57 protein-coding genes and 1 tRNA gene (2 of these 58 cut by a window edge) are annotated in these 57,671 nt (G+C 37.2%); 42 read left to right on the top strand and 16 right to left on the bottom strand.

What is annotated here, in order from left to right; genetic code table 11:
- On the bottom strand, positions 1 to 65 hold the 5' end (the start) of the coding sequence (locus BXY82_RS02665; RefSeq protein WP_133756632.1) for a uroporphyrinogen-III synthase. 685 nt of this gene lie to the left of the window's left edge; 65 of the gene's 750 nt are visible here — the first part of the coding sequence; its start codon is at positions 63 to 65; the stop codon falls past the left edge of the window.
- 15 nt (positions 66 to 80) lie between these two features.
- Positions 81 to 734: a DUF4271 domain-containing protein gene (locus BXY82_RS02660; RefSeq protein ID WP_133756631.1), complete on the bottom strand. Its 654-nt coding sequence runs from the start codon at positions 732 to 734 to the stop codon at positions 81 to 83.
- Between the two features lie 88 nt (positions 735 to 822).
- Here BXY82_RS02660 and BXY82_RS02655 point away from each other — a divergent pair, with 88 nt between their 5' ends.
- From BXY82_RS02655 to BXY82_RS02645, 3 genes are all read left to right on the top strand, one after another.
- A complete protein-coding gene (locus tag BXY82_RS02655) occupies positions 823 to 1,545 on the top strand; it encodes a polyprenol monophosphomannose synthase (RefSeq protein ID WP_133756630.1) in 723 nt (240 codons plus the stop codon).
- A gap of 91 nt (positions 1,546 to 1,636) precedes the next feature.
- Entirely contained in the window at positions 1,637 to 2,983 is a 1,347-nt protein-coding gene (locus tag BXY82_RS02650; protein ID WP_133756629.1) for a dihydroorotase, read from the top strand.
- Positions 2,980 to 3,411 carry a DUF4296 domain-containing protein gene (locus BXY82_RS02645; RefSeq protein WP_133756628.1) on the top strand — a complete coding sequence of 144 codons (432 nt, stop codon included), beginning with the start codon at positions 2,980 to 2,982 and terminating at the stop codon, positions 3,409 to 3,411. The genes BXY82_RS02650 and BXY82_RS02645 overlap by 4 nt, the downstream gene beginning before the upstream one ends.
- Here BXY82_RS02645 and BXY82_RS02640 read toward each other — a convergent pair.
- Positions 3,405 to 4,433, bottom strand: a complete 1,029-nt coding sequence (locus BXY82_RS02640; RefSeq protein ID WP_133756627.1) for an NAD-dependent epimerase/dehydratase family protein — start codon at positions 4,431 to 4,433, stop codon at positions 3,405 to 3,407. The genes BXY82_RS02645 and BXY82_RS02640 overlap by 7 nt on opposite strands.
- Positions 4,434 to 4,526: 93 nt before the next feature.
- Here BXY82_RS02640 and tyrS point away from each other — a divergent pair, with 93 nt between their 5' ends.
- Positions 4,527 to 5,837, top strand: coding sequence for a tyrosine--tRNA ligase (gene tyrS / locus BXY82_RS02635; protein ID WP_133756626.1), 1,311 nt, complete (start codon positions 4,527 to 4,529; stop codon positions 5,835 to 5,837).
- Positions 5,838 to 6,039: 202 nt separating this feature from the next.
- Here tyrS and BXY82_RS02630 read toward each other — a convergent pair whose 3' ends face one another.
- Positions 6,040 to 7,020 carry a LuxE/PaaK family acyltransferase gene (locus BXY82_RS02630; RefSeq protein WP_133756625.1) on the bottom strand — a complete coding sequence of 327 codons (981 nt, stop codon included), beginning with the start codon at positions 7,018 to 7,020 and terminating at the stop codon, positions 6,040 to 6,042.
- A gap of 135 nt (positions 7,021 to 7,155) precedes the next feature.
- On the bottom strand, positions 7,156 to 7,488 hold the full coding sequence (locus BXY82_RS02625) for a T9SS type A sorting domain-containing protein (RefSeq protein ID WP_133756624.1): 333 nt from the start codon (positions 7,486 to 7,488) through the stop codon (positions 7,156 to 7,158).
- A 190-nt stretch (positions 7,489 to 7,678) separates the two neighbouring features.
- Here BXY82_RS02625 and BXY82_RS02620 point away from each other — a divergent pair, with 190 nt between their 5' ends.
- A complete protein-coding gene (locus tag BXY82_RS02620) occupies positions 7,679 to 8,362 on the top strand; it encodes a response regulator transcription factor (protein WP_133756623.1) in 684 nt (227 codons plus the stop codon).
- A complete protein-coding gene (locus BXY82_RS02615) occupies positions 8,362 to 9,405 on the top strand; it encodes a sensor histidine kinase (RefSeq protein ID WP_133756622.1) in 1,044 nt (347 codons plus the stop codon). The genes BXY82_RS02620 and BXY82_RS02615 overlap by 1 nt, the downstream gene beginning before the upstream one ends.
- Here BXY82_RS02615 and BXY82_RS02610 read toward each other — a convergent pair.
- Complete coding sequence (locus BXY82_RS02610; protein WP_133756621.1) at positions 9,379 to 10,434, bottom strand: glycosyltransferase; 1,056 nt, start codon at positions 10,432 to 10,434, stop codon at positions 9,379 to 9,381. The genes BXY82_RS02615 and BXY82_RS02610 overlap by 27 nt on opposite strands.
- Before the next feature lie 293 nt (positions 10,435 to 10,727).
- Between BXY82_RS02610 and trmB the strand changes: the two genes are divergently transcribed.
- The 7 genes from trmB (at position 10,728) to BXY82_RS02575 (ending at position 15,554) form a co-directional block, all read left to right on the top strand.
- On the top strand, positions 10,728 to 11,402 hold the full coding sequence (gene trmB, locus BXY82_RS02605; protein ID WP_133756620.1) for a tRNA (guanosine(46)-N7)-methyltransferase TrmB: 675 nt from the start codon (positions 10,728 to 10,730) through the stop codon (positions 11,400 to 11,402).
- A 2-nt stretch (positions 11,403 to 11,404) separates the two neighbouring features.
- Complete coding sequence (locus BXY82_RS02600) at positions 11,405 to 12,034, top strand: LysE family transporter (RefSeq protein ID WP_133756619.1); 630 nt, start codon at positions 11,405 to 11,407, stop codon at positions 12,032 to 12,034.
- Positions 12,031 to 12,360, top strand: coding sequence for an MGMT family protein (locus BXY82_RS02595; RefSeq protein ID WP_133756618.1), 330 nt, complete (start codon positions 12,031 to 12,033; stop codon positions 12,358 to 12,360). The genes BXY82_RS02600 and BXY82_RS02595 overlap by 4 nt, the downstream gene beginning before the upstream one ends.
- 224 nt (positions 12,361 to 12,584) lie before the next feature.
- Positions 12,585 to 13,721: an Mrp/NBP35 family ATP-binding protein gene (locus BXY82_RS02590; RefSeq protein WP_133756617.1), complete on the top strand. Its 1,137-nt coding sequence runs from the start codon at positions 12,585 to 12,587 to the stop codon at positions 13,719 to 13,721.
- Between the two features lie 36 nt (positions 13,722 to 13,757).
- Positions 13,758 to 14,000, top strand: a complete 243-nt coding sequence (locus tag BXY82_RS02585) for a NifU family protein (RefSeq protein ID WP_133756616.1) — start codon at positions 13,758 to 13,760, stop codon at positions 13,998 to 14,000.
- 157 nt (positions 14,001 to 14,157) lie between these two features.
- A complete protein-coding gene (locus BXY82_RS02580; protein ID WP_133756615.1) occupies positions 14,158 to 15,219 on the top strand; it encodes an NAD(P)/FAD-dependent oxidoreductase in 1,062 nt (353 codons plus the stop codon).
- Positions 15,220 to 15,221: 2 nt separating this feature from the next.
- Positions 15,222 to 15,554 (top strand): 2Fe-2S iron-sulfur cluster-binding family protein, encoded by a 333-nt coding sequence (locus tag BXY82_RS02575; RefSeq protein WP_133756614.1) that lies wholly within the window; start codon positions 15,222 to 15,224, stop codon positions 15,552 to 15,554.
- 125 nt (positions 15,555 to 15,679) lie between these two features.
- Here the strand turns inward: BXY82_RS02575 and BXY82_RS02570 are convergent, their stop codons facing one another.
- From BXY82_RS02570 to BXY82_RS02555, 4 genes are all read right to left on the bottom strand, one after another.
- Complete coding sequence (locus BXY82_RS02570) at positions 15,680 to 16,858, bottom strand: acyl-CoA dehydrogenase family protein (RefSeq protein ID WP_133756613.1); 1,179 nt, start codon at positions 16,856 to 16,858, stop codon at positions 15,680 to 15,682.
- Between the two features lie 65 nt (positions 16,859 to 16,923).
- A complete protein-coding gene (locus BXY82_RS02565; RefSeq protein WP_133756612.1) occupies positions 16,924 to 17,655 on the bottom strand; it encodes a tRNA1(Val) (adenine(37)-N6)-methyltransferase in 732 nt (243 codons plus the stop codon).
- A 13-nt stretch (positions 17,656 to 17,668) separates the two neighbouring features.
- Entirely contained in the window at positions 17,669 to 18,196 is a 528-nt protein-coding gene (gene rimM, locus BXY82_RS02560; RefSeq protein ID WP_133756611.1) for a ribosome maturation factor RimM, read from the bottom strand.
- A 207-nt stretch (positions 18,197 to 18,403) separates the two neighbouring features.
- Positions 18,404 to 18,976 carry a 30S ribosomal protein S16 gene (locus BXY82_RS02555; RefSeq protein ID WP_133756610.1) on the bottom strand — a complete coding sequence of 191 codons (573 nt, stop codon included), beginning with the start codon at positions 18,974 to 18,976 and terminating at the stop codon, positions 18,404 to 18,406.
- 615 nt (positions 18,977 to 19,591) lie between these two features.
- Here BXY82_RS02555 and dnaE point away from each other — a divergent pair.
- From dnaE to BXY82_RS02500, 12 genes are all read left to right on the top strand, one after another.
- On the top strand, positions 19,592 to 23,980 hold the full coding sequence (gene dnaE, locus BXY82_RS02550; protein WP_133756609.1) for a DNA polymerase III subunit alpha: 4,389 nt from the start codon (positions 19,592 to 19,594) through the stop codon (positions 23,978 to 23,980).
- 249 nt (positions 23,981 to 24,229) lie between these two features.
- The gene (gene trxA, locus BXY82_RS02545) at positions 24,230 to 24,547 is read left to right on the top strand and encodes a thioredoxin (RefSeq protein ID WP_133756608.1); all 318 of its coding nucleotides are present in this window, start codon (positions 24,230 to 24,232) and stop codon (positions 24,545 to 24,547) included.
- Between the two features lie 164 nt (positions 24,548 to 24,711).
- Positions 24,712 to 25,257 (top strand): ClpP family protease, encoded by a 546-nt coding sequence (locus BXY82_RS02540; RefSeq protein ID WP_133756607.1) that lies wholly within the window; start codon positions 24,712 to 24,714, stop codon positions 25,255 to 25,257.
- Positions 25,258 to 25,530: 273 nt separating this feature from the next.
- Positions 25,531 to 26,460 carry a DUF58 domain-containing protein gene (locus BXY82_RS02535; protein ID WP_133756606.1) on the top strand — a complete coding sequence of 310 codons (930 nt, stop codon included), beginning with the start codon at positions 25,531 to 25,533 and terminating at the stop codon, positions 26,458 to 26,460.
- Between the two features lie 80 nt (positions 26,461 to 26,540).
- A tRNA-Asp gene (locus BXY82_RS02530) sits at positions 26,541 to 26,614 on the top strand.
- A gap of 570 nt (positions 26,615 to 27,184) precedes the next feature.
- Positions 27,185 to 27,352 (top strand): hypothetical protein, encoded by a 168-nt coding sequence (locus tag BXY82_RS15415; protein WP_166643243.1) that lies wholly within the window; start codon positions 27,185 to 27,187, stop codon positions 27,350 to 27,352.
- A 195-nt stretch (positions 27,353 to 27,547) separates the two neighbouring features.
- Entirely contained in the window at positions 27,548 to 29,512 is a 1,965-nt protein-coding gene (locus BXY82_RS02525; protein WP_133756605.1) for a tetratricopeptide repeat-containing sensor histidine kinase, read from the top strand.
- A gap of 6 nt (positions 29,513 to 29,518) precedes the next feature.
- The gene (locus BXY82_RS02520; RefSeq protein ID WP_133756604.1) at positions 29,519 to 30,187 is read left to right on the top strand and encodes a response regulator; all 669 of its coding nucleotides are present in this window, start codon (positions 29,519 to 29,521) and stop codon (positions 30,185 to 30,187) included.
- Positions 30,188 to 30,628: 441 nt separating this feature from the next.
- On the top strand, positions 30,629 to 30,991 hold the full coding sequence (locus BXY82_RS02515) for a BlaI/MecI/CopY family transcriptional regulator (RefSeq protein WP_133756603.1): 363 nt from the start codon (positions 30,629 to 30,631) through the stop codon (positions 30,989 to 30,991).
- 2 nt (positions 30,992 to 30,993) lie between these two features.
- Entirely contained in the window at positions 30,994 to 33,300 is a 2,307-nt protein-coding gene (locus BXY82_RS02510) for a M56 family metallopeptidase (protein ID WP_133756602.1), read from the top strand.
- Between the two features lie 11 nt (positions 33,301 to 33,311).
- Positions 33,312 to 34,448 carry a tetratricopeptide repeat protein gene (locus tag BXY82_RS02505; protein WP_133756601.1) on the top strand — a complete coding sequence of 379 codons (1,137 nt, stop codon included), beginning with the start codon at positions 33,312 to 33,314 and terminating at the stop codon, positions 34,446 to 34,448.
- 98 nt (positions 34,449 to 34,546) lie between these two features.
- Entirely contained in the window at positions 34,547 to 35,020 is a 474-nt protein-coding gene (locus tag BXY82_RS02500) for a hypothetical protein (protein ID WP_133756600.1), read from the top strand.
- Positions 35,021 to 35,033: 13 nt separating this feature from the next.
- Here BXY82_RS02500 and BXY82_RS02495 read toward each other — a convergent pair whose 3' ends face one another.
- Both BXY82_RS02495 and BXY82_RS02490 read right to left on the bottom strand, forming a co-directional pair.
- Positions 35,034 to 36,155, bottom strand: coding sequence for a glycosyltransferase family 2 protein (locus BXY82_RS02495; RefSeq protein ID WP_133756599.1), 1,122 nt, complete (start codon positions 36,153 to 36,155; stop codon positions 35,034 to 35,036).
- On the bottom strand, positions 36,152 to 37,120 hold the full coding sequence (locus tag BXY82_RS02490) for a lysylphosphatidylglycerol synthase domain-containing protein (RefSeq protein ID WP_243835658.1): 969 nt from the start codon (positions 37,118 to 37,120) through the stop codon (positions 36,152 to 36,154). The genes BXY82_RS02495 and BXY82_RS02490 overlap by 4 nt, the downstream gene beginning before the upstream one ends.
- A 27-nt stretch (positions 37,121 to 37,147) precedes the next feature.
- Between BXY82_RS02490 and BXY82_RS02485 the strand changes: the two genes are divergently transcribed.
- From BXY82_RS02485 to BXY82_RS02440, 10 genes are all read left to right on the top strand, one after another.
- Positions 37,148 to 37,789, top strand: a complete 642-nt coding sequence (locus BXY82_RS02485; RefSeq protein WP_133756598.1) for an outer membrane beta-barrel protein — start codon at positions 37,148 to 37,150, stop codon at positions 37,787 to 37,789.
- Complete coding sequence (ruvC, locus tag BXY82_RS02480) at positions 37,790 to 38,344, top strand: crossover junction endodeoxyribonuclease RuvC (protein WP_133756597.1); 555 nt, start codon at positions 37,790 to 37,792, stop codon at positions 38,342 to 38,344.
- Between the two features lie 166 nt (positions 38,345 to 38,510).
- Positions 38,511 to 39,656, top strand: a complete 1,146-nt coding sequence (hemW, locus tag BXY82_RS02475; protein WP_133756596.1) for a radical SAM family heme chaperone HemW — start codon at positions 38,511 to 38,513, stop codon at positions 39,654 to 39,656.
- Complete coding sequence (locus BXY82_RS02470) at positions 39,653 to 40,402, top strand: cyclase family protein (protein ID WP_133756595.1); 750 nt, start codon at positions 39,653 to 39,655, stop codon at positions 40,400 to 40,402. Before hemW ends, BXY82_RS02470 begins: the two co-directional genes overlap by 4 nt.
- Positions 40,403 to 40,894: 492 nt before the next feature.
- Positions 40,895 to 41,617 carry a hypothetical protein gene (locus BXY82_RS02465; protein WP_133756594.1) on the top strand — a complete coding sequence of 241 codons (723 nt, stop codon included), beginning with the start codon at positions 40,895 to 40,897 and terminating at the stop codon, positions 41,615 to 41,617.
- A gap of 95 nt (positions 41,618 to 41,712) precedes the next feature.
- Positions 41,713 to 42,057: a hypothetical protein gene (locus tag BXY82_RS02460; RefSeq protein ID WP_133756593.1), complete on the top strand. Its 345-nt coding sequence runs from the start codon at positions 41,713 to 41,715 to the stop codon at positions 42,055 to 42,057.
- Between the two features lie 208 nt (positions 42,058 to 42,265).
- Positions 42,266 to 42,547, top strand: coding sequence for a hypothetical protein (locus BXY82_RS02455; RefSeq protein ID WP_133756592.1), 282 nt, complete (start codon positions 42,266 to 42,268; stop codon positions 42,545 to 42,547).
- An 86-nt stretch (positions 42,548 to 42,633) separates the two neighbouring features.
- Entirely contained in the window at positions 42,634 to 42,996 is a 363-nt protein-coding gene (locus tag BXY82_RS02450) for an MmcQ/YjbR family DNA-binding protein (protein ID WP_133756591.1), read from the top strand.
- Between the two features lie 108 nt (positions 42,997 to 43,104).
- Positions 43,105 to 43,683, top strand: a complete 579-nt coding sequence (locus BXY82_RS02445; protein WP_133756590.1) for a PhnA domain-containing protein — start codon at positions 43,105 to 43,107, stop codon at positions 43,681 to 43,683.
- A gap of 219 nt (positions 43,684 to 43,902) precedes the next feature.
- On the top strand, positions 43,903 to 44,721 hold the full coding sequence (locus BXY82_RS02440; RefSeq protein WP_133756589.1) for a hypothetical protein: 819 nt from the start codon (positions 43,903 to 43,905) through the stop codon (positions 44,719 to 44,721).
- Between the two features lie 31 nt (positions 44,722 to 44,752).
- Here the strand turns inward: BXY82_RS02440 and BXY82_RS02435 are convergent, their stop codons facing one another.
- The gene (locus tag BXY82_RS02435) at positions 44,753 to 45,607 is read right to left on the bottom strand and encodes an AraC family transcriptional regulator (protein ID WP_133756588.1); all 855 of its coding nucleotides are present in this window, start codon (positions 45,605 to 45,607) and stop codon (positions 44,753 to 44,755) included.
- 140 nt (positions 45,608 to 45,747) lie between these two features.
- Here BXY82_RS02435 and BXY82_RS02430 point away from each other — a divergent pair, with 140 nt between their 5' ends.
- The 7 genes from BXY82_RS02430 (at position 45,748) to BXY82_RS02400 (ending at position 55,149) form a co-directional block, all read left to right on the top strand.
- On the top strand, positions 45,748 to 46,662 hold the full coding sequence (locus BXY82_RS02430; RefSeq protein ID WP_133756587.1) for a dihydrodipicolinate synthase family protein: 915 nt from the start codon (positions 45,748 to 45,750) through the stop codon (positions 46,660 to 46,662).
- 201 nt (positions 46,663 to 46,863) lie between these two features.
- Positions 46,864 to 48,447, top strand: a complete 1,584-nt coding sequence (locus BXY82_RS02425; RefSeq protein WP_133756586.1) for an aldehyde dehydrogenase (NADP(+)) — start codon at positions 46,864 to 46,866, stop codon at positions 48,445 to 48,447.
- Entirely contained in the window at positions 48,444 to 50,171 is a 1,728-nt protein-coding gene (locus BXY82_RS02420) for a DUF885 domain-containing protein (RefSeq protein WP_133756585.1), read from the top strand. The genes BXY82_RS02425 and BXY82_RS02420 overlap by 4 nt, the downstream gene beginning before the upstream one ends.
- On the top strand, positions 50,164 to 51,174 hold the full coding sequence (locus BXY82_RS02415) for a 4-hydroxyproline epimerase (protein WP_133756584.1): 1,011 nt from the start codon (positions 50,164 to 50,166) through the stop codon (positions 51,172 to 51,174). The genes BXY82_RS02420 and BXY82_RS02415 overlap by 8 nt, the downstream gene beginning before the upstream one ends.
- Before the next feature lie 10 nt (positions 51,175 to 51,184).
- Positions 51,185 to 53,440, top strand: coding sequence for a S9 family peptidase (locus tag BXY82_RS02410; RefSeq protein ID WP_133756583.1), 2,256 nt, complete (start codon positions 51,185 to 51,187; stop codon positions 53,438 to 53,440).
- Positions 53,441 to 54,688, top strand: a complete 1,248-nt coding sequence (locus BXY82_RS02405; protein ID WP_133756582.1) for an NAD(P)/FAD-dependent oxidoreductase — start codon at positions 53,441 to 53,443, stop codon at positions 54,686 to 54,688.
- 179 nt (positions 54,689 to 54,867) lie between these two features.
- On the top strand, positions 54,868 to 55,149 hold the full coding sequence (locus BXY82_RS02400) for an STAS domain-containing protein (RefSeq protein WP_133756581.1): 282 nt from the start codon (positions 54,868 to 54,870) through the stop codon (positions 55,147 to 55,149).
- On the opposite strand, the gene BXY82_RS02395 is transcribed toward BXY82_RS02400, so the two are convergent.
- The 3 genes from BXY82_RS02395 to BXY82_RS02385 form a co-directional block, all read right to left on the bottom strand.
- Positions 55,150 to 55,596, bottom strand: a complete 447-nt coding sequence (locus BXY82_RS02395) for a YybH family protein (protein ID WP_133756580.1) — start codon at positions 55,594 to 55,596, stop codon at positions 55,150 to 55,152.
- A gap of 40 nt (positions 55,597 to 55,636) precedes the next feature.
- Positions 55,637 to 56,737: a DUF4407 domain-containing protein gene (locus BXY82_RS02390; RefSeq protein WP_133756579.1), complete on the bottom strand. Its 1,101-nt coding sequence runs from the start codon at positions 56,735 to 56,737 to the stop codon at positions 55,637 to 55,639.
- 129 nt (positions 56,738 to 56,866) lie between these two features.
- Positions 56,867 to 57,671, bottom strand: the 3' portion of a protein-coding gene (locus BXY82_RS02385) for a M56 family metallopeptidase (protein ID WP_133756578.1). 764 nt of this gene lie beyond the right edge of the window; the window shows 805 of its 1,569 coding nt (coding positions 765-1,569); its start codon lies off the right edge, out of view; its stop codon occupies positions 56,867 to 56,869.

Below are 57,671 nucleotides of genomic sequence, written 5' to 3'. Positions count from 1 at the left end.
TCAAAGTAAGGCGAATTTTCGATTTTAGGTTCAGGTTGAGACACTAAAATTGTTTTCACTTTCATAGGCTTGGGTTAGTTTTAAGCTTTATATTCTACAATTATTTTATACAAAATCAGATAAGGCCCAATTTCAAGTGTGCAAAGATACAAAATAAAATAGAATATGTTGTTAATCACTGTCTTTTGATGTTTTTTAAGTGAGCTTATAAAACCTATCACATTGATAATGATTACTAATACAATTACAGATATGATAATTAATTTGTTGGGTTGTAAAGTGTACAATAACAGGGCGTTAATAGGTAAAAGTATAAAGCCTATAAAATTTTTGTAGCTGATTTTTTGAAAGAGATAAGCATCAATTAAATTATCAATTTCAAACACACTACCAATAAGTCGCTCTACTAATATTTTGATAACAGATAGGGTGCCAATTCCGAAAATAAGCTTCAAAAACACTATTAACTCAAAGGTTTTCGTAGTTTCTAGGCTGAGGTAGGAAAGATAACCAAAAATGGAAATTGATATGGTAAGATTTAAAAATAACAGTGCGTCAAAAACATCAACGAATTTTTGATCTTTAGTGTAAATTTTCAGATATTTTGATTTTCCCAGTACCCCAAGAAAATCTATAAACCTATTGGTATAAGTTACCTTGGCAATTGTAATGAAAATCAGGCCCAAAACCATAAAAATGGTAAACCATTCGTAAGATATGACGTCTCTTAGCATAGCGCTAAATTATAAAGAATATTTTATCTGTTCATTTCAATAAAATTAATCTTTTAAAAAAACTTACTTTTGCTAAAATTTTTTCCTGATGAAAGACGCTATTGTCATCATTCCAACATATAATGAAATTGAAAACATTGAAGCCATTATCATTGCAGTTTTTGCGCAAGAGAAAGCATTTAATGTTCTTGTTGTAGATGACAATTCACCTGATTTGACTGCTAATAAAGTAGAGGCCTTGCAAGCGGAGTTTCCGGATCGTTTGTTTTTGCTCAAGCGAAAGCATAAAACGGGTCTAGGTACTGCATACATAGATGGTTTTAAATGGTGCCTTGCCAGAGAGTATGATTATATTTTTGAAATGGATGCCGATTTTTCGCATAACCCAGATGACTTGGTAAAACTCTATAATGCCTGTGCGGTAGAAGGTGCTGACGTAGCCATAGGCTCTCGATACATCACTGGAGTTAATGTGGTCAATTGGCCAATGAATCGAATTTTACTTTCTTATTTTGCCTCTAAATATGTTCGATTTATCACACAAATGGACATTCAGGATACAACGGCAGGCTTTGTTTGTTATAGAAGGAAGGTATTGCAGACGATTAATTTAGATGCCATCAAATTTGTGGGTTATGCCTTTCAAATTGAAATGAAATTTAAGGCACATTTAAAAGGGTTTAACATTGTAGAGGTCCCTGTGATTTTTACGGATCGTGCAAAAGGAAAGTCAAAAATGAGTGGCGGAATTATTTCCGAGGCGATTTTTGGAGTTATAAATATGAAATTTAAAAGCCTTTTTGGCAAGTAATATGAAACGAGCATGCTAAAAAATTCACCACCCAAGGTAAAGATTAATTGCGAACAGCATGTGTCCGTTAAAAAACAATAGAAATATACACATGAAAGCAAAAACAGTACTTATAAAAAATGCTAAAATTGTTAATGAGGGGCACATTTTTGAAGGTGATATTCTAATTGAAGGCGAATTTATAAAGGATATCGACACTTCCATTAGTGCAAAATCAGCTGATGTTGTAGTCATAGATGTTGAAGGCAACTACGTATTTCCTGGTGTAATAGATGATCAGGTGCATTTTAGGGAACCAGGGCTAACCCATAAGGCAACTATTGAAACTGAATCTAGAGCAGCGGTGGCGGGCGGAATCACATCTTTTATTGAAATGCCTAATACGGTGCCACAAACTACCACAATTGAAAAATTAGACGAAAAGTTTGAAATTGCAGCCAATTCATCCTACGCCAATTATTCTTTTATGTTTGGCGGTACCAATACCAACTTAGATGAAGTTTTAAAGGTTGATTCTAAAAACGTTGCTGGTCTAAAATTGTTCTTAGGATCATCTACCGGAGACATGTTAGTAGACAATACTGAAGTTTTAGAGAACATATTTAAAAGTACAGATTTGCTAATTTCTGTACATTGTGAAGATGAGGCCACTATTCAAAGGAATCTTGAAGCACATCTAGAAAAATATGGTGAGGATATTCCAATGGAATGTCATCCTGATATTAGAAGTGCTGAGGCTTGTTATATATCATCATCTAAAGCGATTGAATTAGCTAAGAAAACTGGAGCTCGTCTACATATATTTCATCTATCAACCGCAAAAGAAACGCATCTCTTTACCAATAAAATTCCCTTAAAGGATAAAAAAATCACTGCAGAAGTGTGTATACACCATCTGTGGTTCAGTGATGAAGACTACAAGAAAAAAGGAAGTCTAATAAAATGGAATCCGGCAGTTAAAACGGTTAATGATCGTGAGGAGTTGTGGAGAGCTTTGTTGGATGGTCGCATTGATGTTGTTGCAACAGACCATGCACCACATACTTTGGAAGAGAAGAAAAATGTATATACGAAAGCACCATCAGGTGGACCACTGGTTCAACACGCATTGGTAGCGATGATTGAAGCCTATCACAATGGTAAGATAAGCTTAGAGAAAATTGCGGAGAAGATGTGTCATAATCCCGCTATTTTATTTCAGGTTGAAAAACGTGGTTATGTAAAGCCAGGATATTATGCTGACTTGGCCATTGTAGATATCAATAGTCCTTGGACCGTTAATAAAGATAACATTCTATATAAATGTGGGTGGTCTCCGTTTGAAAATACGCTGTTTAAATCGAGAATTACCCATACGTTTGTTAACGGCGCTTTAGTTTATAAAAACTTTAAGTTTATGGGCGTTAAGGCTGGGAAACGTTTAACCTTTGACAGATGAAACGCATTTTGTACATATTAATTGTGCTTATGGTTGTGGGCTGTAATGGGATTGATAAACCCAAAAAACCTAAAAATTTAATTGACAAGGAAAAAATGTCAGAAATCATGTATGATTTGTACATTTTAAACGCCGCTAAAGGAGTCAATAGAAAAATTTTAGAGACTAATGGGGTTGTGCCTTTAGAATATTTGTACGATAAGTATGCTATAGACAGCTTGCAATTTGCACAAAGCAATACTTACTATGCATATGATCCTGAGACATACACCGCAATTTTAGCTCGTGTGAAAAAAAGACTTGAGAAAAATAAAGATCACTATGAAGAGCTCAACTATAAAGAGTTGAATAAGCAAGACTCTATAAATGCCGCCAACAGAAGAAAAAAGGATACCCTCAACGAGCAGGAGCGATCTTTTCCTCAGTAACTTGACCTATTCAAATCTTCTAAATACTGTTTTGCGGTTTCTTGTATGGAGGTTGTCATTGGTTTAAACTGAAAATTTAAAGCGCTTTTTAATTTGGAAGCATCATAATTGGAAATGCTTCGAGCGCTTTTGGTCATATGCTTAGAGAGCCGTCTGCGTTTGCCTGTAATGACATGGCGCAACCAATCCAATCGCCAACCCAAAGCTAATATAAAATTAGAGGCTTTTTTTGATGCTGGTTTTACGTTTAAAGCCGTGGCAGTTTGATGTAAAAAGTCTTTGAATGATAAATTTTCTGAAATGACAATAAAACGCTCATTTTTGATGTCACTTTGCATAAGCTGAAGCATTGCTTCAACAACATCAATTACATCAACATAAGCCGTTACTCCAGTGGTATAATAAGGCATGCCCTGATATACTTTTTTTATAAGGCTACTGCTGCCACCGCTATTCCAAAATCCAGGTCCAATAATTATTCCCGGATTTACAATTACCGCATCAACACCCTCTTGAGTGCCCCGCCATACCTCAGTTTCGGCACCGTATTTTGTGATGGCATAAATACTGTTATCATCATCCTGATTCCAAAATGTATCTTCTGTTATGGCGTGTTGCGCATCTCGATGATGCCCAATGGTAGCTATAGAGCTTACATAGCATAATTTTTTAATTTGGTTGGATATGCAAAGATTTACCACATTTGCAGTGCCCTCAATATTAATCTTACGAAGTTGTTTGTATTTGTCAGGTTCAAAACTCACAAAAGCGGCACAGTGGTAAACATAGTCGACATCTTTAAAGGCCTCTGTTAAAGCTGGCACATCTGTTATGTCCGCTTCTAGCCATTCAATTCTATTATACATTGAAGCAACGTCTTTTGTATAGTATGAAAAGACTTTTTTTACCAATTCTAACTTTTGTTCCCTTCTGTAGATTGCTTTTACTTTATCGTTGGTTTGCAATACTTTAAAAAGTAAATGTGAACCGACTAATCCTGTACCTCCTGTAACTAATATCATGTGACTAAATTAAAGAATTATTAGATATTAATTCCTAATTCTCCACTGATGTTTATCTTTGCGGCACAGTTGAAAAATTAATAAAAAGAATACATGACAAACGCATTTGTAGAAGATTTACGCTGGAGAGGAATGGTTCACGATATCATGCCCGGAACCGAAGACCAACTTAATAAAGGAATGACGAGTGCCTATATTGGCTTTGACCCTACTTCTGACTCCTTGCATATTGGAAGCTTAGTGCCAATAATTTTGTTAGTTCATTTGGAGAAGGCAGGACACAAGCCTTATGCGTTGGTTGGTGGTGCCACAGGAATGATTGGTGACCCTTCAGGTAAGAGTGATGAGCGCAATTTGCTTGATGAAGAAGCACTGGCAAAAAATGTGGCAGGTATAAAATCTGTATTGTCTCGATTCTTAAATTTTGATTCCAAAGAGAAAAATGCGCCAGTATTGGTAAATAACTATGATTGGATGAAGGACTTCTCCTTTATAGATTTTGCCAGAGATGTTGGTAAGCGTATAACGGTTAACTATATGATGTCTAAAGATTCAGTTAAAAAGCGCTTTTCTGGTGAAGAAGGTAGTGTAGGAATGTCTTTTACTGAATTTACTTACCAATTGATTCAAGGCTATGACTTTTACCATTTGCACAAGCACGCAAATGTGGTCTTGCAAATGGGTGGTAGTGACCAATGGGGTAATATCACCACCGGAACGGAATTGGTAAGGCGTATGAATGTTGGCGAAGAGGTAAAAGCCTATGCCATGACCTGTCCGTTAATTACAAAGGCTGATGGCTCTAAATTTGGAAAAAGTGAAGGTGGAAATATTTGGTTAGATGCTGATAAGACCTCTGTCTATAAATTTTATCAATTTTGGTTGAATACTAGTGATGAGGATGCCGAAAAATACATTAAGATTTTTACCTTTTTGGATAAAGAAACTATCGAAAACTTAATTGCTAAACATAAAGAAGCACCACATTTGCGTGTACTGCAAAAACGATTAGCCGAAGAAGTGACTACATTTGTACACTCTAAAGACGACTATGAAAATGCAGAAAGAGCCTCCAATATTTTGTTTAGCAGCAGTTTTAAGCAAGATATTAAAACTTTAAATGAAGCCATGTTTTTGGAAGTTTTTGAAGGTGTGCCCCTAGCGGAGATTTCAAAAGCAGAATTTGATGAGGGTGTCGATATGATTGCCGCGTTGGCGGCCAAAACCAATTTCCTGAACTCCAACGGGGAGGCTCGTAGAGCACTTAAAGAAAATTCAGTTGCAGTGAATAAAGAAAAGGTTAAAGAAGATTATATATTGTCTGCTGAAGATCTTATAAATGGAAAATACATCATTTTAAATAAGGGCAAAAAAAACACTTATATTATTAAAGTGAACGCTTAGGCTAGGTCTACAAAAATTTTCAATTCATAAAAAACGCCTGACGAAGTAAACTTCAATCAGGCGTTTAAAAAACCAACCAATCAACTTAAAAACTTTTCTTCTTCAATTATAGAATACTTTTTCTGGTTTCCCAGAAAGTCAGTTTTTTAGGTATTGGGTTAGTCGTCTGTACGTGTTTAGCATTACACACTTTAACATAGTTTTATAATACCATAAGATTGCAGCCTCTGATATCTGAGTTGTCAAAGCGACCTATTATTTCAAATTGACCTTTTGGCAATACTTTTCCTAAGTCTTGAGTGGCTATAAATGCGCACGAATTGACATTTGCCAGGTCAATGACATTAACACCTCCAGTTTTTCCATATGGCAGTATAGTTAGGGCATCTTCAGGGTCTCTAATAATAATTTGCATCCATTTTGGACATTCAAAAATACCTTGACCTTTAGAGTAGGCTTGACTTAATAATTCCGTCATGCCATATTCACTATGAATGGCATTTACCCCAAAACCTTTTTTTAAGATGGTGTGAAGCTCCTTTCGGACCAGTTCTTTTCGTCTACCTTTCATGCCACCAGTTTCCATAATTATGGTATGCTGTAACTGAAATTGATAGGATTCTATGAGGTCTAAAAGCGCAAATGAAACCCCTATGAGCAATACCTTTTTGCCATCTGCATCCAAAGTGATCAGGAGGTCTTTTAGTTCTGACAGATTATCAAGATAAAACCCACTTTCAGGGTGTTGCGAATGCGCAATGAAATCATCCACCATATAAATCAGTGACGACCCCTCGCGTTCCAAATAAGAAGGCAACAAAGCGAGTACCACATAATCTTCTATAGGGCCATAGAAATGGGAAAATGCCCGCCTGAAACTTTTTTCGTATATCTGAATATCTGTAACATGGTGTTGACTGGGCAACGTTCCAGTTGTGCCTGAACTTGTAAAGGTGCGCTGCACTGGTTGCGTGCAACTTAATATTTTATGAGACTTGAAGAATTGTATGGGTAAGAATGGTATCTCTTCTAATTTGGTTACTGCACTTGGGTGAATGTATAATAAATCGCAAAATGAACGGTACACAGGATTGTTTTCAAATTGGTATTTAAAAACTTCCAAACTTGCCAACTCAAAATCGGCCTGGGTCTGAATATCAAAAACGGTTTCCATTCTAATCATACCGCAAAAATATAGAAAATAAAAAAAGCGTTACCCAAATTGCGTAACGCTTTTATAATATTTTGAAACTGTAGCTCACTCATTAATCTTTGAGTGGCTCAACTTTATTGAATAGTTAATTGACGAAATATTTTATTATCGCACCACTAATTTTCTAGTAGTTGAAATGCTGCCTTCTTTTATCTTTATAATATAAATACCGGGATTTAATCTAGAGATATTTAATTCTTTACCATAAAGTGTATGGAAAAGTATTTTTTTACCCAAAACATCAAAGATTTCCACCTCTTTGGTCAAGTTTTGTTTTGTAGTAATATAAATTTTTCCATTACTTACAGGGTTTGGGTAAATGACCAGGTCTGTATGGTCAGTTGTTATAGTGCTCGCCGTTGCAGTTGTTTGCGCAACACCAGTTGCGCCAAAAGAGAGGCCTATCATCAAAAAAAGCATTAAAAGGTAATTTTTCATCAAATAGAATCTTTTTATTAAAAGTACTAAATTAATACAAAACTTGTACCAAATACTCGTTAAACAATTATTTTTAAACGACATGCTATTATAATGTTTCCTCTGCGTTATGATAATGTTATGAATATTGAGAGTTTTTAATCTATCTGTTAATAGTTCTATCTTTACCTTATATTATCGAAAAGCACATATGAAGAAAAAGGATATAAAAATACTATTGGTTGATGATGAACCAGATATTTTAGAAATAATTGGTTACAACCTCTCCACGGAGGGGTATCAAATTATAACTGCAGATAATGGTGTCCAAGCAGTTAAGAAAGCCAAAAAGGAACGTCCACATCTCATCATATTGGATGTAATGATGCCAGAAATGGATGGGATTGAAGCTTGTGAACAAATTCGGAAAATTCCTGAACTCAGCAATACAATCATCACCTTTCTGACAGCAAGAGGCGAAGACTATTCTCAAATGGCTGGTTTTGATGTTGGTGCTGATGATTATATTACAAAGCCTATCAAGCCAAAAGTCCTGACCAGTAAAGTGAAAGCCCTTTTAAGACGAATAAAAAATGAGGAGCCATCTGAGGATATATTAAAGATTGGTGGATTGATAATCAACCGGGAAGAATATAAAATTTCAAATAAAGGCGAAGAGATTATATTGCCACGAAAGGAGTTCGAATTACTATCTTTGTTAGCAACCAAGCCTAATAAGGTATTCAAACGAGAAGAAATTCTCGAGAAAGTCTGGGGTAATGAAGTTGTTGTAGGCGGGAGAACTATTGATGTCCATATTCGGAAACTCCGTGAAAAAATTGGCGACGACTGTTTCAAAACTGTTAAGGGTGTAGGCTATAAGTTTGTGGATTAATGAAAACAACTATTAAAAAGTCATATAAGTTTGCGGTTAAGACAGCTTTCTACATCACGCTGATCAACACTGTGCTTATTGCTGCCGTGCTTTTTGTCTCGAAAGCATTTAACGTGGGCATTTTATTGGGCTTTTTTACGTTTTGTTACATTATATCCTTTTTAATCATTCAATACCGCGTAGAACGGTTTATATACAGACGGGTCAAAAAAATATATGACGATTTGACCTTACTAGAATCAGCGTCTTTGCGTAAACAGCCTATTACTACTGATATGGCAACACTTACTCAGGAAATTGATAAGTTTGCAAAAGATAAGAAACTTGAAATAGAAACCCTTAAGGTACGAGAGGAGTACCGAAAAGAATTTTTAGGTAATGTTTCCCACGAGTTGAAAACGCCATTATTTACCGTACAAGGCTATGTGTTAACCTTGCTAGACGGCGCTATGAATAATGAAAAGTTGAGAGAAAAATATCTTGAGAGAGCCAATAAGGGGGTAGAGCGATTGATCTATATCGTTCAGGATTTGGACATGATAACTAAATTGGAAGTAGGCGATTTAAGTTTAAATATTGAAACCTTTGATATTGTAGAGTTGGTAGCCAGTGTTTTCGATTTACTGGAAATGAAATCTGCCAAGAAGAAAATCACACTTACTTTTGATATGGTATATCCCAATCCAATTTTGGTAAAAGCTGATAAAGAACGCATCCGTCAAGTCTTGACCAATCTTGTTGTCAATTCCATTAAATATGGCCGATTTAAAGGAACGACTGAAATTAGTATCGAAAATTTAATTAAGAACAAGGTAATTGTCAGAGTAACTGATAATGGTGAGGGCATTGCTAAAGCCAATATTCCGCGTCTTTTTGAACGGTTTTATAGAATTGATAAAAGTGGGTCTCGAAAAGAAGGTGGATCCGGTTTGGGCTTGGCTATTGTAAAGCATATCATTGAGGCACACGATGAAAAAATTTATATTGAAAGTGAACTGAGTGTGGGTAGTGAATTCTCATTTACCCTCGAAAAAGCGCAATAATTCTTTGAAGGTAGTTTTCTGATCTTTAGGTTTAAATCCATCATAATCTTCAAGATCCCCTAATTTTTCTAAACTAAAATCTTCCTGTTTACAGCTTGGAGCCCATTTATTCTCCAGCATCAATGTTGCTAAATATTCCTGTTCAGGCTGTCCAGGCGTAGGAATGAAAAAGGCTTTTTTCTCCAATTTCTCTAAATCCATAATGGTCGTGTAGCCTGAGCGTGCTACAACCAATTTACTAGCATTAAGTGCTTTTTCGAGCTGTGATGAGGTCATGTAATTGTAGAGCGTCATATGTTTAGAAATGGCACATGTTTGTTGTTTTTCTATGACACCCCTCACAAAAAGAACTTCACCCTGATATGCTTTGAACGTAGAGAGTAATTGGCGCTCTAATATTCCGCGCTGTGGCTCAGGCCCTGATAATAGGACCATCACCTCATACTCATATGGCATGGTTAATTTCTGAAATCGGCTTAAAGGACCAATATGCTTTACATTCAAACCCAATTGGTCTACATGTCCCATCCGTCCGCTTAAATTAGGTTTATCAGAATAATCAGGAACCCAACAAATATCAAATTTTTTAATAATCCTTTGATGCAGGGCAGTACTCAACCAAGTAGTACTGCCACTTAATACCCGTAGTTGATGCGTAATAAATACGGAGGGTAAACCCTTATGGTGCAACCCAAATCTATTATCTGAAATAATTCCATCAATTTTGTGAGTAATTAGAATGCGTTTTAAAGCTTGATGTTCTAAATAAATTGCCCTAACAATCTTGGGCGCACTAAACAAAAGCTTCCATTTGAGACGTTTTCCCTGTTTTGCATAAGTAATGTTATACGATGGCAATATAACGTATTCTAAATCAGGATATTCTTTTCTGAGGAGTGCTAGTGCCGCGCCGTCACTCGCAATAACTGGTGTGTAATAATGTTCCAGCAGAGCTTCAATAATTGGGATGCAACGTGCCGCATGACCCAAGCCCCAGTTGAGTGGTGCAATTAATAGTTTTTTATTCATCTTTTATATATGAACAACCACATTATGCGTAAGCGCTTTGTTGGTGGTCCGGTTTTTCCGATGCATCTTTTTTTTGTCTATACAAATTAAGAATATTAAGGTCGTATAAAAAAGAGGATGCCGCTGCAACCCTCGTGAAATTTTGACTAACATTTAAAACTTCTTGTAACATATAAAGATAAGAATATAATGGCTTCCATATATTTCCTTAATTTTGCCAACGCTTAGGAGACTGCAAAATAGGATAGCATCCAATTTGAGATATTGAATAAGAAAATAGAAATAACAAAAGAGTGGGAAGTAAGAATAAACTTAAAAGATTTAGAGAAAATGAAACGTTTTCCAATGTTTATCAGCCAACGCGGGACGAATTGGTTAATGCGGCGTTTCAATTAAAAGGCAACTGGAATTCCAAAGTATTTAAAAATAATTATCCGCTTGTGTTGGAACTTGGTTGTGGAAAAGGAGAATATACCATTGAACTTGCAAAACGCTATCCTAATAAAAATTTTATCGGAATCGATATAAAAGGCGCTCGTTTTTGGAGAGGTGCAAAAACAGCGATTGAAGAGGGCATTCCTAATGCTGCATTTTTAAGGACACAAATTGAGCTTATTGATCATGCGTTCGGGCAAAATGAAGTTGATGAAATTTGGATAACCTTTCCTGATCCTCAGATAAAATATAAGCGTACCAAGCATCGGATGACCAATGCTACATTTTTAGAACGCTATAAATCAATACTAAAACCAGAAGGTGTGGTGCACCTAAAAACAGATAGTGAGTTTATGCATGGTTATACTTTAGGCTTATTGCATGGCGCTGGCCACGAGGTGCAATATGCCAACCATAATGTTTATAAACAAGAAGGGAGTCCCGCTGAGGTTACTGAGATTCAAACCTATTATGAAGGTCAGTATTTAGAAAAGAATAAAGCAATTACCTATATTAGATTTAAAATTAAATAACCTTGAATATTACTGTCATATTTCTTCTCGGGATGATTATCGCCCTTGTAGGTGTTATCCCACCCGGATTGCTGAATATGACAGCTGCAAAAATAAGTCTCAAGGAAGGTCACGTCAGGGGCATTATGTTCTCTATTGGTGTATGTGTTATTGTATTTTTGCAAACTTACATAGCCGCCATGTTTGCTCGGTATTTGACCAATCATCCTGATGTGGTAAAAGTATTGCAACGGGTGGCGCTAGTTATTTTTATACTAATTACGGTGTATTATCTTCTCATTGCTAAGGCAACATCCAAAACGGAAATAGATAGAGAATCGAAAAGTAAGCATAGCCGATTTTTCCACGGGATATTTTTATCAGCTATTAATGTGTTTCCAATTCCATATCAGGCCTATATGACCATAACCTTGGCTTCTTTTGGCTGGTTGGAATTTAATAGGAGCATGATTATCTCTTATGTTTCCGGTGCCGTATGTGGCACTTTCGTAATGTTATATATGTATATTTTTTTCTTCGATAAATTCAAGAACAATAAAATGACATCCCAGAAAAACATGAATTACATCATTGGTTCTATAACAGGAATTATCGCGATTGTAACACTGATCAATATCATAAGGGAATTATGAAGCCGGAAACCCTCAATTTTTTTGATAAGGTGTATGAAGTGGTAAAACAAATACCATTTGGGCGGGTAACGAGCTATGGAGCAATTGCCAATTATTTAGGCGCAGCAAGAAGTGCAAGAATGGTAGGTTACGCCTTGATAGGCTCAGTGGCTAAAGATGTTCCAGCGCATCGTGTTGTAAATAGGAAAGGACTGCTGACAGGCAAACATCATTTTGAAGGAACAAATTTAATGCAGCAATTGCTGGAAAGTGAAGGCGTCATTATTGAGGACAATCAAGTGCAACAATTTGATACCGTCTTTTGGGATCCACGAGAGGAACTTTAAGGTTTTAGACCTCAAATCCTGAATAAAGATTGCCTTAGTCTATATATTTGAAATCCATAGAATTCCTCAATCTAGCTATTGAAATCTTCGTGTTGCTAGCTTCATTCTTCCATCAATATTAATTATATTTGCACTTTAGAATGATTCTTAATTAATAGAATGAAAGAAATCGTAATGACTTGCTAAATCATTGCTGTGCTTTCATTTTTTAGCATCTTAAAACCATGAAATTACATAAACAAGATATTTATAAAGCCCTCGAAAGCATTTCGGCCCCAGGTGAAGGTCAGAATATGGTGGAGAGTGGTGCCGTTAAAAATGTGGTAACCTTTGCAGACGAAGTCATTGTAGATATTACCATTACAAACCCAAGTCTGCAGGCCAAGAAAAAGACAGAAGTTGAAATCATGAAAGTTATTCATGATAAAGTTTACGAAAAGGCCAAAATAACGGTCAATGTAAAAGTTGAAGCGCCTGCAAAATCTTTAACTAACAGTATTAAAGGGAAAGCGATTCCTGGAATTCAAAATATCGTTGCGGTTGCATCGGGCAAAGGTGGCGTTGGTAAATCTACAGTAACTGCAAACTTGGCAGTGACTTTGGCACAAATGGGCTTTAAAGTAGGTATCCTTGATGCCGATATTTATGGGCCTTCGACACCTATTATGTTTGATGTGGAACAAGAGCGTCCTATGGCAGTAAACATAGATGGAAAATCTAAAATGAAACCGGTAGAAAATTATGGTGTTAAGATTTTGTCCATAGGATTCTTTACGCAGCCAGGTCAGGCAGTAGTATGGCGCGGCCCTATGGCGGCCAAAGCTTTAAATCAAATGATTTTTGATGCGCATTGGGGAGAATTGGATTTTATGCTGATTGATTTGCCGCCAGGAACTGGAGATATCCATTTGAGCATCATGCAATCATTACCTATTACTGGAGCAGTAATTGTGAGTACGCCACAAAATGTCGCCCTAGCTGATGCCAAGAAAGGTGTTGCAATGTTTCAGCAAGAAAGCATTAATGTGCCGGTACTGGGTATTATTGAAAATATGGCCTATTTTACGCCTGAAGAATTGCCGGAAAATAAATATTATATCTTCGGAAAAGAGGGTGCTAAACATTTGGCTGAAGATTTAAAAGTGCCATTTTTAGGAGAGATTCCTTTGGTGCAAAGCATTCGTGAGGCGGGTGATGTGGGCCGTCCTGCAGCAATGCAAACGGCAACACCCTTGCAAATGGCTTTTGAAAAAATAACTCAAAATGTTGTAGAAGAAGTGGTGAGACGAAATGACAATTTGCCACCAACTGAAGCTATTAAAATTACTACTATGGCTGGTTGTTCAGCTGTTAAAAAATAAACTACCTAGTCTTTTAACTACCCTAAAATAATACACATGACAACTGAAGAATTGAGATTGAATGTTGAAAAAGCGCTTGATGAAATACGTCCTTTTCTTCAAAGTGATGGGGGCGATATTGCATTGCTATCCATTGAAGATGATAGGTTGGTCAGAGTGCAGTTAGAAGGTGCCTGTGTGGGTTGTTCTGTTAACCAAATGACCTTAAAATCAGGAGTAGAGATGACCATAAAAAAATACGCGCCACAAATTGAACAGGTTATCAATGTTGAAGTTTAATAGCTATTGTTATCAACAAAATATTACAGTGTTTTACAACAATCCCATCAATTAGTCATTATGATTGATATCATAATATGTAAGCTGTATTAATTGGATTATTGTATTCTAAAATGAAGTTGAATTAAATGAGTCACCCCTTTTTTCGGGTTTATATATGATTAAAACAGATATACTTATTATAGGTGCTGGACCAACAGGATTATTTGCTGTGTTCGAGGCCGGATTACTAAAGTTAAAATGCCATCTTATTGACGCCTTACCACAAATTGGGGGTCAATGTTCTGAAATTTATCCTAAAAAACCGATTTATGATATTCCTGGCTTTCCTGAAATATTAGCAGGAGATTTGACAGATAATCTTATGGAGCAATGTAAACAGTTTGAACCTGGATTTACGTTAGGTGAACGTGCCGAGACAATAGAAAAACAAGAGGACGGCAGTTTTATCGTTACGACAAATAAGGGCACAAAACATCAGGCGCCGGTAGTTGCAATTGCTGGTGGGCTGGGAAGTTTTGAACCGCGCAAACCTTTAATTGATAATATTGGCTATTTTGAAGATAAAGGGGTTGAGTATTTTATTAAAGATCCAGAAATGTACCGCGACAAACGTGTGGTAATTTCTGGTGGTGGCGATTCGGCGTTAGATTGGAGCATTTTCCTTTCTAATATTGCTTCTGAGGTTACGTTGATCCATCGTCGTAATGAATTTAGAGGTGCTTTAGATTCTGTTGATAAGGTTCAGGAATTAAAAAATCAGGGTAAAATAAATCTGATTACGCCAGCTGAAGTGATTAATGTAATGGGAGATCATAAAGTGGAAGCCGTAGTGGTAGCACAATCTAAAAATATCGAAAAGGAATTTGAGGTAAAATGCGATCATTTTATCCCATTATTCGGATTGTCTCCTAAATTAGGACCAATTGCCAATTGGGGGCTTGAAATTGAAAAAAACGCAATTGTCGTCAATAACGCCTTGGATTATCAAACCAACGTTCCCGGCATTTTTGCCATTGGCGATGTCAATACCTATCCAGGTAAGTTGAAACTGATTTTATGTGGTTTTCACGAAGCAACTTTGATGTGTCAAGCGGCTTATCAAATTATCAATCCGGGTAAAAAATACGTTTTAAAATACACAACAGTTAGTGGGGTTAATGGCTTTGATGGAACCCGTAAAGAGGCGCCAAAGCAAGTTGTAAAAGCAATTGATTAATAATGGAACAAGATATTACCATAAAAATTACCGATAGGGAAGGTGTTGTACACACTATAGAAGCACCAACTGATATGGCCATGAATTTGATGGAGGTTGTGAGGAGTTATGAGCTTGCACCCGAAGGTACTATTGGCGTTTGCGGTGGTATGGCCATGTGCGCTTCTTGCCAATGTTATGTGGTGAGTGATACGGAGCTACCGGAAATGCAAGATGATGAAGAAGCAATGCTGTCAGAGGCATTTTATGTTAAGGATAATTCGAGATTGGGGTGTCAAATTCAAATAACTACTGAAATGGAAGGTTTAGAAGTAATATTAGCTCCAGAATCTTAAGCATGCTATAAGAGACTAACACTATGTTGTATTCATATTAAAATAAAAAAAATGCTTCTCATCAGAGAAGCATTTTAGTATTAAAGTAAGTGTGTTTTATCAAGTTACAAAATTTGAACAGTTTGCTATTTGAAAGCATTTAGACCGGTAACATCTAATCCCGTTATCAACAAATGGATATCATGAGTGCCTTCATAAGTAATAACGCTTTCAAGATTCATGGAATGGCGCATAATACTATATTCACCAGTTATCCCCATGCCGCCTAACATTTGACGTGCATCTCGAGCAATAGTTATAGCCATATCCACATTATTGCGTTTAGCCATTGAGATTTGTGCTGAAGTGGCGGTTCCGTTTTCTCTCATCACCCCTAATCGCCATGCTAACAATTGTGCTTTGGTGATTTCAGTTATCATCTCAGCCAATTTCTTTTGTTGCAATTGAAACTGGCCAATTGGTTTGCCAAACTGCATACGTTCTTTGCTGTATCTTAACGCTGTGTCATAACAATCCATTGCTGCACCAATCGCTCCCCAAGCAATACCATAACGCGCAGAATCTAAGCAACCAAGTGGTGCGCCCAATCCTGATTTGTTTGGCAATAAATTTTCTTTAGGAACCTTAACGTTATCAAAAATAAGTTCCCCAGTTGCAGAAGCTCTTAGCGACCATTTGTTATGTGTTTCAGGCGTCGTAAACCCTTCCATGCCACGCTCCACAATCAAGCCGTGAATACGACCTTCTTCATTTTTGGCCCATACCACTGCCACTTGACAAAAAGGCGCATTAGAAATCCACATTTTTGCTCCATTTAAAAGGTAATGGTCGCCCATATCCTTAAAATTAGTGGTCATTCCTGCAGGGTTGCTACCGTGGTCAGGCTCTGTTAACCCAAAGCTGCCCATCCATTCGCCACTTGCAAGTTTTGGGAGGTATTTCTGACGCTGTGCTTCGTTGCCATATTTCCATATAGGATACATGACTAATGATGATTGGACGGAGGCCGTACTTCTTACACCAGAATCACCACGCTCAATTTCTTGCATAATCAATCCGTAAGAAATTTGGTCTAGTCCGGCACCACCATATTCTGCAGGAATATAAGGTCCGAAAGCGCCAATTTCAGCAAGTCCGTTTATGATTTGTTTTGGAAATTCTGCTTTTTGGGCATACTCCTCAATTATTGGAGATACTTCTCGTTTTACCCATTCTCTTGCGGCATCACGTACTAAACGGTGTTCGTCATTTAGCAACTCATCTATATTGTAATAGTCTGGGGCTTGGAACAAATCTGGCTTCATGCTTTTGAATTTAATTTTTGTCAAACACAAAAGTAACGAAATCGTTATCAGTTCACAATTTAAAATTACATTTTGAGATAGAAGTCTTTTGTAAGTGCAATATAGTGGGCAGTGTATTGATGCCTAGAGGTTTCGATAATCAATTCTTGGGGCTGGACTACAGTTTCATCAAATGAAAATTCAATTAAACTGCGTTTTATTTCAGAGTCGGGGGTGCCTTTCACCCTTAATATGCGTTGGGGGTATAAGTGTTCCTTAGAAGCCAAAACAATAAAATCCTTCTCCTCTGAAAAAGGAATTATTACTGAAAACAGGCCTTTTTCAGAAAGTAATTTGGACACACTTTCAATAAGCTGTCTAAAGGGCATGGCATCAGCAAACCGAGCCATGTCACGTTGCTCGTTATCGCTTTTGTAGGTATCGGTGTAAAAAGGGGGGTTGGAAATAATCAAGTCATAAGAATCATCCATCCCAGACTCTTCATCCAATAGGTCTTCTACAAACTCATCTAAAGCCGCGTGATAGCAAAACAGTCGATCAGCCCAAGGCGATTGCTCAAAATTGTCTACACATTGTTCATACGCAGCATCATCAATTTCTATGGCATCAATAAGTTCGGCTGTGCTGCGCTGGGCCATCATCAATGCGAGAATTCCAGTGCCAGCGCCAATATCTAAGATAGAAAATGGTTTCGCTTCCAAAGAAGTCCATGCGCCAAGCAACACCGCATCGGTACCAATTTTCATGGCACAACGGTTTTGGTTGACCGCGAATTGTTTAAATTGAAATGGCTGCATAGAAAACGATTGGTTATTGTAAGTAAAGATCTATTAAGCCTTCAGGCGTGTCTACCACAATTAGTTTATTTTGTTTATCCACGTTTTTGATAAAAGCATCGTTAAGCGGAATCAAAATTTCAATTCCATCGCGGTCTATTTCAAAAAGTGCCTGTGCTGTAGTATCGTTGACCGATTTAACAATACCCACCGTTCCAAAATTGACATCCTCAACGGTAAACCCGATAATCTCATGAAAATAGAACTTGTTGCCTTCAAGTTTAGGCAGAAATTCTAGAGGTAGATAAATATCAGATTTTAAAAGGGCATCTGCATCCTGCTCAGTATCGACATCTTCAAATTTGATGCGCAACAATTCTGATTTGTGCAATTGGGATGATTCAATGAAAAACGGCACCAGATTATTGCGAAGCTCAACAAAAACCGATTCCATATCTTCATAGATCTCTGGTTCATCGGTATCTAATTTTATCAATAATTCTCCTTTAAAACTGTATTTTTTTACAATTTTGCCAACGTAGAAGCAGTCTTTTTTTAACATCGGTTCTTTTTTTTTGTTAAGTCTTTAACTTGATGTATACAACAAGGTCCTTCTAAAAAGAGGGAATGTGCAAAACTAATCATAAGATCTCGCCAAAAGGCAGGATTTGTTTAATTACGCATTTTTTTTTCTTCAAAAAAGAATGCTATTTCACAAAAAAACTCCGATAGGTCATATCGGAGTTTAAAAGTATAAAAAATAAATTCTTTATTCTTCTGTTTTTGTTTCAGCGTCATCAGCTGCAGCTTCTTCAGTAGTAGTAGCTTCAACATCAGTTGCTTCCTCAGCAGGAGCATTTGCGGCCGCTTCAGCAGCTTCGGCATCAGCAACAAGCTTTGCAGCTTCAGCTTCACGTTTTGCATTTACTTCTTTTTCAGCTTCAAGAGCCTTAGCTTTAGCATCTGCTTGCGCTTTAGCCAAACCGTCTTTCTTAGCGTCTACTTTGTTTGCTTTTTCATCTAACCAAGCTGCGAATTTCTCCTCTGCTTGTTCTTCAGTTAAAGCACCTTTTCTGACACCACCTGCAAGATGATTTTTCAACATGGCACCCTTGTAAGACAAAATTGCTCTTGCCGTATCAGTAGGTTGTGCACCATTTTGAAGCCATTTTACAGCATCATCAACATTTAATTCAATTGTTGCTGGATTTGTGGTAGGATTGTAAGCACCGATTTTCTCTAAGTATTTACCATCTCTTTTTGATCGTGCATCAGCTGCAACAATCCAGAAATAAGGTTTCCCTTTTTTTCCGCGTCTTTGTAATCTAATTTTTACTGCCATAAATAATTAATTAGTGAGGTTCGCGACCTCTATTATTAATAAATGCCTGCCCGACATAAACAATTTATGTCATTAAGGCGGGCGCAAAGATACTACAAAATTTGTATTCATGAATAGTTTGTTGCAAATAATGACGCTTTTTTTGTGATTTTCAACGTAATGAGTAAGAGCCTTTTGATATTTATTGCGCTTTATATTAGTGGATTAAAAATATTGGAGGAATTTTTGTCCTTTTAGGCAGGTTAAATTTATAGGTGTTTTCGGCAAAAAGCTATAAAATAACTCAGATTGCTTCGTTCTAATCTGACGTGATTGGTTGATAACACCAACATATTATATTATTTGAACTGTTCATAACTTTCATTTCAAAAAGGCGTTAATTATATGTAATTTTAAAAACTTTTCTTTTGAAAAAAATCAATTTTTAATGTTTTGATAGTCAATACGATTGATTTTAGCGCTAGAAGACATTCTAGACTGAGAGCAATGAGATTAGGATTACGTCACTACTGCAGGGATATTTTTTTATACTATCAAAAGTGATCGAGACTGTCAGATTTTAAAGAAGAAAACGACATTAGCATTAAATAACTTACCATTTACAGATTACAACGCATGTATTTAATTTTCGATACTGAAACTACAGGATTACCAAAACGTTGGGACGCACCTCTTAGCGATACTGACAATTGGCCAAGATGTATACAAATTGCTTGGCAATTGCATGATGCCATGGGCAACTGTATTGAGCATCAGGATTATTTGGTAAAACCTGAAGGTTTTAATATTCCTTATGATGCTGAGAAAATTCACGGGATTTCCACTGAACTAGCACAGCAACAAGGGGTATCTTTGGTAGAAGTCTTAGAAAAGTTTAACGCCGCCTTGGCCAAAGCCAAGTTTGTAGTGGGTCAGAACGTGGGGTTTGACTTGAATATCATGGGTGCGGAATTTTACCGTGAAAATGTTGAGAATGTTTTGCAGGAACTTCCGGTTTTGGATACCTGTACAGAACATACCGCTAGTTTATGTCAATTGCCAGGAGGGCGCTATGGAAAGTTTAAATTGCCAACCTTAACGGAACTCCACCAATTTTTATTCAATCAACCTTTTGCAGAAGCCCATAATGCAACAGCGGATGTGGAGGCAACTACGCGTTGTTTTTTAGAATTGGTAAGGCGTAAAGAGTATACTGTGGAGCAATTGGATGCACCTGCAGATTATTTTGAAAATTTCACTCGTGAGAATCCAGAAACAATTCAGCTAATTGGGTTAAAACATATTAACCTAAAAGCGGAGAGCGCTAAAATCAAGAAACAGATTGAAGCCCTACAAGAAGCTGATGAGCCATCTAAAACGGAGATCGCTCAAAATATTAAAGAATTAAAAGAGGTTGAATTTGCACATTTGCACAACCATTCCCAATTTTCTGTCTTGCAATCTACTATTAGTATTGCTGATTTAGTGGCGGCCGCGGCACGGCAAAATATGCCAGCAGTGGCGTTGACAGATCATGCCAATATGATGGGAGCTTTTCATTTTATGAAAGCAGTAAGCAATCATAACCGAGGAGTTGAAGCTAGAAACAAAACGGCTGAAGAGCGCGGTGAAACTCCAAAAGAAAAGATTATCAAACCAATTTTGGGTTGTGAGTTCTTTGTATGCGAAGACCATACGGATAAAAGCAGAAAAGATAACGGTTACCAAATTGTGTTACTCGCAAAAAATAAAAGAGGCTACCATAATTTAGCCAAATTGTCATCTCATGCCTTTGTGGATGGATTTTACTATTTGCCCCGAATCGATAAAAAACTGATTCAACAGTATAAAGAAGATTTAATTGTGCTCACGGGTAACCTTTATGGAGAGGTGCCGAGCAAGATCTTGAATGTTGGTGAGAATCAAGCAGAAGAAGCATTGCTTTGGTGGAAAGCAGAATTTGGTGACGATCTTTATATTGAGTTGATGCGCCATAACCAAGAGGACGAAAACCGTGTAAATCCGGTGCTGGTAGATTTTGCTCGAAAACATGAGATCAAGTTAGTGGCCACGAACAACACTTATTACTGTAATAAGGAAGACGCCAATGCGCATGATATTTTATTGTGTGTAAAAGATGGTGAAAAGCAAGCTACGCCAATAGGTCGTGGGCGTGGATACCGTTACGGAATGCCTAATCAAGAGTATTATTTCAAGTCGTCTGAAGAGATGAAAAAGCTCTTTAAGGACTTGCCAGATGCCATTTCCAATATTCAAGAGGTTGTTGATAAAATTGAACCTTTTGAATTGGCAAGAGATGTCTTGTTACCTGCTTTTGATATACCTGACGAATTTAAACATGAGGAAGATCTACATGATAAAGGCAAACGTGGTGAAAATGCTTATTTACGTCACCTAACCTATGAAGGCGCTAAAAAACGCTACACTGAATTAACAGATGAAATTAAAGAACGTCTCGATTTCGAATTAAGCGTTATTGAAAATACAGGCTATCCAGGATATTTTTTGATTGTTGAAGATTTTATCCGCGAAGCCCGGAATATGGATGTGTCTGTAGGGCCCGGCCGTGGTTCAGCAGCAGGTTCCGTAGTGGCGTATTGTTTAAAGATAACCAATATTGATCCGCTAAAGTACAATCTGCTTTTTGAGCGTTTCCTCAATCCGGATCGTGTAAGCATGCCAGATATAGATATTGATTTTGATGATGAAGGCCGGAGTAGGGTTATGGACTACGTGATCAAAAAGTACGGTAGTAGCCAAGTAGCGCAAATTATTACCTATGGCACCATGGCGGCTAAGTCGTCTATTAGAGACACCGCAAGGGTTTTAGATTTACCACTTTTTGATGCCGATAGAATAGCAAAATTAATACCTACCATGTCCAAATTGGGCAAAATTTTTGGGTATGATGAAAAGCAGTTGAGTAAAGCGTTCAGATCAGAAGATTTAGAAAAAGTAAACGAACTCCTCAATATCGCGGAAGGCTCAGGATTAGAGTCGGAAACCGTTAATTTGGCGCGTATGCTGGAGGGTTCTGTACGCAACACTGGGATCCATGCCTGTGGGGTAATTATCACCCCAGATGACATCACGAAGTTCGTGCCTGTGTCCACTGCTAAAGATTCTGATTTGTATGTGACGCAATTTGACAACTCCGTGGTGGAGGATGCCGGCTTACTGAAAATGGATTTCTTAGGCTTAAAAACCCTGACCTTAATTAAGGATACGGTAAAAATCGTGAAAGCGAAGCACGATATTGATTTGGATCCGGACACCTTTCCTTTAGATGATGAATTAACGTATGAGTTGTTCCAAAAGGGTGAGACCGTTGGTGTGTTTCAATACGAATCGCCGGGGATGCAAAAGCATCTTAAGGAATTAAAACCAACTGTTTTTGAGGATTTAATTGCGATGAATGCCCTCTACCGCCCAGGGCCGATGGAATATATCCCGAGTTTTACCAGAAGGAAACATGGTGACGAAGAGATTGAATACGACCTTCCTGCCATGGAAGAATACTTGAAGGAAACCTACGGAATTACGGTCTATCAAGAGCAAGTAATGTTGCTGTCCCAAAAATTGGCGGGGTTTACCAAAGGTGAGGCCGACGTGTTGCGTAAGGCTATGGGTAAAAAGCAAATTGCGGTGTTGGATAAGATGAAACCTCAATTTATTACCCAAGCAGCTGCAAAAGGCCACGATGCCAAAAAATTAGAAAAAATTTGGAAAGACTGGGAAGCCTTTGCAAGTTATGCCTTCAATAAGTCGCATTCCACTTGTTATGCGTGGATTGCTTACCAAACTGCCTATTTAAAAGCACATTACCCTGCCGAATATATGGCGGCGGTATTGAGTAATAATATGAATGACATCAAGCAGGTGACATTTTTTATGGAGGAATGTAAACGTATGAAGTTGAATGTTTTGGGGCCGGATGTTAATGAATCCTATTATAAATTCTCCGTAAATAAAGACAATGCGGTCAGGTTTGGAATGGGCGCCATTAAAGGTGTTGGTCAAGGAGCTGTAATGACCATTGTAGAGAACAGAAGAAAAGACGGCCATTACAAATCGATATTCGATTTTGCCAAGCGCGTCGATTTGCGGGCAGCCAACAAAAAAGCTTTTGAAAATCTAGCCTTGGCTGGTGGGTTTGATTGCTTTTCAGATACGCATAGAGCCCAGTATTTTCAGGATGACGGTGATGGCATCACCTTTTTGGAAAAAGCCATCAAGTACGGTAGTAAACATCAAGAAAATGAAAATTCAGCCCAAGTCAGTTTGTTTGGAGATGCGAGTGATGTACAAATAGCAGAGCCATTAGTGCCACCTTGTGAAGAATGGGGCACTATGGAAAAATTAGCCCAAGAACGGGAAGTGGTAGGGATTTACATTTCTGGACATCCACTGGACGATTTTAGAATTGAAATGAAAACCTTCTGCAATGCTACTCTAGCGCATTTTGCAAACTTGGAATCTTATGTAAACCGTGAAATGACATTTGGCGGGGTGGTTACCAATGTAGAACATCGGGTGAGCAAGCAAGGTAAGGGATGGGCCATGTTTACTATTGAAGATTATACGGATAGTTTTGAATTCCGGATTTTTGGAGAAGAGTACCTGAGGTTTAGACATTTTTTGGTAAGAAGTTCATTTGTGTATGTTAAAGTGTATGTCAAGGAAGGTTGGACCAATAAGGACACCGGAAAAAAGAGTGACCCACGGTTGCAGTTTACAAGTTTCCAACTGTTACATGATGTGATGGATACCTACGCTAAAAAATTGTCTATTCAATTGGAAATAAAAGATTTGAAAGAGAGTAAAATTAAGGCGCTTGAAGAGGTGTTACGAATGCACGAGGGAAATCACGCCTTAAATTTTGTGGTTTATGACAATGCTGAAAAAATGAAATTGCATATGCCGAGTAGGAAACAAAAAGTAAAGATATCGCAGGAACTGTTGGACGAGTTGAATAATCAAAACGTATACTATAAGTTGAATTAGGGAAATGATCTTGATTTTGTGCATGGTATTTTAGTGGTACTCTTTTTGTAACACCATTTTCATCATATAACTTAGGAAAAGGTGTTGGGTTGGAATATAAAAAAATCCGATGTATTGTCGCAAATGGTGTTCATAACCAGTACACATTCAACGATAATCAAAACAAATGTCGTACGTGTAAGGATTGCTAAATATTTTGACTAATTTTGTATATTAAACTGAAGTAAAACAAATTAAAGCATAGAAAATATGGCATTAGAAATAACAGATGCAAACTTTGAAGAAATGGTTTTAAAAAGTGATAAACCTGTAATGGTAGATTTTTGGGCAGCTTGGTGTGGACCTTGCAGAATGGTAGGCCCAATCATTGACCAAATTAGTGAAGAGTATGAAGGAAAAGCAGTAGTTGGTAAAGTAGACGTTGATGCAAACCAGGAGTTTGCTGCCAAATATGGTGTGCGTAACATTCCAACTGTATTGGTATTCCAAAACGGAGAAGTTGTAGGAAGACAAGTAGGTGTAGCGCCTAAAAATGCCTACACTGACGCTATTGACGGCCTATTATAGATCGTTTTTAATAGTATAAAGCATCTGACTTTAGCCATAATTGAATGTGCATTAGTTGACTATGATGTTTTGACTGTTAGTAAAAAATAGAATAATCAGATAAAATGATAAAAGGTTTGCTGTAATGGTAAACCTTTTTTTAATTTAGATAAAAATTAAGAATAATGAGTGATAAAAAGAAAATACAAGATGCTATTGATAGCAAGTTGATAGAAGAGCGTAAAGTGTTCCTTTGGGGGCAAGTGGATGACAAGTCTGCTAAACATGTCATTGATCGTTTGATGTATTTGGATGCTTTAGACACCAAAGACATTCATTTATACATTAATAGTCCAGGTGGATATGTTACTTCTGGTTTTGCAATTTATGACTGTATGAAATCTTTAAAAAGTGACGTTTCTACTATCTGTACAGGATTTGCAGCATCAATGGGATCCATTTTATTATCCGCAGGCGAAAAAGGCAAACGCTTTATTCAGCCGCACGCTCGCGTCATGATACATCAGCCAAGTGGTGGTGCTCGTGGCCCGGCAAGTGATATTGAAATTACAGCTCAGGAAATTCTTAAAACAAAAGAATTGAGCGCCCGTTTATTAGCGGAAAACTGTGGACAGACCTTAGAAAAAGTTATGAAAGATTTTAACCGTGACCATTGGATGGGCGCTGAGGAATCTGTGGCTTATGGTATTGTGGACAAAGTTTTGAAATAATAGCTATTGGAGTTATTTTATAATGAACCATATGAAACATATATCGAGAATCTTGAGGCAACAATTAAAGGTTCTCGATATATTTTTAGATACCCTGCCAAATAGCAGGGCCTTTAAAAACACTCGAACTGACATTTCGTTATAATTAATCACGTGAAATACTGACTGAACACATTAGATCAACTAATTTTAGCTTAAGAACGAAACATCAATTTCTTAATCCATAATCTTAATACTTAATAGTAAAAGCAAAGCGGTCTCATATCTTTTCCAATGAATCTTCAAGCAGAACTCAATAAAACCGGAGGTTTTAAAAACCTCGAACTTCTCGCCAAACGGGTGGTGGAAGGTTTTATAGCGGGGATGCATAAGAGTCCATTTCATGGGTTTTCGGCAGAATTTGCAGAGCATAAAATTTATAACCAAGGCGAAAGCACTAAGCATATCGATTGGAAGCTCTATGCCAAAACCGATAGACTCTATACCAAGCGCTATGATGAGGAGACCAATTTACGTTGCCACTTGATAATTGACAATAGCAGTTCTATGCATTATCCGGAGATGGCCTCATTTTCGATTGCTCAACTGAACAAAATTGCGTTTACAGCCTTGGCATCTGCCAGTTTGATGCATATCCTTAAAAAGCAGCGCGACGCGGTTGGGATGAGTATTTATAGTGATGCTTATGACTATTATGCTCCAGAAAAAGGAAGTGAACGCCACCATCAAATGCTGTTGGGCGAATTGAGCAGAACAGTTTCTACGAAACCTATAAAAAGACAAACTGAAACCTATACTTATTTACACCAAATTGCGGAGAAAATCCATAGGAGATCGTTGATTTTCTTTTTTACGGATATGTTTCAAACAAGCACTGACAACTCTAAGCTTTTTGAGGCACTACGGCACCTGAAGCATAAAAAGCATGAAGTCGTATTATTTCATGTTTTTGATAAGGGTAAAGAAAAACTGTTTGATTTTGATAATACCCCCAAAACGTTTGTAGATGTCGAAACAGGTGCAGATATAAAATTGTATCCTGAAACTATGAAGGACGCTTATGCAAGCGCTGTAACTTCTTATTTTGATACGTTACGTCTAAAATGCGGTCAATACCAAATTAAATATGTGGAAGCCGATATCACAAAGGATTTTGATAAGATCCTGACAACATACATGGTAGAGCGGAGTAAATTTAAGTAGTCAAATTTTTTTTAAAAAATCACACAAAATATTTGCGATATTGAAAATGCAGTGTATATTTGCACTCGCATTAACGCAACGGTCTGGTAGTTCAGTTGGTTAGAATGCCGCCCTGTCACGGCGGAGGTCGCGGGTTCGAGTCCCGTCCAGACCGCAATAATGCTAGGAAGCTCTAAAGAAATTTGGAGCTTTTTTTTCGCGCGATTCCTATCGTCATGGGAATATGAAGATGTTGTGTTGTTTTATCTGAATGAAAGTTTAGATAAACGTAGTGATACCAAAGCAATTTGGTATTCCGATGAGAAGCTTTCCTTTTCTGTTTATAACAGAATCGGGATGCTTTTTTGTTTTAGGGTATGGACAACTTTTTGAATACACAACCTGTTGCTAATTCTTTTTCCACTCATCAATGCTAAAAACCTCGTTTATATGTGTTTGTGTATGAATTTAATCGCAATAATTTGCATTTTATCTGCTAATAAACATTGTTAATAACTTTTTTATAATATATTTGTAATTCTATATGAGTTGTTAACTAGCTTATCTAGAAAATTTTAATCCATTTTATAAACGGTATTGCAAATATAAACTATCCCTCAATAGTGTTATGCAATGTTGGAGCTTAACGCTCAAAAAATTAATAATCCATTCTTCCCTCGAATGGCATGTTCCATGCCCAATTATTAATTAACTAAACTATTCATAACCTTTAAAATTGATTAAAATGAAGACCCTAAAAATTACATTGTTACTTGCATTATTTTTAACTGTTTCTAGTCAAACAGATAAAACACCTGCTCAAAAAGAGGCGAATACTTACGAACCTGCAAAAACTCAATACGATTTATTAGCACACTCCAGAGACGGTATTCGTATTCCGACCCAAGGATAGTCACTCTTATAATAGCTTATTCAGAGCCCTTATAAATACTATAAGGGCTTTTGGTATTGGATTGAATTAAAACTATTAGATTAAATAAATTATCCTAAATTTGAAATTATACAACAAATCCATTCCAGCGTGTTGAGGTTACCTCTATTCATTTTAGTCTTGTTTTTCAGCCTAGGGACTTATTCCCAAAATAAATTGAAATCAGCTGAGTATGATAGTGTCGTAAAATTTCGAGCACTGAGCAAGGCTGACGAGCATTCATTAGAAGAGCGATTTCAATTTGCCCGAAGCGCTGTTGGGTATTCAAAGAAATTAAAAATTGATTCCATCATTATTAAATCGAATCAAAATTATTCAGCGCTTTGTATCTACACGGGCAAATTTGACGAATTTAGAAATGTCAATTTTGACAATTTAAGATTATCCAAAAAAATTAACGACTCACTGGCCTTGGCCATTGCTAGCCACAATTTGGGTTGGTATCATCATCGGAGTAGAACTCAAAATGATAGCGCCTATTACTACTACACCAAAGCATATAAAATTTCAGAACAGTTGGACATGGCGTCTCGACAAGTGGAAATATTGATTAATATTTCTGAAATCCAGAAATTGGAGAAAGATTATATTGGGAGTGAAGAAAGTGCCATCAATGCTATTAAGTTAACTGAGCAACTTCCAAAAAACGATTATAATTATGAAAGTCTATGGCTGCTTTACAATAGAATTGGGGGCGGAGCCACTACTTTAAAATTATATGACAAAGCTATAGAATATCATCACAAAGCCTATGAAATGGCTGAAAAGATGGACAATGGCTTATTGTTGAAATTGTCTTCCGAAAATAACATTGCCCATGTTTACAAAGAGAAAGGAGCACTTAAGACAGCATTAGATATTTATGAGGGTATTCTAAAACAAAAGGCGTTGTTCGATTTGGATCCTAATTTTTATGCCTTGGTGTTAGATAATGTAGCCTTTGCAAGATTTCTTAATGGGAACCAAGATTATAAACAATTGGAAAATATGTTTGCAAAAGCATATCGTATATCTGACAGTCTCGACGATCCTATTAACAAGTTGAATGTTTCGATTGATTTAGCAAAATTTTACAAAGGTCGAGGAAAGCTTGATCAAGCCGTTCAATATGCTGAACAATCTTACAAATTAGCTAACGAGATTTCCTCAAATGACATTTTATTAGAGTCGATGGTTTTGTTGTCTGAACTCAAACCAGGTGAAGAAGGTAAGGCGTTTTTAAGAGAACATATTTATCTCAGTGACAGCTTATTGGCAAATGAACGCAGAATTCGTAATAAATTTGCCCGCATAGAGTTTGAAACGGATCAGCTAGAATTGGAAAAAGAGAAGATTGCGACAGAAAAGATGTGGTGGGTTATCAGTTCAATGGTGCTTCTATTAACGTCTTTATTGGTTTACATTATTTTTACCCAACGCAATAAAAATAAGGAATTGAAATTTAAGCAAGACCAACAAGAGGCCAACGAAGAAATTTATAATCTCATGTTGTCGCAGCAAGATAAAGTTGATGGTGCCAGGGCAGAAGAGAAAAAGCGAATCTCCCAAGAATTACATGATGGGGTGTTGGGACGTTTGTTTGGGACCCGTTTAAGCTTAGACAGCTATAATTTTAATGAAGGAAAGGAGGCGGTCCAAGTACGTTCTAAATATATCGCAGAACTTAAAACCATCGAAAATGACATTCGGAAAATTTCTCATGACCTGAATACAGATTTTATTTCTGGTTCCGGATTTATGGATATTTTATCTGAACTCATTGACAAACAAGCCCAAGCCTATCAATTGGAATGTCAGTTTGATTTTACAGATGACATCAATTGGGAAATTATATCCAATAAAACTAAAATCAATCTGTATAGAATCGTTCAAGAGTCGCTCCAGAATATTTATAAACATGCCAAAGCCAAACATGTCAAAATTAGTATCGAATTAAAAAAAGCTGTAATTTGCTTATCCATTACCGATGATGGTGTCGGATTTGAAGTTAACAAGAGCAAAAAAGGCATTGGTCTAAAAAACATAAGATCTCGAATTGAGGAGCTTGATGGCACTGTAAAATTTCAGTCGGAGATTGATAAAGGCACGACAACACTCATAAAAATCCCCTACACAACCTAAACAACTATGCAACATATTCACATTTTAATGGTAGATGATCATCCTATTATTATTGAAGGTTATGAAAACACGCTCATGGCCACTAAGCATGACGATCAAATTTTACAGATAGAAACTGCAAATGATTGTGATACGGCGCATCAGTTGCTGCAACGGGCGGCTATTGAAAAACCATACGATATTTGTTTTTTCGATATCAGTTTGCCAAGTTCTTCCAATGGCAAATTGACTTCCGGTGAAGATTTGGCAAAGTTGACACGCGAGCTCATGCCTAACGCTAAGGTGGTCATCCTGACCATGTTTAATGAATCGTATAGAGTACATAATATCATTAAAGAAATTAACCCTGACGGGTTTTTGATTAAAAGCGATATGACCTCAAGTGAACTAGCTGAGGCATTTCAACACATCTTGACAACGCCACCCTATTATAGCAATACAGTAAATAACTACCTTAAAAAATCTATTTCTACCGATATATATGTAGATGATATCAATAGGAAGATATTGCATTTACTTTCCCAGGGCATTAGAACAATTACCTTACGAGAACACATTAATTTATCTATGAGCGCCATAGAAAAGCGCAAACGACAACTCAAGTTGTTGTTCTCTGTAGAGGATGGAAAAGATGAAACTTTGCTTGAGGAAGCCAAAAAAATGGGTTTTCTGTAGGTGTAAGTGTTAAATATTCTAATTTTTTATACCTCTTTAAATGTTATTTGCAGCTTACTATGCCTCATTACTACGGTTTTACCGTACAAAGTTTACGGATATCCCGTAACTTAATCTCAATATGTTTATTTAAATTTATCCCGTCAACAATAATTAATTAATCCCTCTAAGTACATTGTTGCGTTAGTTAATAGCACAGTAAAATAAACCTAATAACTGCCCCAAATCTGGATGTTATTAGGTTTTATTTTTTTTGATTCTTCACTTCTTTAGTAAAATTTATAACTAAATAATTAGTTTCAACTAATTTTTTAGTTATATTAGCATCAGGAAATTAGTGAGTTGCAGAATTTCAACTCTTAATTTCTACACCAGCAACATTCACATGACATTAAAAACTACTGCAGTAAAGTTTGCCAATTGGCAAGTGCAGGTTTAAAGATGAAACAACTTACAAAAGCCGAAGAGGAAATCATGCAAGTGCTATGGCAACTTAAAAAAGCCAATGTTAAACAGGTTATTGAGCAATTGCCAGACCCAAAACCCGCCTACAATACCGTGTCCACTATTGTGCGGATTCTAGAAAGCAAAGGTTTTGTGGATTATGAAAAGCAAGGTAAGGGCCATATTTATTTTCCAATTCTTTCAAAAACGGAATATAGCAACCAAAGTATTAATATGTTGGTGGACAATTATTTTCAAGGGTCGTTTAAAAGTATGGTATCTTTTTTTGTGAAGAAAAATGATCTCAGCCTAAAAGAAATGGAATCCATCTTAAAGGATATTAACCAAAAAGAGAACTGATTATGCTGCATTATATCCTACAGACCGTTGCGTTTCAAATATTCTTTCTGATTATTTATGACCTATTCTTAAAAAAAGAGACTTTTTTTAATTGGAATCGCGCGTATTTGCTAGGTACGGCGCTCTTATCCGTGCTTTTGCCATTTCTTAAATTCGAAAGTTTTAGAGCCATTGTGCCAGAGCCTATGGTGGTCCGATTGCCCGAAGTTATTATTGGAGAGGTGTCGTCAGACCTTAGTTATGGTATGGAAATGATGCCAACAGTGCAAATTTCTGATCAGGCTATGAGTGTCTCATGGACTCATGTTTGGGTGGTTGGTATGGTGCTCACGGCTGCAATTTTAGCCTATAAGATTGTTAAACTATACAAGCTCTATAACAAAAATCCACAACGTTGGGAGGGCGAGGCTTTAATTGTATATGTATTGAATAGTAGTGCAGCGTTTTCATTTTTCCACTACATTTTTTTAGGTACAGAAATCGAATCTGATAAAAAAGAACATATTGTGCAGCATGAACTGGTACACGTTAAGGAAAGACATAGTATCGATTTGCTGATTTTTGAAGTCTTGCGCATTGCCTTTTGGTTTAATCCAATGGTGTATATGTATCAAAGCAGAGTATCCACCCTGCACGAATTTATTGCCGATGCCAAAGCCGTAAAATATAAAGGCAAATCCGCCTATTACCAAAGTCTGTTGTCTCAGGTTTTTGAGACCCAACACATTTCATTCATCAATCCTTTTTTCAAACAATCATTAATCAAAAAACGAATCGCTATGTTAAGCAAATCAAAATCAAAACAGATCCATCTTTTTAAATACGCATTATTAATTCCAATGGTGACAGGAATGTTGTTGTACACCTCGTCTTATGCGAGTGTAATAAAGGAGTCTATTCCATTTTTAGAGGAAGAAAAATTCAATCAGGAATTGACGTTCCAGGAGCTAGTGGACAAGTATTACAAAGAGATTGACAACTTATATGATAAAAATAAGTTTTTTATTGAAGCTTATAAGCTATATGGCAAAGCAGGAGATAGGTATATTAAAAGTAAAGATGAAGTTGCAAAAAATCAAGCTTTTTGGAATTATATGTTTACCAAAATGAATAACAAAAAGCAAGATGAAGGTAATTTTACCGAAGTTGATGATGCACAGTTTAAGCGCTCAATAAATAGATTTAAAACCTATGAAGATTACCTCGCTTATAAAAAAACTGATGAAGCAAAAAGAAGTTGGGAAAATGGCGCAAGAGATGGTGAGCTGCGTTTGTTTGTTGAGAATATAGGAAATTTAACCGACGCCGAACAAAAACGAAAAGATGAAAAATTGGATCTAATTAAAAAAGATGATTTTTATTATAAATTGACATTGGTAGATGGCACTTCGAGTATAATATCTGATTTTGGAAAAAAAGGCGCAGATGTTACAAAAAACAATATGGAATCTCAAGATATTGAAGTGCCATACGCCGTCATTGAAGAAGTGCCATTATTTGAAGGTTGTGAGCCATCAGGATCGAAGGATGTTGATAAAACATGCACCTCAGATAAAGTAGCACAATTTGTTAACGAAAATTTTAATGTTGACCTCGCAAATACACTTGGTTTGAAAGGTAGACAGCGGATCAGTGTTATTTTTAAGATCGGTAAGGACGGAAAAGTTAGAGAAGTTAGGTCGAGAGCATCGCATCCCGATTTAGAAGCTGAAGCTATAAGAGTCACTAAAGCAATGCCAGATTTCACACCTGGGAAACAAAGAGGGAAAGCGGTTACGGTACCTTATAGCTTGCCTATACTGTTTGAAATTAATGAAAATTTGAAAGATGATGTAGCATCTAGAAAATCGAATCAAAAGAATCCCGAAAACCAAGAAAAGAATATTGAGGCGGTGGAAGTTCACGAAAAATCTTCAGAAAATTTGTTGGAAGTTCCTTATGCCGTTATAGAAGAAGCCCCATATATCCTGTCTTGCATTTCATTAGAGGCAGAGGTGGATCGAAAAAAATGTACCTCAGATGAAATCAGCCAATTTGTCAATAATAACTTCAATACCAAATTAGCCAATGATTTGGGGCTAAAAGGAATGCAGCGTATTACGGTAATTTTTAAAATTGGTAAGGATGGCAGTATTACCGATATAAGATCGAGAGCGCCGCATCCAGAATTGGAAAAAGAGGCGATTCGTGTAATTGGACTATTGCCAAAAATGAAACCGGGCAAACAGAGAGGGAAAGCGGTAGTTGTACCGTATAGTTTACCGATTTTATTTCAGGTAAATGAAACTGTACCCAAAGCTAAAAACTAAATCATTCCACTATGCCCAAATCCCTTAGGCTTTTAATTGTGGCGCTTCTCACATGGTCTATACAGGCGCAGGACGCCAGCTTAAAACGCGCGGACAGTTTGTATGCCCATGGCAACTATGCGCAGGCTATAACCGTTTTTAAATCATTTGAGCAGCAAGAGCAAGTCTATGAAAAATTGGCCAAAGCCTACATGGCGCTTGGTAATTACGACGAAGCTTTAAATAATTATGAACGTGCATCACAGGCATTTCCTGAGGATGCACTTCTTAAATATGATTATGCAAAGCTACTCGCTAGGAGCAAGAAAATAAAAGCCGCAGAGACCTTGTTAAATGAGTTGGTATCTCAGGATGCTAAAAACCCTAATTACCATTATGAACTTGGATTGCTTTTAGAACAACAAGGAGATTCAACGGCTATGAGTAGGTTTCAATCTGCTTTTCTACTTGATCCCACCCATCAGAAGGCCATTTATAAAATAGCCAAACAATTTTTGGTAAAGCGCAACCATGAGGCTTCTTTAAAATATATTAACATTGGTTTGGAGAGTTATGAGAATAATACAGAGTTGATAAACCTAAAAGCCCTGAATTACTATTGGAAACAAGATTACAAGACTGCGTCACAAGGGTTTGAAAAACTTTTGGAATTGGGTGAGAATTCCCAATTTATCCACGAAAAATTGAGCTTTTGCTATGCTGAACAAATGGCGTATGTAAAAGCCATTGTCCATGCCAAGCGTGCCGTGAATTTTGACCCCAAGAATGCAACAAATCTTTATATTTTGGGTCAATTATATGAAAAAATTAATGATTTCGCTTCCGCAGAAGAATGGCTCACTAAGGCTTTGGACATTATGGATCAGCCATTAAATGTTGAGTATACAAAGTTGGCAACAGTATTAAATCAGCAGAAAAAATATAAAGAAGGCATCGCAGCCTTACAAATCGCCGTCAAGGAAAACCCAAAAGATGAGCGGGCGCAGTTCTTTCTGGCGCGGACAAAAGATGAATATTATGCTGACGCCGATTCTAAAATAAAGGCTTATGAGGTTTTTAAAGAAAAGTTCCCAAAAAGCATGTTTGTTTACTTTGCAGACCGACGATTACGAGAGTTGAAGGAGGAAAAATTTATGAAATCCGAATAGCCATAAATACCTCTTCATAGAAATTGTATAACAGAACTCTCCGAAGTGAAACAATTCGCCAAAAAAATTGTATTTTTCAGCTTCAGTTACATTATTAAATGAAGCCATTTTTACTTGTTTTCCTTATCTTACTGACGTCTTGCGATTATTTTCAATCTAAAAAAGTATCGACAGAACAACTTCTTGAAGAAGAAATCCAGGCCATCAACTGGAATGATGTGGATGACTATCCAACCTTTGCTGATTGTGAGGGCGCCACCACCAACCAAGAAAAGAAAGTCTGCTTTGAGAATTATCTCCATAATTTATTGGCATCACATTTAGGGAATCAAAAAATCATAGTCACTGATGATGTTTCAGATACCGTCGTTTTAAAGATTCATATTGATAAAAAAGGGAAGTTTTCAATCAAAAACATTGATATGGACTCGATGACGCAAGCGCAGATTCCGGAATTGGACAGCATTTTAAGACACAGTTTTGATTCGCTTCCTAAAATTTATCCAGCCATTAAACGTAGTCAGCAAGTGGCAACAGAATTCAGTTTACCCGTTATTGTCAATATCAATTAGTCTTTTCTAACCGTTATTTTTGGTAGCTTCTGTCTTTCCAATGATACCCTATAAATACAGCAATTACCACTACATACACACTAAAAAAAGGATAAATAAATGCCGCTAATGCATAATGCTTGAGGTGTTTTGATTGATTGAAAAATGCTGCCGATTTATAAATATGTACAAAATCAATACCTGTCTTGATTAGAAACACATACAAAAGGAGGTGTGCACTTAGCACGCCAAACAGGGTCAAGCAAAGACACGTTATCACGAGTGCGTTTTGAGCAAAGACAAGACTTCCTGCAAGTTTCCCGAACAGCTTTTTATAGGCACTCGATTTTGCAGCCCATCGCACCCGCTGATTGACCAGTGCTGATATAGAATTTAACGCTTTAGTAGTCACTATAGCGTGTTTGCTTTTTAAATAATGCACTTGATGCGGAGTGCTTGCGCTTGCTTTTTCCAATAGAAAGACATCGTCGCCACTCGCCACTTCTGAATTACCTTCAAAACCATTAACTTCATTAAATAAGTGTTTGGTATAAGCCAAATTAGCACCATTACATAAGAACGGTTTTTTAATCCCGAAACCACCAATAGTGGCACCTTGTAAACTCAACACATCCAACAATTGAAAATTCTGTAAAAATCCGTGGACACCATCGTAAGAAACAGGTGCAGCAATAAGGGCGGCATCATGTTCTTGAATGTAAGCATCAAAACACTTTAGCCATTGTTTGGGAAGTACACAATCAGCATCTGTGGTAATGATCCAATCCGTTGTGGCTAATGATATGGCTAAAGTAATCGCATCTTTTTTTGGAGAGGTTGTGCTGCGCGTGGTTCTAATAACTTGGATGTTTCCTTGAGACTCTACAAAATCTTCAATATTATTCCGAGAGTCATCCGTAGAATCATCATCTACCAGAATCACCTCAAACATAGCCTTAGGGTAGTCAAGACAAGAAATAGATGCCAAAAGCAAGGGAATATTTTGGGCTTCATTTCTGAACGGAACAATGATGGTAAAGCGCGTTTTTGCCTTAACAGAGCTTGGTACAAAAGATGTTACGCGCTCAAATCCCCAGCACAAACTTCCAATCAACAGGACATAGAGTACGGTAATGGTAATGATAATTGCCATCATGTTTCAGTATTTGGTAGTTTAAATTGCAATACGTAGTAACTTCCTATAATGCTCGGCAACACCACATTTAACACCCACATTAAGGTGACAATAGCGAAAACTATGGGTTGAGAAATGCCAAGTAATCCAAATATGTAAATAGCAATACCACCTTTAATGACCACATCAAAAATAAAAATAGAAGGTATTATAGAAGACAATAGATACATGGTTGATATGGCGGCCATAGCATGACTATAGGGTGTATTAATATCAAACATGAGCAGTATTATATAGAATTGATGCGAAAAAACGAGGTAGCGGAATGCAGAATACATAACCGTCTTCACAGTTATTTCTTTTGGAATGGTCTTTATGAATTTTATTAGTTTTTTTAGCGATTTTTTATATTTTCCAAACATAGTGGACGTTACAATAAACCACAGCAAGACAGACCCCAGGATAATTGCTGAAAACCAAAGTATGATTTTATCATAATTAAATTCAGGATTAAAATGAAGGCTGAAATAGATCATTCCAATGCCACCAAAAATGGTAGTGGCAGCCATTTGGGCTGTGTTACCAAGCAAGTTTAAAAGCATGATTTCTTTGCGAAGTGAAGGGTGATAATATAGCGCCTTTGCACCGTATTCGCCTATCCGATTTGGGGTTATTAATGAGGCTGTAAACGCACCCAAAGTTTGTGATTTTGCTTTTTTAAAGGTGATTTTAGTAATTGCAGTGACCAGATGACGCCATTTTAATATTTCTAAAAACCAGTTAAAACAGCTTAAAACCATTAAAAAAAGTACAGCGTCAAATGAAATTGCGCTAAACTTGGTCAAAATGATTAAGAGATCGGCAAAATGAAAATCGCTATGCTGAAATAATTTATTGTATATGAGATAAAATGCACTAACAACTATTCCTATTTTTATAAGTACAAGTGAGAATTGCTTAGATTTGTAGGAGATAGCTGTTAACATGGTTACAAATTAAATGATATTTAGCTTATGGCGACTTATTTTAAAACACAAAACTTAGTTTGGCTCTTATTGCTCTCCCTAATGACCACATCTTTATGTGTGGCTCAGAGGGATGTTGAACAATGGAAGCTTCAGGTGAGTTTGGGATTTAACAATCCTATTGATGTGGTGGACGATGACGAATATTACTCAGAATATGTCAACTTTCCATCAATAAATATAGGTGTACAACATATGTTTTCTGAAAACTTTGGGGCTAAGCTCGATTTAGGTTATAATCGATCGAAATCTGCTGAGGGATCTAAGGATTTCAAGTTGAATTATACACGTATCAATGCACAATTGGTCTACGATTTTAAAGATGTGTTTACTTTTTTACCTGCGCCCATAGGTGTTGTAGGGCATGCAGGGCCTGGGGTAACGATGACAGCTCCATTAGGTGCTGATACCAACAATACCTATGCCTATCCAAACTTTTTGGGTGGTTTGGAAGTGCATTATAGACTGTCAGAATCATTATCCGTCTTTATTGACGGATCTTATGCGTTGTCGCTTTCTGGAAAAAGGAAATATGATCCCGTTGTTGACGGATATTCATTTAATGGCGATTTAATGTATGTGGCAGTTGGGGTATCCCTATCTTTGAGCGGATGCAACTATTGTTATTAAATGAGTAAAGAACGAATTATTTTAGGGATTGACCCTGGAACAACAATTATGGGTTTCGGGCTTATAAAAGTGGTGGGTAAAACCATGACTTTCCTTCAGATGAATGAACTTGATCTCAAAAAATATGATGATCATTATCTAAAGCTTAAGCTTATTTTTGAGCGCACCATAGAACTTATAGACACGCATCATCCTGATGAAATTGCCATTGAAGCCCCTTTTTTTGGAAAGAATGTACAAAGTATGCTCAAGCTTGGTCGGGCGCAAGGCGTTGCCATGGCAGCCGGTTTAAGTAGGGAAATACCCATTACCGAGTATTCTCCAAAAAAAATTAAGATGGCCATTACCGGAAGTGGGAATGCCAGTAAAGAGCAAGTCGCAAAAATGCTCCAAAGTGTCCTCCAATTAAAAACCTTGCCTAAAAATCTTGATGCTACTGATGGATTGGCTGCAGCCGTTTGCCATCATTATAACGAAGGTCGTGTGGAGATTGGGAAGAGTTATACGGGATGGGATGCGTTTGTAAAACAGAACGAGAGTAGGGTTAAGAAATAGGTGGTTTCTGTTGTTTCGGGTTTTTTAGTTTCAGGTTTCTATTGTTTCAGGTTTCTATTGCTTTAGGTTGATATGTTTTTAAAAGTTTGAGGCCGCTCTAGAGGTTGTTCTGAATGCATTTTTTTATTTTCGTTATTCGTTATTCGTTATTCGTTATTCAACATAAATGTCCGGAATTTACATTCACATCCCATTTTGCAAACAAGCCTGTCACTACTGCGACTTTCATTTTTCAACCTCATTAAAAAAGAAGGATGAATTAGTTGGGGCCTTAGTTAAAGAGTTGGAATTGCGCAAAGACGAATTTAAAAACCAGGTCATTCAAACTATTTATTTTGGTGGCGGAACCCCTTCGTTATTGTCGATTGAAGAGTTAAGATTGTTGATTGAAGAAGTGTATAAGCATTATGAAGTTACCGCAAATCCTGAAATAACACTTGAAGCCAATCCGGACGATTTATTTGATAGCACTTCAAAATCTATATTTGAACAGTATAAAAGTATCGGCATAAACCGTCTCTCCATCGGCATCCAGTCCTTTTTTGAAGAAGATTTGAAACTGATGAATCGCGCGCACAATGCCGAAGAAGCTCAAAAATGTCTAGAGGAAGCGACGCTACATTTTGATAATATCTCCGTCGATTTAATATACGGAATTCCAGGACTGACCAATGAACGTTGGCTTCAAAACATAGAAACTGCATTGGCATTCAATATTCCGCATATTTCCAGTTATGCCTTAACGGTAGAGCCAAAAACCGCTTTGGACACCTTCATAAAAAAAGGCATCATTAAAAATGTTGATGACGACCAAGCCCAAGAGCAATTCTACCTCCTAATAGAGAAATTGGAGTCAGTAGGGTTTATCCATTATGAACTTTCTAATTTTGGAAAATCGGACTATTTCAGTAGAAACAATTCAGCGTATTGGCAAGGGAAACCATATTTAGGTGTTGGTCCTTCTGCCCATTCTTTTGATGGTAAACACCGCGGTTGGAACGTTCGAAACAACATCAAATACATCAAATCTTTGGATGAAAACATATTGCCGCTGGAGATTGAAACGCTTTCAATCACTGATAAGTACAACGAATATGTAATGACCGGACTGCGCACTATATGGGGCGTTTCCATCGAAAAAGTGGAAAAAGAGTTCGGAATTGAGTATAAAAAGTACCTTTTAGAACAATCTCAAAAACACATTCTTGAACATTTATTGTATCTTGATGATGGCAAATTACTGGTCACCAAAAAAGGTAAATTCTTGAGTGACGGTATCGCTTCTGATCTTTTTAAAATTAATACATCTTGATAACAACTATTGAACATAATTCGGGAAAACTTCAAATAGACCTTTCAAATCCGCTTGACATCTCCATTCCATTGCGTGCTTCAAAGCGCAATGTCAATGCTTGGTATATTTCCGAGCCCAAAATTGAGCCTGTAAAAACTAAAGATTTTATTGGGAGCGTCAAAGCTGGGGCTGATGTTAATTTTAATGATATTTACTTCAATCCGCATGCACACGGCACGCATACAGAATGTATTGGGCACATTACCGAAGAATTTCATTCCATCAATAAAAATTTAAAACAGTTTTTCTTTACTGCAGAGTTGATTTCAGTGGCCCCTGAAAATTATATGAAGGACACCATCATTTCTAAAAAGCAAATTGAAGCCTTGCTTAAAGATAAAAAACCGGAAGCACTCGTAATTAGGACAATGCCAAATACAAAAGACAAGAAGAATCGGCACTATTCTGAAACCAACTGGGCTTATTTAACCGAAGAAGCCATGGTTTTTATCAGGGAACAAGGCATTCAACATGTGTTGATTGATTTACCTAGTGTAGATAGAGAGCATGACGGCGGCAAATTACTGGCACATAAGGCCTTTTGGAATTTTGATGGAGAGCGCCGCATGCACTGCACCATTACAGAATTTATCTATGTAAGGAATAAGATTAAAGATGGTAACTATATGTTAAATCTGCAAATTGCACCATTTGAGAATGATGCAAGCCCGAGTAAGCCCATTTTGTATGAAATTTTGGCGTAAGTTAAAGTTTCAATCGTCAAAAATTAGAGTTCAAGGCGCGTAACATCTATAGTTCTACTTTTTTTCAAAAATCTCAATTAAATATAATCGTGTTTTACAGTATATTTACATGTTAACTGATTAGTTTTCATTATTATAGGGTTGTACACGAGTGCGGATTTTGTTGTTAATTTCAGTCAAGATATAAAAGAATTGTATTCGAAATGGTGTGAATCGTATCAATTGAATATCCTTGCTAAAGAACCATCGGGTTTTTAATTATATTAAGGACTCAGGTTCTCGCAGATCAGATTGGCCCCCGTATTATAAAACTATTTATATTGAATTAGGTTTCTGTATGATAATCGCTTCTATGTCACCTTAGAAGGGAAAGCAATGGATGTGGATCAACTGTGGAACTCCCTAAATAGTAATGATTTGAATGGTTTTAAAGCATATAATAAATAACCATGAAGAAAAAATGATATACTAACGCTTAAAAATAGAGAAACCATGAAAAATACACTTTTACTTTTGGCCTTATTTTCGATACAAATTAGTGTGGCACAGCCGCTTGCTAAAGTAGATAATCACACCTTGAGTGCCATGGATTTGGTGCTTTTCTCTTTTGGTATGGAGCAACCTGTTTCAATTGGTACCATTTCTAATACAGGAGAACTACATTTTAATTTCCCTAATGATTTAAATTTTCTCTCTGAAGAGGTGACGACAAATTTTATGAATGACGCTGCTTTTACCTTATTTTCTAAATGCGATAATAGTTATAATATCCTCTCTGAGGATGAAAACATAAAAGCTGCTCCTGGCGGTTATATATCCTTACGCTCAAAAGACAATCCATATGCCGGTCTGTTATTTATGGTTACCGATGAAAATTTGGTGCCGTGGCTCGAGTCCTACGGTGATGTTGACGCAGTTTTGGGATCCTATTTTGAGCTCGTGTATATGGAATCTGAGTTCAACTATCAAGGAGATTGTACTGCCACAATCACCTATACTGACGATGATGCTCTAGTAACCACCTATAGTTATAATTTACATTTAGAACCGGGCTTTAATTTTATTGAATATAAAATTGAAAGTGTGGAGGAGCACAGCATTCCAAGTATGTATGAAGAAAATTCGTTTGATAAAATTAAGAAGCCTACTAAAATAGCAGTGTCTTCATCTCAGTCTACCGCGCCTAATGCAAAGTGGATTGGCAAATATTTTTAAAATTAGATGTTAATGAAGCCGTATAATCAAATTCTCGTCCTGTTGATGCTCATCCTAGGACATGCCACTATCGGGCAAACTCCGGAGCAACAAAAATGATAGATAAGGTAACCAGAATGCGCGATAGTCTGATGGAATGTATCAATCTTGATGAGGTGATGCAGCAAGCTGAAGCTCAACAAAAAAGAATGGAGAAGGATATAATTAAGACTGATAAAAGTAAGATAGACAATGTTGTCACTGTAAAAAACAACGTGTTATCTAGCACTAACAATAAAAAAATGGCAAACTGGAACCTTGGAGTTGCAGACCTTGTGTTCAATCATGGCTACGATGTAAGAACAAATAAGGTCAAGAATGTTAAGGTTGGTCATAGAAGCCGATGCAACAATAGTGCTGAATCCGTCGGAAAAGATACCAGATTTAAAACCCTTGAATAACTTCAAAAACAGCAATATCTTTTATGATATCCACAATCCAGATGTCTATCAATACACTAACGGAGAGGCGGGGTTTAAACTCAACTCATATCTGTTAGTGTACCAAAATGATCAAAAAATCGGTGCGCTAACGGCAGGGAATTCCGAGAAAGTGTCCTCGAATTAATTAACCTCTGGAAATTTATATTTTGGTGATGAAGGGTACCTATTGTCATGGGTTTACGCGGAAAAAGACTGCGGGATAAAAGCTAATGAAGATTGGAAAGGCGATTTAAGTAATACGGGGACCCCGTTAATAGTAGCAACTAATGTGATTTATGACTTAAATTTTAAAGCAGGCTGGAATCTGGTTAAAACGGAAGTTATCGGAACATATCATTTTCCAGATGCACCAGAAGAGGATCGGTCGCGTTATAAAAATCATAAACACACTAGTGTGGCTGCTGTTCCGAAGGATGCCACCTATTATTTTAGATCTTCTTCAAATTAATATTGAGGCAAGCTAAGAAATACTCTAGTTTTATAATTTTCGTAATTTTAAGCACGTTCAACCATTAAGTTTGAACGTGTCCGCATATGAACATTGAACAACTCCGGCAATATTGCCTGAACAAAAAAGCGGTTACAGAGGCTTTTCCATTTGATAAAGATACTTTGGTGTTTAAGGTGTTAGGTAAAATGTTCGCCTTATTTCCACTAGAAAAGTGGGAAGCTGGAGAAGGTTGGGTGAATTTAAAGTGCGATCCAGACTATGCGCTTGAGTTACGAGAATCCTATGAAAGTATTCAGCCAGGCTGGCACATGAGCAAAACCAATTGGAATTCTGTGCTTATCTATAAAGGTGAATTGTCGCCCGCACTCGTTCTGAAATTAATAGACCATTCCTATGATATGGTGGTTAAAGGAATGCCTAAAAAGATGCGGGAATCTCTACAATAAAATAGTATGTTTGTAACAGATTTTTTTTTTTTTTTTTCAACAATCAACAACCCGCCCGTACCGAAAAGGTACGTTCGGGCGGGTCAACAATCAACAATCAACAATCCCATGAGCGTTCTTCAAATGCTTCAAGATAGAAGCAACAACACTTGCGAACTATGTGGTTCCAAAGAAAATTTATCACAATATACCATTCCACCATCATTGAATGAAAATGTAGCCAATGATGTATTGGTTTGTAAAACCTGTCTCGACCAAATAGAGGGTACTGTTGAAATGGACACCAACCATTGGCGTTGTTTAAATGACAGTATGTGGAATGAGAATGTGGCTGTACAAATTATGGCTTGGCGCTTGTTGCAAAGAATGCGTGCGGAAGGTTGGCCAAAAGATTTGGTAGACATGATGTATCTTGATGACGAAGCATTAGCGTTAGCGAGAGCAACCGGCGAACATGAAGATGAGGCCAATAAAATCATCCATAGAGATGTAAATGGTGTCATTTTGGAACATGGAGATTCCGTAGTGCTCATCAAAGATTTGAAAGTAAAAGGCTCCAGTATGGTGGTTAAACAAGGTACAGCTGTACGTAATATCCGTTTGGATCATGAAAATGCGGAATATATTGAAGGTAGAGTAGACGGTCAGAATATTGTCATTATTACAAAATACGTAAAGAAGTCATAACATCTCAATCCATAACTAATAAAGAAGCTTACACTACAATGTAAGCTTCTTTGTTTTTAATAAATATTTAGTAATCAAAAAATTACATGTGTTTTTTTTGTACATTTAATCCTCTCCACATAATCCCTATGCCTTTGTACTAAAGGTTCTTTATGATTGTCCTAGATCTTGGTTTTAAAAATTTGCAATCAATTTTATATTAACCAAAATTCAAATATTATGAAAACAATCAAAGGATTATTCGCGGCATTAGCAGGGGTGCTTTTACTAAGCAGCACTTCAACTATTGCCCAAGAACAGACAAGGCCTGAATTTGTAACCATAACCACAATGCATTGGAATATGGACAATAAAGATTTTAAAATGGAGGAATGGAAAGCTGTTGAAAAGGAATATCTAGACAAGGTCACGATGAAAAATGAGCATGTAGTTGCTGCTTCATTCTATTTACACCGGATGACACCGGACAATACAGAATTAGTATACGTACAAAGTTATCCTTCTTGGGAGGCTATTGGTAAGGCTGCTACAAGAAATGCTGAACTTGAAAAGGCTTCATGGCCAGACGAAAAGGCTAGAAAAACATTTCTTAAGAAAAGAGACGCCTATTATTCTCCAATGCATTCTGACGAAATTTATGCCACTATGTCTAACGCTAAACCCATGACTGCAAAACCAACTTTAGATATGATATGCTATGTGAGAAAGGGGCATTTTGCGTATGGCGATGGAACCGATGAGGAATTTGATGCCATCTCCAAAGAGTATTTTGATAATGTGACCAATAAAAATGAGTTTATCAAGGGCTACTATCCAATGGCTCATGCGTGGGGATCTGATCGTACAGAGTTTCTTGAGGCCTATTTTTTCGATTCAATGGCTGATTTAGAGAAAATGTTTGATAGAGATACTGAATTATTTGAGGCCCATTGGAAGGATGAAGCTTCTCGAAAAAGTATGGCAGAAAAAGGAGCAAAATATTTTGATAACAGACATGGTGATTATATTTACACCTATGTTGCAGGGCTTGCCAAATAAAAAGGAGACGCTCAAAACTTACAGACTTACTTTAAATAGTAAGTCTTTTTTTGTTTTTAAATTCTTTCGGACTTAAGTGTTTGACGGCTTTAAACTGCCTATTAAAGTTAGAGATATTGTTAAAACCAGAGGCTTCAGCAATTTCAGCAATGGTAGAATCATTAGCTACTAGCAAGAGTCTACTGGCATGTTCAAGTCGCAACTCATTTAAAAACTGAATATAAGTTTTATTAGTACGCTTCTTAAAGTATTTACAAAAGGCGTTTTTGGTCATGTTTGCTACTTCAGATACCGCCTTTAAGGTCACTTCCTTATCAAAATTATTCATGGTATATTCAAAAACATTGCGCATCCGTGTGCCTTCATTGTCTGAATATTTCTTGTCGTAAACAAATGAAGAGAGACTCTGGTAATTCGAATTGGAGGTAATTTTTATTAATTGAAGTAAAATCAAAAACTGATTCAATTTTGATGCTTCTTCAAGTTGTAAAAACAATGCTTTTAATGCTTCTTGGTTGGAAGTCATTTTAAAACCATGTATGGATCGCTCAAAAAAAGGCTGTAATTCCTTCAATTCCTCAAGCTTAAAAAAATCAGGTCCAAAGGATTGTTTGGTAAAAAATAGGGTCAACATTTGAGACGTAGCAGAGTTGTCAACATCACTTTTAAATACATGAGGCAAATTGCTGCCTATCACCAAAACATCGCCTTTTGTGTAATAGTTTACGGTGTCTCCAACCAATAAGGTGCCGGTACCTTCAAGGATAAGGCTTAATTGAATTTCTTCGTGTTGGTGGAGCTTGTCATAAAATGCCACCTCCTTGTCATATTGGTATACAAATGCATCAGCATTTGGTTTTGGTATTTTAAAAAGAAGGACTTTCATGGTTCAAAAATAGACATATATTACTCATAAAAATATTAATAAGATATAAATATGATAATATAATATCAGTTTTGGATAAATCTCTATTGAATTTTTATTGCGCATGCCAATTAAATTTACAGTATAAAAATTTATAATTTATGAGCATTCAATGGAAAGGCATCATGCCAGCAGTCACAACTAAGTTCACTGACAACGATGAACTGGATTTAAAAAATTTCGAAATTAACATCAAGGCACAATTGGAGGCAGGTGTTCATGGTATTGTTTTAGGCGGAACATTAGGCGAAGCGAGTACATTATCAGATCAAGAAAAACGAAAATTGACTACCGCAACGGTAGATATTGTTAAGGGTAAAGTTCCTGTATTAATTAATATTGGAGAACAAACCACTACAAACGCCATTCTAGCTGCACAAAAAGCAGAGGAAGATGGCGCAAAAGGGTTGATGGTCTTACCACCAATGCGTTATAAATCTGGAGATAGGGAGACGGTAGAATTTTTTAAGGCCATTGCCAATAATACGTCTTTACCTATCATGGTTTACAATAATCCTGTAGACTATAAAATTGAAGTCACTTTAGATATGTTTGAAGAACTGCTAAAGTGTGATAATATTGAAGCGGTAAAGGAATCTACGCGTGATATTACCAATGTGACTCGAATTAAAAATCGCTTTGGCGACCGACTCAAAATAATGACAGGTGTGGATACTATAGCGCTTGAAAGTTTAATTATGGGAGCTGATGGTTGGGTTGCTGGCTTGGTTTGCGCTTTTCCAGCAGAAACTGTAGCGATATACGAACTTCAAAAAGCTGGTAGAATTAAGGAGGCCATAGACATTTTCCGTTGGTTCATGCCTTTATTGGAGTTAGATATTATCCCTACATTAGTACAAAACATAAAATTAGCTGAAGTTTATACAAAATTAGGTACTGAAAATGTTCGTGCGCCACGATTGCCATTACAAGGCGATGAACGTAAACACGTGATAAAAACCATTGAAGAAGCCTTAAAAAACAGACCTAATCTTCCGGATTATAAAAACCTATAAGGAGGGTTTGCCCTATTTGGAATGAACGAAAACTGGAAATTTTGTGAACCTTTATTTCCCCATACGCCAGTAATCGGGATGTAAAGGCCAAAATAACAAATAATAGATTTTTCATTTTCAAAACAAAATGAAAAAACGAAGTTCATATTCATCGTCTCGTTAGAGACTAAAGTATGGATTGATGGCAAAAAAAAAACAAGTATGATTACAGGAAAAAACTATATCGGAACGCAACACTCGGCAAAAGGTAATACAACGTATAAAACATTCAATCCGCAGTTGAATCTCGAAAATGAATGGGAATTTACAGAAGCTACATCAGAGGAAGTTGATGCAGCTGTTGCATTGGCTTCAGAAGCATTTGAAACCTATAAGAATATTTCTGGGCTAAAAAAAGCAGAATTCTTGAACGCTATTGCTGAGGAAATTTTAGCACTCGGCGACACGCTTATAGAAACTTATTGTGCAGAATCTGGATTACCTCCAGGCCGTGCACTAGGTGAACGCGGCAGGACTATTGGGCAGTTAAAATCTTTTGCTACCGTATTGACTGAAGGGTCTTGGGTAGAAGCTACCATTGATACTGCACAACCAGAACGGGAGCCTATGCCAAAATCTGACCTCCGAAAGATGCTAATTCCAATAGGTCCCGTGGTCGTTTTTGGAGCGAGTAACTTTCCATTGGCCTTTTCAACTGCAGGTGGAGATACGGCCTCAGCATTAGCATCGGGCTGTCCGGTTATCGTGAAATCGCATCCTATGCATTCGGGTACAGGGGAGTTGGTGGCTTCAGCCATTTTAAAAGCTGCAGAAAAAACCGGCATGCCAAATGGTGTGTTTTCTAATCTTAATAGTAGTGGTATTGCCGTTGGGCAGCAGTTGGTACAGCATCCAAAAGTTAAAGCCGTCGGATTTACAGGCAGTTTTAAAGGCGGTAAAGCACTATTTGATTTGGCGGCGCAACGCGACGAACCTATTCCAGTATTTGCTGAAATGGGCAGTGTGAATCCTGTAGTAATGCTTCCTGAAGCCTTACATGCTAAAGGCGAATCTTTAGCTAAAACCTATGCAGGTTCTATAACTCTTGGTACCGGTCAATTTTGCACCAATCCTGGATTGCTATTGGGTATTAAGAGTGATGCCTTATCAAGTTTTATTACCCACCTCTCTGATGAGATTCTAAAAATTGAACCATCGGTTATGTTGCATCCCAACATTTATGACGCTTACAACAAAAATAAAAACACTGCAATTTCTCAAAAAGGAATTAATGTTTCTGCCGATTATCCATCGGACACCAATCCAAATTATGCCAAACAAACCGTGACAACGGTAGATGGCGCTACTTTTTTAAAAAATGCCACATTACATCAAGAAGTATTCGGACCTTATTCTATGGTGGTGCAATGTGACAATGCTCGTCAATTGGAAGAAGTCATCTTAAAACTGGAAGGACAACTCACCGGTACCATTATGGCTGATGCTGTGGAGGTTTCAAAATATCCTAACATTGTTTCAGCTTTGCAAAATCGAGTGGGCCGAATCATTTTTAATGGGGTTCCTACTGGTGTTGATGTCTGTCCGTCCATGATGCACGGCGGTCCTTTTCCAGCGTCAACGGATAGCCGATTTACGGCCATTGGTGCACATGCCATAAAACGTTGGGTAAGGCCTTTTAGTTATCAAGATTGGCCAAAACAATTGCTGCCTGATGCCTTAAAGGATGACAATCCGTTAGGAATAATTCGTAATATTGACGGTATTCAAACACAAAAACACATATGAAATTTTTAAAACCATTTATCATTTTAATAGTATCACTAGTTGTGATGCCTACAATGCATTCTCAGGATGCCTCGGATTCTTTAAACAATTTGATTAAAATTTACGAAGAACATGAAGGGTACGATAGGAAAGAGTTTCCTCTAGGATTATTTACTGCAGAGTATTTTAAAGCTGAGGCAGATTTTGCCCAGCAAACCTTAACAAAGTTGTCTCAAATTGATGTGACTCAATTACCGGAAACCCAACGCATTTCTGCCGAGCTTTTGGCCTTTGTCTTACAAGATCAGATTGATTATTACAAGTTTGAACACTATTTAAATCCGTTGCTTTCTGATTCCGGATTTCATAGTAGTTTAAACTATGGTGTGCGCCCGTTATCAAATTACAGACAGGTTAAATCCTATCTTAATACTCTGAATGCCATTCCGGAGTTTGTCAACCAAAATCTAAAAAACATACGCTTAGGATTGCAAAAAGGCGTATCACAACCTTTGGTAATTTTTAAAGGCTACGAATCCACCTATGATGAACATATTGTAGCAGATTATAAAGAGAGTTTTTTCTACTCACCATTCAAAAATTTACCGAAGGATTTAAACCAAGCCCAAAAGGATTCTGTATTAAAAGTTGCAAAACTAGCTATAGAAACAAAAGTAACTCCACAGTTTAAACGCATTAAAACGTTTTTTGAAACCGAATACTTTCCAAAAACAAGAACAACTTTAGGGGTGTCTGAAACGCCAAACGGTAAAGAATTCTATCAAAATAGAATTAACTATTATACTACAAGTACCCAATACACGGCGGACGCCATTCATCAAATTGGGTTGAAGGAAGTGGCGCGTATCAAATCAGAAATGGAGCAAATCATTAAAGAGCTGGAATTTAAAGGAAGCTTTGCTGAATTTTTTCAGTTCCTCAGAACTGACAAACAGTTTTATGCTGAAACACCAGAGCAATTACTAATGATTGCTCGCGATATGTCTAAACGTGCAGATGCACAATTACCACGATTTTTCAAAACATTGCCGCGTAAACCTTATGGTGTAGCGCCAGTGCCAGATGCTATTGCACCAAAATATACTGGTGGTCGTTATATTGGGACTTCTAAAGAAAGCACGGAGCCTGGCTACTATTGGGTAAACACTTATGATTTGCCAAGTCGGACTTTGTATACCCTGCCTTCATTAACAGTGCATGAAGCCGTGCCAGGACATCATTTGCAAATGAGTTTAAATAATGAGTTGGGCGATAGCATTCCTCAGTTTAGAAAGAACCTATATCTCTCAGCTTATGGTGAAGGTTGGGGCTTGTATTCTGAATTTTTAGCTGATGAAATGGGGATGTACACCACGCCTTATGAACAATTTGGAAAATTGACTTACGAAATGTGGCGTGCCTGCCGATTGGTGGTGGATACAGGAATTCATGCCAAAGGCTGGACCCGCGATCAGGTTGTAGACTATATGTCTGCTAATACCGCTTTGTCATTACATGAAATCAATACGGAAACGGATCGTTACATTTCTTGGCCAGGACAGGCCTTATCTTATAAAATTGGAGAATTAAAGATAAGAGAACAACGTAAAAGGGCAGAAGAGGCATTGGGTTCTAAGTTTGATATTAGGGCGTTCCATGAAATAATTCTAGAACAAGGTACAGTCACGTTGTCTATTATGGAAGAGCGTGTAGATAATTACATCCAGAAACAGAACAATGAGTAAGGGGACATTCATCTGCATTGATGCGCACACCTGCGGAAACCCAGTAAGAGTTATTAAAGAAGGTGGCCCAACACTCATAGGTAACACGATGAGTGAAAAACGTCAACACTTTCTAAAAGAGTATGATTGGATACGAAAAGGGTTGATGTTTGAGCCACGTGGTCATGACATGATGAGTGGTGCCATACTGTATCCGCCACACCATCCAGAAAATGATTTTGCCATTTTATTTATCGAAACTTCAGGTTGCTTGCCTATGTGTGGACATGGCACCATTGGGACGATTACAATTGCCATAGAAGAAGGCTTGGTACAACCCAAAATTCCAGGAAAGATAAGAATGGAAGCACCTGCAGGACTAGTGGAAATTGAATATCAACAGACTGGAACTAAAGTAGATTGGGTAAAACTGACTAATATTAAAAGTTATTTGGCGGCCGAAAATCTCTCGGTAGAATGTCCAGATCTAGGGCAAATCACTTTTGATGTGGCCTATGGTGGAAATTATTATGCCATTGTTGACCCGCAACAAAATTTTTCGGGGGTACAGGATTTTTCTGCTTCAAAAATTATCCGGATGTCACAGGTTGTAAGGCAGCGTATCAATGAGAAATACCCCGACCAATTTATCCATCCGGAAAATGAAACCATTCGAGACGTATCGCATATGCTGTGGACAGGAACTCCAATTGATGCGACTTCGTCAGGCAGAAACGCGGTATTTTATGGTGATAAAGCCATAGACAGAAGCCCGTGTGGGACTGGCACATCGGCACGCTTGGCGCAATTATATGCCAAAGGAAAGCTAGGCCTTGGTGAAGATTATATACACGAAAGCTTCATTGGGAGCAAGTTTATAGGCCGTGTTGAAAAAGAAACCAGCTTAGGTGGTAACTTAGCTATTATTCCGAGTATTAAAGGTTGGGCCAAAATTTTTGGACATAATACAATTACAATAGATTCTGAAGACGATCCATACGCTTTCGGATTTCAGGTGATTTAAATATATGAAAATGAAGAAGTTTTTTTATCTAGTCATGTTATTGATGGTAACATCTCAAATTCAGGCGCAAAAACTGACTCAAGACGATTACAACAGGGCTGTCAGTTTTATGCCCGATAATATAAACAACAAAACAGTTTTTAACCTCCATACTGACGTGCAGTGGTTTAAGAACAATTCTGGAGCATGGTTTGTCCATCATAATAAAGCAGGAAAAACCTATCAATCTGTGGTCTTTAGTAACTATAAAATCCGCCCTTTATTTGATCATTCTAAAGTTGCGCATGCATTATCTAAGGTTACAGAAAAGGAGGTCGATGCAAATCAAATGGAACTTTCAAATATTGAAAGAACAAAAGCAGATCAGCTCACTTTTAATTTTGAATCCAAAACTTATACCCTCGATCTTAAATCGTATAAAATTCAACTCGAAAAAGAAGACAAAAAAGAAGCTAAGGACGCCTTTCAAACCACATCGCCAGACGGTAAATGGATAGCCTTTTCTAGAGACTATAATTTATTTATCAAATCGACCGCCACTAATCAGGAATATCAATTGAGTCAGGATGGTGTAAAAGATTATGAATACGCTACGTATTATGGTTGGTATGATGTCATTGAAGGTGAAAACGCTGAGCGTCCAAAACATTTTAACGTGAATTGGTCTAAAGATTCCAAATGGATTGCTGCAAATGTTGTAGACTTCAGAACGGCCGAAAAGATGTATCTGTTAGACCACAGTATCGATTCCCTCTACCGTCCAAAATTATTGTCCTATTACAGAGGCTCGCCTGGAGATACAACCATGGTGCATGTAAAACCAGTATTTTTTAATATTGAAACCAAAAAAGAGGTAAAAACAAAGTTGCCAAAAGGTACCCATATCAATTCTGTAGCCGTAGAGTGGTTGGAGAAATCTGGACAACTATTGGCCGGATATTCTGAACGAGGCTATCAAAAGGAATTCTTAAAACTTGTGGATCTTAATACTAATAAAGAAGAAGTTCTTATTGAAGAAACAAGTGAGACGAATATTGATAATTTTTGGTTTAGAGCGTTGGAGGATAAGCGAAAAATAATCTTTTTATCTGAGCGTAGTGGATGGCGACAACTTTATATGGTTGATATCAAAACGAAGGTTACAACGCCCTTAACTGCCGGGAATTATTACATTAATTCAGTGGCACATATTGATGATGATAAGGAAGAAATATATTTTTTGGCTTCAGGAAAAGATGCGACTATGAATCCGTATCATCAACAGCTCTATAAAGTCGATTTTATGGGAACTGTAAAATTGCTGACGCCAGAAAACGCACATCATTTGGTATCCTTCTCAGAAGACGGCAAGCATTTTGTAGATAATTATTCCACCGTCAACAGTCCTACAAAAACCGTGTTAAGAACTGCAAGAACAGGGAAAATTGTTGCCAATTTAACGTCTGCAGAAGTGTCCGATGCACTGTCTAAGGGATGGGAGGCACCACAGCCTTTTCAACTTATTGGAAAGGACGGGAAAACAACTATTTATGGTGCCATTTGGAAACCAACCAATTTTGATGCTACAAAATCATATCCAATTATAGACCATAGTTATACGGGGCCACATACTCAGGTGTTTCCTAAATCTTTTAATAATGCGTTTACAAATCAGTCTTTAGCAGAACTCGGTTTTATCGTCATGATGGTGGATGGCTTAGGATCTTCCGGTCGATCAAAAGAATTCCATAACCATTCCTATAAAAATATGGGTAATAATCTTGAAGATCACGTGTTGGCAATTCAGTATTTAGGCAAAACATATTCGTGGATTGATACCAATCGTGTGGGTATTTTTGGGCATTCTGCCGGAGGTTATGACACAGGTAGAGCCATGCTGGCATTTCCTGACGTATACAAAGTTGGAGTGGCAAGTTCAGCAGACCACGATTTTAGAATGGAAAAAGCCTGGTGGCCTGAAATGTATCAAGGTTGGCCTGTAGATTCCACTTATCACGACGTCTCCAACATCACCAATGCGAAAAACTTAAAAGGGAAATTATTATTGGTACACGGTGGTATTGATGAGAATGTCAATCCGTCCGCAACATTTAAATTGGCTGAGGCCTTGGTGAATGCTGATAAGGACTTCGATTTATTGATTTTTCCAAGCCAGAGACACGGCTATCAAGGAAAAGTCAGAAATTATTTCACTAAGAAACGGTGGAATTATTTTGTGGAGCACTTAAAAGGCGAGAAGCCAATTTGGGATTTTAATTGGAACTAAATGAGTAAAGAAGTTATAGTTATAGGTGGCGGAATTATAGGTTTATGTTGCGCCTATTACCTGCAAAAAGAAGGACATCAGGTTACTGTTATTGACCAATCTAATATGGATGCCGGCGCGTCTTATGTCAATGCGGGATATTTGTCGCCAAGTCACATTATTCCATTGTCTGCGCCGGGTGTCATGAGAAAAGGCATAAAATGGATGTTCGATTCTTCCAGTCCACTTTATATCAAACCACGTTTGGATCCTGATTTTTTAAAGTGGACCTATGCATTTAATAAATCCTGTACTGCCAATCATGTCAAAAAGGCCATTCCGGTAATTAGGGAAATGGCCGTTTTAAGTCAGGAGTTGTATGCTGATATAAGAGAAAATGAACATTTTACCTCTCATTATCGAAAAGATGGGATATTGATGTTGTGTCAAACCGAAGCCTCACTTCAAGAGGAACTACACACAGCCAAATTGGCAACCGAAGAGGGCTTGGAGGTGAATGAGGTATCGCTTGCTGATTTAAAACTTTTGGAACCTAATGTCAATTTGAATGTCATTGGTGGTACTCATTTTAAATGTGATGCACATACGACGCCCAATGAGTTTATGACCGAGATGAAGGCGTATTTAAAAACCAAGGGGGTCTTGTTTTATGCCAATGAAAGAGTTGAAGACCTAGATTTAAAGAATCAAAAAATAGTGGCACTGATAACCAAACAGCATCGTTTTACGGCAGATGAATTTGTCTTGGCGGCAGGCTCTTGGAGTGCATTTTTGAGTAAAAAATTAGGAATCAACCTATTGTTGCAGGCAGGGAAAGGCTATAGAATTAATACGTCACGTCCTACTGGAATCAAATTGCCGGCCATTTTAACAGAATCTAAGGTAGCCGTTACTCCAATGAATGGCTTTACCCGTTTTGGTGGTACTATGGAAATTGCAGGGATCAATGATAACATCAATAAAACTCGTGTGGAAGCCATTGCCAATGCGGTTACAAAATATTATCCTGAACTTACTTTGACTAAAGATGAAAAGGATGGTGCAGCGTCGGGCCTGCGTCCGGTATCTCCAGATGGTTTGCCGTATATTGGAAAATCTGCAAAGTGTTCTAATTTAATCATCGCTGCAGGTCATGCTATGATGGGTTGGACTATGGCTACGGGTACAGGCAAAGTGGTGTCAGAATTGGTCTCAGAAAAGAGCGCTAGTCTTAATGTGGCCATGTGCCATCCTGATCGTAAATTTTAAGTAAGTAAATTCGGCTGTATAAGAATTATGTCGAATAATTTGGAGTCTCAAGTTCAATAATCCTTTCAGAGTGCAATTGGTCGAAAAAATAATCCTAGTTTCTTAATATTGTCGATATTTATAGTGTTCCTGTTTGATTAATAGCGCTTTACAAACTCTAACACTAAATTTACGCTATTATGGATTTAAAAATTACGCACCACAACAACTTATTCAAGGTACAAGGCATCCTACATAAAGGAAATGTACATGTGTTCAAAACGGAATTCTCAAATGTTTTCGAAAATCTCAATTCAGTTATACTGAATATAGAAAGTCTGACTAGTATTGATCGCTACGGCGTTAATGCATTGGCCCAATTACATAACGAATCCCTTAAAAGAAAGAAAGACCTTTCAATCATTGGTATGGGTTGCGATGATTTATACGAGCATTTCAAATCTGAAGAAAATGCCGCTTAATTAGCAGGTCATATCCGCGATTATTTTCCATTGGCCATCAATATATTTAAAAATGATGGTAAAAATGCCATTGGCATTACCTATGCTGCGTTCCAAATGGAATTCGCCAAAGACGATGTAAGAGTTGTTCTCAATTTTTGAAATGTCATTAATCACGAATTTTAAGGTGCCACTCTCAGCTTGAGTAGGGTACCTTTTTTTATAATTGGCTAGAGTATTGTCCCAACCTGTGGTCAAACCTGAGCTTCCGTAAAATTTTAAAGAATCATTTTTCCAATAACCTTGCATAAATCCTTCTAAATCATGGCTGTCCCATGCCGTTTCCTGATCGGCAAGTACTTGTTTTATGGCCGTAATTGCTTCTATTTCTGAAGCTGCCTGCTGTTCATCATTATGGGGTTTACAAGAAAAAATAAGTAGAATTAAACAAATATAGATACCTTTCATTACAAGAATTTTAGTGGTACCTAAATATACAGACTAATTTTTAAAGCGCGTTTTTTTGATGGTTAAAAAATGCATCCGCCTGAAGCTGCATAAGTTCTCTTGCTTTTTTGCGTTTGTATTGGTATAGTTCCTCTTCTTCGGCAATGTCATTATACACTTTATTGTTTATGGCCACATCCGTTTGCAAAAGGGTTTTGCGCTCATTCACTTTTTGCTCTACCCAAGTTTTAATGGCGGTTTCAGCATCTTCTAATTTATAGTCGTATTCGGCTTTAGGCGATAATAATTTCGCGAAAATGGGCGAGGTTTCAATAGCTAAAAACAAAAGGAAAATGAAAAGCGAGGGCAGCAAAGGCAAGGTGTTTAATGCATTAACCCGAGCCATTAACCCATCAAATCCATCAATAATAGGTTGTGTATTAGCAACTTTGGTGGAATAATCGGTCTGTAATTGTAACAGTTGATTTTCAATACTTGCAATTTTTTCAGTGTTGCTCTGTTTTAACTGTTGTAATTCGGCCAATGCAGCATCATGCTTATCACGTTTTTCTTTGTAAACAGGGCCTTTTCCTAAGCGTTGTGTGCCGGCAGTGCCTTCTGCTTCTGTAATATAAGTGGTGTAGAGTGCATTCACTTCTGCTTCTTTAGTCTCAATTTGCGATTGTAATGTGGCGATGTTATTTTGCAGTTCATTTTGTGCTGGGGTGAATTGTTGGGCAATCTGATCTTTGTTGGCAAGCGTTAAGTCGTTCTTCTGCTCTAACAACACTTGATTAATTTCCTTTTCAAAGATTTTTAATTCTAAAGGTTTAGAAATGACCACGGCAATAATGACGGCTAAAATGAGTCGGGGTGCGGCCTGAATCAATTCGTCAGTAAAACGACCTCTTTTTTTTATGGTAGAAACAATAAAACGGTCCAGATTAAAGATGAGCAGACCCCATATAAAGCCAAAACCAATGGATACATAAGCATTGTCAAATACAGTGTAAAGAGCATAACTAGCCGCAATGGTGGCCATAAGTGCTGTAAAGAAAACGGTGGCACCAATACCTGCGTATTTGTTCTGTTCGCCGTTGGAACACTGGTCCAGAATATCAGTATCTGAGCCTGAGCACAGAATGAAGAAATTTTTTAACATAACGTGATTCGATTTTTGATTGATTGACTATTAGAACGTTAGAGTTGCTGATTTGTTACACAATTACCAAAAAAAAAGACCTGTAGAGTGTCGCACTTTACAGGTCTGAGATTATAAATTTACTGTATTTTAATCTATCGTAATTGGCTCTTTCGTGATATATACTTTCGGGCGTTCAGGTTTTAATTCTTTAATAGAGATGTTTAACGATCCATCTTTTTCCATAATTTTTATGGCCTCTTCAGAAGTGATGGATTTTCCTTCATAGAAAAAGAGGGCATTTTTCTTTGCGAGCTTTTTCACATGAACTAGAGGAGAAGCTGGAGGTGGTGGCGGTAGCGGGAGATGGTCAGGGGTGTCCATAATGACCAATACGTCTACATTCTTTCCGTCCTCAGTTTTATGCTTGTAGGTATACTGGCGTTGCTCCATATGTTTTTCTACCGACTTTTCAACAGCCTTTTCATGAGCTTTAATTTGCTTTGCGGTTGGGTTTGGTGGTAATGGTGGCGGTGGCGGTAGGCGCATAGCTTGATTTGCAATAGGTGGGGCTGGAGGTGGTGGCGGAGGCGGAAAATTAGGCAATGGCTCGGCGCTTGCTTTTTGTTCATCACTCATTTTATCATAAAGTACTTTAATTCGCGTCATATCTTTTAGCATTATCACCCGGTGGTCGTCCGATTGGTTGTTGTAGTGTTTCGCCAACTTATTATATTCCGCTACTTCTTCAGGCGTTGCTTTTTTCTGAAGTGTCTCTTGTGAAGTTTCTTGAAGGTAAATTTCCTTGACAATTTCCTTTTTCTCACTAAATCCATAAAGTGTTAGTGCCAATAATGGTAAAAGCACAAGGCATTTTAAACATACTCTTTGTTTTGTGGTGTGTGTTTTCATAACTGTAAATCGTTTTTTGACCTGTCCGAATGCATTAAAAAGC

Origin of the sequence: Gelidibacter sediminis, from assembly GCF_004364975.1 — a bacterium.
In the GTDB taxonomy this organism is placed as follows: Bacteria; Bacteroidota; Bacteroidia; order Flavobacteriales; family Flavobacteriaceae; genus Gelidibacter; species Gelidibacter sediminis.
Note: the sequence above shows the minus strand (reverse complement) of the source record. Positions and strands in the feature narration are given on the sequence as shown.

Bases quoted from the DNA above. Each gene is read 5' to 3' on its own strand.
- BXY82_RS02620 (WP_133756623.1), top strand. From the start codon at position 7,679: ATGAAGAAAAAGGATATAAAAATACTATTGGTTGATGATGAACCAGAT.
- BXY82_RS02435 (WP_133756588.1), bottom strand. From the start codon at position 45,607: ATGAAAGTCCTTCTTTTTAAAATACCAAAACCAAATGCTGATGCATTT.
- BXY82_RS02565 (WP_133756612.1), bottom strand. From the start codon at position 17,655: ATGCAGCCATTTCAATTTAAACAATTCGCGGTCAACCAAAACCGTTGT.
- trxA (WP_133756608.1), top strand. From the start codon at position 24,230: ATGGCATTAGAAATAACAGATGCAAACTTTGAAGAAATGGTTTTAAAA.
- BXY82_RS02485 (WP_133756598.1), top strand. From the start codon at position 37,148: ATGGCGACTTATTTTAAAACACAAAACTTAGTTTGGCTCTTATTGCTC.
- BXY82_RS02515 (WP_133756603.1), top strand. From the start codon at position 30,629: ATGAAACAACTTACAAAAGCCGAAGAGGAAATCATGCAAGTGCTATGG.
- BXY82_RS02440 (WP_133756589.1), top strand. From the start codon at position 43,903: ATGAAAACAATCAAAGGATTATTCGCGGCATTAGCAGGGGTGCTTTTA.
- BXY82_RS02410 (WP_133756583.1), top strand. From the start codon at position 51,185: ATGAAGAAGTTTTTTTATCTAGTCATGTTATTGATGGTAACATCTCAA.
- BXY82_RS02490 (WP_243835658.1), bottom strand. From the start codon at position 37,120: ATGTTAACAGCTATCTCCTACAAATCTAAGCAATTCTCACTTGTACTT.
- BXY82_RS02495 (WP_133756599.1), bottom strand. From the start codon at position 36,155: ATGATGGCAATTATCATTACCATTACCGTACTCTATGTCCTGTTGATT.
- BXY82_RS02425 (WP_133756586.1), top strand. From the start codon at position 46,864: ATGATTACAGGAAAAAACTATATCGGAACGCAACACTCGGCAAAAGGT.
- BXY82_RS02535 (WP_133756606.1), top strand. From the start codon at position 25,531: ATGAATCTTCAAGCAGAACTCAATAAAACCGGAGGTTTTAAAAACCTC.
- BXY82_RS02405 (WP_133756582.1), top strand. From the start codon at position 53,441: ATGAGTAAAGAAGTTATAGTTATAGGTGGCGGAATTATAGGTTTATGT.
- BXY82_RS02390 (WP_133756579.1), bottom strand. From the start codon at position 56,737: ATGTTAAAAAATTTCTTCATTCTGTGCTCAGGCTCAGATACTGATATT.
- BXY82_RS02610 (WP_133756621.1), bottom strand. From the start codon at position 10,434: ATGAATAAAAAACTATTAATTGCACCACTCAACTGGGGCTTGGGTCAT.
- BXY82_RS02445 (WP_133756590.1), top strand. From the start codon at position 43,105: ATGAGCGTTCTTCAAATGCTTCAAGATAGAAGCAACAACACTTGCGAA.
- BXY82_RS02540 (WP_133756607.1), top strand. From the start codon at position 24,712: ATGAGTGATAAAAAGAAAATACAAGATGCTATTGATAGCAAGTTGATA.
- BXY82_RS02460 (WP_133756593.1), top strand. From the start codon at position 41,713: ATGATAGATAAGGTAACCAGAATGCGCGATAGTCTGATGGAATGTATC.
- BXY82_RS02595 (WP_133756618.1), top strand. From the start codon at position 12,031: ATGAAGCCGGAAACCCTCAATTTTTTTGATAAGGTGTATGAAGTGGTA.
- dnaE (WP_133756609.1), top strand. From the start codon at position 19,592: ATGTATTTAATTTTCGATACTGAAACTACAGGATTACCAAAACGTTGG.
- BXY82_RS02555 (WP_133756610.1), bottom strand. From the start codon at position 18,976: ATGGCAGTAAAAATTAGATTACAAAGACGCGGAAAAAAAGGGAAACCT.
- ruvC (WP_133756597.1), top strand. From the start codon at position 37,790: ATGAGTAAAGAACGAATTATTTTAGGGATTGACCCTGGAACAACAATT.
- BXY82_RS02570 (WP_133756613.1), bottom strand. From the start codon at position 16,858: ATGAAGCCAGATTTGTTCCAAGCCCCAGACTATTACAATATAGATGAG.
- BXY82_RS02645 (WP_133756628.1), top strand. From the start codon at position 2,980: ATGAAACGCATTTTGTACATATTAATTGTGCTTATGGTTGTGGGCTGT.
- BXY82_RS02505 (WP_133756601.1), top strand. From the start codon at position 33,312: ATGCCCAAATCCCTTAGGCTTTTAATTGTGGCGCTTCTCACATGGTCT.
- BXY82_RS02650 (WP_133756629.1), top strand. From the start codon at position 1,637: ATGAAAGCAAAAACAGTACTTATAAAAAATGCTAAAATTGTTAATGAG.
- BXY82_RS02500 (WP_133756600.1), top strand. From the start codon at position 34,547: ATGAAGCCATTTTTACTTGTTTTCCTTATCTTACTGACGTCTTGCGAT.
- BXY82_RS02465 (WP_133756594.1), top strand. From the start codon at position 40,895: ATGAAAAATACACTTTTACTTTTGGCCTTATTTTCGATACAAATTAGT.
- rimM (WP_133756611.1), bottom strand. From the start codon at position 18,196: ATGTTAAAAAAAGACTGCTTCTACGTTGGCAAAATTGTAAAAAAATAC.
- BXY82_RS02655 (WP_133756630.1), top strand. From the start codon at position 823: ATGAAAGACGCTATTGTCATCATTCCAACATATAATGAAATTGAAAAC.
- BXY82_RS02575 (WP_133756614.1), top strand. From the start codon at position 15,222: ATGGAACAAGATATTACCATAAAAATTACCGATAGGGAAGGTGTTGTA.
- BXY82_RS02400 (WP_133756581.1), top strand. From the start codon at position 54,868: ATGGATTTAAAAATTACGCACCACAACAACTTATTCAAGGTACAAGGC.
- BXY82_RS02625 (WP_133756624.1), bottom strand. From the start codon at position 7,488: ATGAAAAATTACCTTTTAATGCTTTTTTTGATGATAGGCCTCTCTTTT.
- BXY82_RS02510 (WP_133756602.1), top strand. From the start codon at position 30,994: ATGCTGCATTATATCCTACAGACCGTTGCGTTTCAAATATTCTTTCTG.
- BXY82_RS02415 (WP_133756584.1), top strand. From the start codon at position 50,164: ATGAGTAAGGGGACATTCATCTGCATTGATGCGCACACCTGCGGAAAC.
- BXY82_RS02640 (WP_133756627.1), bottom strand. From the start codon at position 4,433: ATGATATTAGTTACAGGAGGTACAGGATTAGTCGGTTCACATTTACTT.
- BXY82_RS02585 (WP_133756616.1), top strand. From the start codon at position 13,758: ATGACAACTGAAGAATTGAGATTGAATGTTGAAAAAGCGCTTGATGAA.
- BXY82_RS02590 (WP_133756617.1), top strand. From the start codon at position 12,585: ATGAAATTACATAAACAAGATATTTATAAAGCCCTCGAAAGCATTTCG.
- BXY82_RS02580 (WP_133756615.1), top strand. From the start codon at position 14,158: ATGATTAAAACAGATATACTTATTATAGGTGCTGGACCAACAGGATTA.
- BXY82_RS15415 (WP_166643243.1), top strand. From the start codon at position 27,185: ATGAAGACCCTAAAAATTACATTGTTACTTGCATTATTTTTAACTGTT.
- BXY82_RS02520 (WP_133756604.1), top strand. From the start codon at position 29,519: ATGCAACATATTCACATTTTAATGGTAGATGATCATCCTATTATTATT.
- tyrS (WP_133756626.1), top strand. From the start codon at position 4,527: ATGACAAACGCATTTGTAGAAGATTTACGCTGGAGAGGAATGGTTCAC.
- BXY82_RS02450 (WP_133756591.1), top strand. From the start codon at position 42,634: ATGAACATTGAACAACTCCGGCAATATTGCCTGAACAAAAAAGCGGTT.
- BXY82_RS02660 (WP_133756631.1), bottom strand. From the start codon at position 734: ATGCTAAGAGACGTCATATCTTACGAATGGTTTACCATTTTTATGGTT.
- BXY82_RS02395 (WP_133756580.1), bottom strand. From the start codon at position 55,596: ATGAAAGGTATCTATATTTGTTTAATTCTACTTATTTTTTCTTGTAAA.
- BXY82_RS02420 (WP_133756585.1), top strand. From the start codon at position 48,444: ATGAAATTTTTAAAACCATTTATCATTTTAATAGTATCACTAGTTGTG.
- hemW (WP_133756596.1), top strand. From the start codon at position 38,511: ATGTCCGGAATTTACATTCACATCCCATTTTGCAAACAAGCCTGTCAC.
- BXY82_RS02615 (WP_133756622.1), top strand. From the start codon at position 8,362: ATGAAAACAACTATTAAAAAGTCATATAAGTTTGCGGTTAAGACAGCT.
- BXY82_RS02430 (WP_133756587.1), top strand. From the start codon at position 45,748: ATGAGCATTCAATGGAAAGGCATCATGCCAGCAGTCACAACTAAGTTC.
- BXY82_RS02630 (WP_133756625.1), bottom strand. From the start codon at position 7,020: ATGATTAGAATGGAAACCGTTTTTGATATTCAGACCCAGGCCGATTTT.